The sequence below is a fragment of the Dokdonella fugitiva genome, from assembly GCF_004342425.1.
Classification (GTDB): Bacteria; Pseudomonadota; Gammaproteobacteria; order Xanthomonadales; family Rhodanobacteraceae; genus Dokdonella_A; species Dokdonella_A fugitiva.
In genome coordinates this window covers 57672-115206 of record NZ_SLWQ01000001.1, presented here as the reverse complement: position 1 = coordinate 115206, position 57535 = coordinate 57672, and the positions used below count along the sequence as shown (strand labels likewise).

The following is a 57535-nucleotide window of genomic DNA, read 5'->3' as shown; positions in this document are numbered from 1 at the left end:
GCGGCGGTCAGCATGGCGCGACGTCAGTCGACGTACTCGAACACCTTGACGACCTTCTCAACGCCGCTGACCTCGCGCGCGATGCCTGTCACCGCCTCGTCCTCCTCGCGCGTGACCTTGCCCATGAGGTAGACGACGCGGTGTGCGGTGGTCACGTTCACGCGCGTCGGATCGAAGCCGTCGATGCTCGTGAGGTCGAGCAGCGCGGTCTTCACGTGCAGCGAGATCGTGTTGTCGCGGCGGCGCGACCAGAAGCCTTCCGGCTCCTGCACCGCCAGCTCGTTGACGATGCGGCGCGTGCCCTCGAAGCCGCTCACGAGGCGTTCGGCGCGCGCCTTGAGTTCGGGCGTGCGCACTTCGCCGGCGAGCAGGATCACGCCGTTGTAGACGACGATGCGCACGTCGTTGCGCAGCGCGAGTTCCTTGTCCTTGTTGAACGCATCGTGCACGCCGAGCGAGAGGCGCTTGTCGTCGACGTAGGTGCCGACGTCGCGGCGATCGTGCGCCGCGCTCGCGCCGACCGCCGCACCGCCGACGACCGCGGCGACGCAGCCGCCGAACAGCGGCAGCGCGCAGAGCAGCAGGAACAGGGCGCGGTTCGGTACACGGTGCATGGAGGATCCTCAATCGGTTTCGAAAGCGTTGCGCAGCCAGTGCACCCGCGCGTCCGCACCGTCGCCGGCGATCGCGACGACGTCGAAGCGGCAGGCGGCGTCGGCGTACGCGGGATGCTGGGCGAGGAACATCGCGGCGGCACGCTGCAGGCGCGCGCGCTTGGCCGCGCCGACCGACTCGGCGCCGTCGCCGTAGCGGCTGGTGCCGCCGCTGCGGCGGTAGCGCACCTCGACGAACACCAGCGTGGCCGCGTCGCGCATGACGAGGTCGAGCTCGCCGTAGCGGCAGCTGTAGTTGCGCGCGATCGGCACGAGCCCCGCGCGTTGCAGCTCGGCGCAGGCGAAATCCTCGTAGCGCGCGCCCGCCTCGCGTCGCGCGGCGGCGCCCGGGTTCATGGCTGCAGCGGCGCGCTGTCGAGCGCGCCGTCGATCGGCAGCGCGATGCCGTTCTGGAAGCGCGCCCAGCCGACGAGGCGATGGATGCGCCCGAAACTGTCCGCGGTCAGTTCGCCGGTCGCGCCGTTGAGGTACGAGTCCGGATGGGTGAGCAGCCAGTCCATGTACGGCAGCAGCGCGTAGGCGTCCATGCCGAACGCGAACAGGCGCCCGCCGAGCCCGTTGGCGGTATCGATGCGGGTCGCGACGCGGTTGCGGTCGGGACGGCCCGGGATGCTGCCGAACAGCCACGGCGCATCGCAGAACTCGACGCCATCGAGGTCGCGGTCGAGCGCGGCGTTGGCATCACCGGCATAGACGTGCGAGGTCGCGAAGACCGGCAGGTTGACGCCCGCGACCCTGAGTTGCGGCAGCAGCAGCCGCGCCTGCTGCGGGCGCGTGCTGACGAACACGCCGGCATCCGTGCCGCTGCCGAGGCTGCCGGTCGCCTGCAGGATCTGCGTCGAATAGTTCACGTCCTTGTCCGGGATGCGCGTCTCGCCCGCGATGACGCCGCCGGCGGCTTCGAACTGGGCGCGGAACGCGCGCGCCGCGCGCTCGGCCCAGTCCGCGGTCGCGGCGAGGATCGCCGCGCGCGTGATGCCGCGCGCGATCATGCGCTCGGCCACCTGCGCGCCTTCGGCGTCGGGCAACAGGCCGAACTCGGCGCTGCCGGGTGGCGGCACTTCGCCGGTATCCGGATGGTTGAGGGCGAGCACGCGCGCCCGCAGCGACTGGTGGAACAGCTCGCCGACGGACTCGCGCTGCAGCGGGCCGACCACGTGGTCGGCGCCATCGGCGACGGCGCGCTCGTAGGCGGCGATCGCGTCCGCGGGGGTGCGGCCCGAGTCGTAGATGCGCAATTCCGGGCGTCGCTCGCGCGCGTCGGCGAAATACGCGCTGAGGAAGCCGTCGCGCACTGACTGCGAGACCGTGGCGAATTGCGCGCTCAGCGGCAACAGCAAGGCGACATGGTGCAGCGAACTGTAGCCCTCGCTCTGCAGCGAACCGTTGCCACCGGGCTGCATCGTGCCGACCGGCCGGCTCGGCTTGGGCAATGCACGTGCGAGCGGCTGGCCCTTGCCGCGCAGCGCCTGTTCGACCCACGGCCGCAGCGGATCGTCGGCGCGCAGGCGTTCGACACCCGTGCGCAGCGCATCGACGTCGAGCCCGGCGAGTGCATCGACGAGCTGGCGGCGATTCTGTTCACGGTCACCGCCCTGCAGGTCGCGATCGAGCAGCGCGCGTGAATGCGCCGAGGCGAACCGCTCGCCGCGCGCGAGGTCGGCGCGCGCGCGCAATTCCAGCGCGCGGACGCGCACCGCTTCGGACGGATCGTCGCCGAGGCCCGCGAGCAGTTCGTCCGCCTGGCCGATGTCGCCGTGCCGGATCGCGATCTCGGCATCGAGCAGGTCGAGGCGCTGCGGTTCGTCGCCGTGCAGCCGGCGGCGCTTGATGTCGCCGAGCGCGCGCGCCGCGCCATCGAGATCGCCGCGATCACGCAGCACCTCGGCCGCGCGCAGGCGGTAGTGCGCGGCCGCGTCACCGCGCGAACCCGCGGCGAGGGCGAGGAATTCGTTCGCGGCCTGGTCGAGCTGGCCGTCCGCATAGAGACGTTCGGCATGGTCCGCCTGCGCCGTCGCGGCGGTGCCGCCGCCAGCGACGTGCTGCGACAGGTCGCCCATCGTCGCGCACGCCGCGAGCGCGGCGCAGAGCAGGGCGGTCGCGACGGGGCGGGCGTGGCGCGCGATCACGGTTCCAGCGAATCGGCGAAGCATGGGTGGCGTCCCTCCGGCGGCGTGATGCGCTACGCTGGAATGATAGCCGATCGCGCGGACGAGCCCGTCGCGACGACGCCGGACGGAACGCGATGGAGCGGAAACGAGGCAAGTTGTTCATCGTCGCCACGCCGATCGGCAACCTCGACGACCTGTCGCCGCGCGCGCGCGAGGTGTTGCGCACCGTCGCCCTCGTCGCCGCGGAGGACACGCGCCACAGCGCGCCGCTGCTCGCCCATGCGGGCAGCCGCGCGCGCGCGTTCGCGCTGCACGAGCACAACGAACGCGAGCAGGCCGAGCGCGTCGTCGAGCGCCTGCTCGACGGCGACGACGTCGCGCTCGTCTCCGATGCGGGCACGCCGCTCGTCAGCGATCCGGGCTACCGGCTCGTGCGCGCGGCGCGCGAGGCCGGCTGCGAGGTCTCGCCCGTGCCCGGTCCCTGCGCGGCGATCGCCGCGCTGTCCGTCGCCGGGCTCGCCAGCGACCGCTTCGTGTTCGAGGGCTTCCTGCCGGCGAAGGCGGCCGCGCGCCGCGAACGGCTCGTCGCGCTCGCCGCCGAGGCGCGCACGCTGATCTTCTACGAATCGAGCCATCGCATCGTCGAAGCGCTCGCCGACCTGGTCGCGGTCTTCGGCGCCGCGCGCGCGGCCGTGCTCGCGCGCGAGCTGACCAAGCTGTTCGAAACCGTCATTGCCGCGCCACTCGCCGACATCCAGGCGCGCGTGCTCGCCGACCCCGACCAGCAGCGCGGCGAATTCGTGCTCGTCGTCGCCGGCGCCGAGGGGGAGGCCGCCGACGCGACGCTCGCCGAGGGGCGGCGCGTGTTCGCGCTGCTGCGCGAGGAACTGCCGCCCGCGCGCGCGGCCAAGCTCGCCGCGGCGATCACCGGCGCGCCGCGCAAGGCGCTGTACGAGTAGGTCGCCGTCGCCCGCCCGTGCATGGCGGGCCGGATGCGCGCACCTGCTAGACTGTGCGCGGAGTCGGCCAGGCAGCCGCGAGGCCGCAAGGCTTCGAGGAAAGTCCGGGCTCCACAGGGCAGGGTGCCAGGTAACGCCTGGGCGGCGCGAGCCGACGGAAAGTGCAACAGAGAGCAGACCGCCGATGGCCTCGCGAGAGGATCAGGCAAGGGTGAAACGGTGCGGTAAGAGCGCACCGCGAGTCCGGCAACGGACCGGCACGGCAAACCCCACCCGGAGCAAGACCGAATAGGGGGACCATGGCGCGGCCCGCGTCGTCCCCGGGTTGGTTGCTCGAGCCGTGCGGCGACGCACGGCCTAGAGGAATGGCTGCCCACGACAGAACCCGGCTTATCGGCCGACTTCACTCCTTCGCGTCGCCCGCGCACGGTCCGCCGTGCGCGGGCGGGCGCGTTCAGGCCGGCGAGGCATCCGGCTTCAGGCGATAGAAGCGCTGACGCGTGCCGAACACGAGTTCGATGCGATCGGCATGCACGCGTTCGAATGCATCGATGGCGGCCTTCGGGCTCGCACCGGGTTCGCCCGGATCCGTCGGCGAGGTCCACAGGTAATCGTCGAAGCCGATGATGCCGCCGGGCTTGAGCAGGCGCAGCGCGAGCACCGCGTCCTCCAGCACGTGGCGCGCGAAGTGGCTGCCGTCGACGTAGACGACGTCGAACGAGGCGCGCGGCATCTGCGGCAGCAGGTCGAAGCTCTCGCCCAGCAGCAACTTGATGCGGTCCTCGTGGCCGCCGATGCGCGCGTTGCGCAGGAACGTGTCGCGCGTCGAGGCGTCGACCTCGGGCGTGGTCGGGTCGGGCAGGTACGGGTCGATCGCGACGACCTGCGACTGCGGATGCGTGAAGATCGCATCGAGCATCATGTTCGCCGACACGCCGTCGAACGCGCCGATCTCGAGTACGCGAACGGGTGCGTCCGTCGCGAGATGCTCGCGCCATGCATCGAACTGGTCGACGTACCAGCCCCATTGCTTGATGCCATCGTACTTGTCCCAGGGCCGCGTGGCCGCCCCGCCAGCCATTGGCATCGCCGGCGCGCCCGCCGTCGCGATCCGGCCTTCGCACCAGGCGAGGTTCTGCGCGATGCGCGCGCGCTCGCCGGCCGGGACGAGCTGCAGCAGTTCATGGTTGAGCGCCGCCGCGGCCGAACGGCGGCCGAGCCAGTACAGCGCGACCGCATCGAGGTCCTTGAGGCGCCAGGTGTAGACGTCGGTCTCGACGAACAACGCCTCGCGCGGCACGGCGATCGCACGCCCGGCTTCGGCGACGAGGTGCACGAGGCGGTGCTGGCCCGTGCGCTGGTACTGCAGCGCGAGCGCATGCAGCGGCTCGGCGCGCTCGGGGAAGCGCTGCCACGTGTCGAGCAGGCGCGCGGCCGCTTCGTCGTCGCGGCCAAGCCGCTGCAGGCACAGGCCGGTGCGGTAGGACGAATAGAACACTTCCTCGGCCCATCCGCCCATCGCCTCGCGGCGCGCGTACCACGTGATCGCGTTCGTGAAGTCGCCGAGGTCGTAGTACGAATTGGCGAGGTAGAACACGTGGCGCGCATTGCCGGGTTCGCCGCGCAGCGCTTCGGACAGCAGCGCGATGTCGCGCTCGTACTTGCCCGCGCGGTTCGCGCCCGACGCATGGTCGAGGAACGCAATGCCATCGAGCAGCGGGCGCGGGCGATCGCCGACGTCGAGGTATTCGTGCGTGACGCCGCGATAGCGGGCGGGAACGTCGCGTCGCAGCAGGCGCACGTTCGGGTATTCGAAGCCGTCCGCACTGCGCTGGATGATCGAATGGACCGCGCCGTCGAGGTGGTCGCGGAAATCCCGGCGCGCGACCTGGAGTTCCATGTCCGCGTCGCAGAGCAGCAGGTAGTCGAAATCCAGGCCGCTCTGCAGCGCGAGGTCGAGCGCGTCGTTGCGCGCCTGCTCGAAATGGCGGAACGTGCCTTCGCCCACCACGCCGCGGATGCCGAGGCGATCGAAATGGGCGCGGATGCGCGCGACGGTGTCGTCGCTCGAGCCGGTGTCGAGGATCGCATAGCAGTCGACGTGCGGCGCGGTGGCCGCGAGGCAGCGTTCGATGATCGCGGCTTCGTTCTTCACGATCATGTTGAGGCAGAGTCGCGCCATGCATCCTCCGTCGCCGACGTCCGCCGGAACGTATCAGTATGCAGGCGCGCGATGCCAGCGCCAGGCGGACTCGACGATCGCTTCGAGTGCCGGCGTCGCGGGTTTCCAGTCGAGCACGGCACGTGCGCGATCGGGGCAGGCGACGAGCCGGGCGGGGTCCCCCGCGCGTCGCGCGGCGAGGCGCGTCCGCACCGATCGGCCCGTGACGGCCTCCACTGCCGCGACGACTTCGCGCACGGAATAGCCGTTGCCGTTGCCGAGGTTGAACGCGTCGAAGCCGGCGTGGGCGTCGAGATGGCCGAGCGCGGCGAGATGCGCGGCGCACAGGTCGTCGACGTGCACGTAGTCGCGGATACAGGTGCCGTCGTGCGTCGGGTGGTCGTCGCCATAGATCTCCACCGGCTCCGCCTGGCCTGCCGAGTGGCGCAGCAGCCGCGGGATGAGGTGCGTTTCCGGATCGTGCGATTCACCGATCGTTGCCGACGGCTCGGCCCCGGCGGCATTGAAGTAGCGCAGCGCGACGGCGGCGATTCCGTAGGCCTGCACGCTCTCGCACAGCATGCGCTCGACCATCGCCTTGCCACGGCCATAAGGACTGATCGGCGCGATCGGATGGCGTTCGTCGATGAATGCCTGCCGCGGCTCGCCGAAGATCGCCGCGCTCGAGGAGAACACGATGTGCGGTACGCCGGCCTCGCGCATCGCCTGCAGCAGGTTCAGGCTGCCGCAGACGTTGACCGCGTAGTACTTCAGCGGGTCGGCGACCGATTCGCCGACGGCGATCGCGCCGGCGAAGTGGATGACGGCGTCGCAACGCGCCTCACGCAGCGCGCGCGACAGCGCCGGTGCGTCGAGCAGCGAACATTGCACGAGGCGGCCCCAGCGCACCGCTTCGCGATGGCCGCCGGAGAGATCGTCGATGACGACGACTTCGTGCCCGTGCCCGGCGAGCTGCCTGCACATGTGCGACCCGATGTAGCCGGCGCCGCCGGTGACCGCTATCCGCTTCATTCCGTGTGCTGCCGGAGTCGTGGCGCCTCGTTGTACGCGCAAAGCATCGGTGTGGATAGCATGGCTTTTTGCGGGGCGCGCCGGGGCCGCCGGGGTCCGCTCCCGTCCTCGCGCCCGGGTGACGTGCGGGCACGCTGCCGCCTTCCCGCCAAAGCGGGAATCCGGATCTGCGGCACGCAACGGTCGCCGTTCCCGCGGAAGTGCAAAGGCGGATCCGCCTGCGCGTGTCGACCCGCCCTACCACTCCCGTCATTTCCCGCGACGGAGGGATGAGCACGAAGCGCGGAGAACGCGCTCCGAAGGAGGAAGTGCAGCGGGTATCCCATCGAGTTTGAAGGTCGCCAGGACCCGCCATGCCGCCCCTGGGTTCTGGTGCAGTTAGCGCAGCTTCAATAGTCAGGGATACGGTATCCGGCTTTGCAGGCGCGCTGTATCGACCTGCCCCTCGGCCATGGCCGCAGGTTTGCCTTTCGCCGAAGCAGGGTCGTGTGCGGGATGCAGTAGCCAGCGAATATCAGTGGGTTGGCGCAGGGACTTCAGAATCGGTCTCAATACCGTGGCGTTCGGATTCCTGTGAGATGCGTCAAATCCTTGCCTGAACAGGATTTTTTTCCGGAAATTCCTTGACAGTCCACGCCTCGCCACCTAATGTGGGATCAAGTGGTTTTTTGTGGTGGACCGTGGGTCATGTTTCAGGGCGAAACCGCCGTCACGCTGGACGACAAGGGCCGGGTAGCCATCCCCGCGGCCCATCGCGACCTCGTCGCGAAATCCGGCAACCGGCTCGTCGTGACCTACAACCCGTTCGAACACGGCTGCCTGTGGATCTTCCCGCAGGAGGAATGGGAGCGCGTGCGCGACGAGGTGAATGCGCTGCCGTCGGTGAAGGCGGTGCACCGCAACCTGCAGATGAAACTCGTCGGCGCCGCGGCGCATGTCGAGCCGGATGCGAATGGTCGCGTCTCGTTGCCGGCCAGCCAGCGCGGCGCGAGCGGCATCGAGAAGCGCGCGGTGCTGCTCGGCATGGGCAACAAGTTCGAGTTGTGGAGTGAACAGGCGCACCTCGCGAAGATCCGCGAAACGATCGGCGAGGAGCAGATCACGGAGGACATGCTCGAGCTGAAGCTGTGAACGGGGCTCGTCGATGAGCGCGTCGCAGCTGCGGCACGTGCCGGTGATGCTGGCGGAGGTGCTGGAAGGCCTTCGCGTAAGGGAGAAGGGAAGCTGGCTGGACGGGACGTTCGGGCGCGGCGGGCATGCGCGCGAAGTACTGAAGCGGTTGGGCCCGGAAGGGCGCCTGCTGCTGATGGACCGCGATCCCGAGGCGATCGCGGCCGCGCAGGCGGAGTTCGCGCACGATCCGCGCGTCGCGATCCGCCACGCGAACTTCGCCGGGATGGATGCATGGCCGGAGGCGGCGGCGGGGCTCGACGGCGTGCTGCTCGACCTCGGCGTGTCGTCGCCGCAACTCGACGACCCGCAGCGTGGTTTCAGTTTCCAGAGTGAAGGACCACTCGACATGCGCATGGACCCGACACGCGGGACGAGCGCGGCGCAGTGGCTGGCGACGGCGGACGAGAAGGAGATCGCCGATGTGCTGTGGCGTCATGGTGAGGAACGGATGAGTCGACGCATCGCGCGGGCAATCGTGGAACGCGAACGCGAGCGGCCGCTGGCGACCACGCGCGACCTCGCCGACCTCGTCGCCAGGACGATCGGCCACCGCGAGCGCAACAAGCATCCGGCCACGCGCACGTTCCAGGCGTTGCGCATCCACGTCAACGACGAATTCGGCGCGCTCGAACGCGGCCTCGACGCCGCGTTGCGATGCCTCAAGCCGGGCGGACGGCTCGCCGTGATCAGCTTCCACTCGCTCGAGGACCGCGTCGTCAAGCAGTTCATCCGCGGCGAAGTCGCGCGGCCGGTGCGGCGCGGCCTGCCGCTGCCGGAGGTGGCGCCGCCCGCGCTCGTCGCGATCGGCAAGGCGCAATTCGCCGGCGAGGCGGAACTCGCCGCGAACCCGCGCGCGCGCAGCGCCGTGCTGCGTGTCGCCGAGAAGCGCGCCGATCCCCCGGAGGCCAGGTGAGCCTGCGCATCGCCGCCTTCGCGCTGCTGCTGCTGGCGACGATCGCGAGCGCGATCGGCGTCGTCTATGCCCGCCAGCAAAGCCGCCTCACGTTCATCGAGCTGACCCGGCTCGGCAACGAGCGCGACAACCTCGAGTTCGAGTTCGGCCGCCTGCAGCTCGAGCAGGCGACCTGGGCGGAGAACAACCGCATCGACCAGATCGCACGCGGCCGCCTCGGCATGCTGCCGCCCGCGCCTGCGCAGACACTGGTGATCAAGCGATGAGCGCGCGCGCCAAGCCCAACCCGCGCACGCGGCTGTATGCCGTGCTGGCGATGCTCGGCCTCGCCTCGAGCGCGCTCGTCGTGCGCGCGGTCGACCTGCAGGTGGTGCGCAAGGACTTCTACCAGGAGCAGGGTGACGCGCGTTACCTGCGCGACATCGACATCCCCGTGTCGCGCGGGACGATCTTCGACCGCAACGGCGAACCGCTCGCGGTGTCGACCCCGGTCGAATCGATCTGGGCGAACCCGAAGGAACTGCTCGAGCATGCGGACCGCATCGGCGAGCTGGCGCGGGCGACCGGCCTGGACGAGGAGTCACTCAGGCAACGCCTCGCCGAGCGCTCCGACCGCGAGTTCTACTACGTCAAGCGCCACCTCAACCCGGACGACGCGCAGGCGGTGCTCGCGCTCGGCATCCCGGGCGTGTCGAGCCAGCGCGAATTCCGCCGCTACTACCCGAGCGGCGAGGTCATCGCCCACGTGCTCGGCTTCACCAACATCGATGACGCCGGCCAGGAGGGCCTCGAACTCGCGTTCGACGCGTGGCTCGCGGGCGAGAAGGGCGTCAAGCGCGTGATCCGCGACCGCCTCGGCCACGAGGTCGAGAACGTCGAGCTCGTGCGCGAGGCGCGCCCGGGCAAGGACCTCACGATATCGATCGACCGCCGCATCCAGTACCTCGCCTATCGCGAGCTGAAGGCGGCGCTGGTCGAGCACCACGCGAGTTCGGGGTCGATGGTGATCCTCGACGTGCCCACCGGCGAGGTCCTCGCGATGGTCAATCAGCCGTCGTTCAACCCGAACGCGCGCGGCAACGTCGACCCCGCCTACCGGCGCAACCGCGCCGCGACGGACGTGGTCGAGCCCGGTTCGACGGTGAAGGCGTTCACGATCGCGACCGCGCTGGAAAGCGGCAAGTGGAAGCCGCACACGCCGATCGACACGTCGCCGGGCACCTATACGCTGTACGGCCACACCATCAGCGACGTGCACAACAAGGGCCTGATCGACGTCACCGGCGTCATCACCTATTCGAGCAACGTCGGCGCGGCGAAGATCGCCGCGACGCTCAGTCGCGACGAAATGTACGACGTGTTCCATCGCTTCGGCTTCGGCGAAGTCACCGGCTGCGGCTTCCCGGGCGAATCGCCCGGCAACCTGCCGATCGCGAAGAACTGGGGCCCGGTCGAGCAGGCGACGATCGCTTACGGCTACGGCCTCAGCGTGACGCCGTTGCAACTCGCCCAGGGGTACGCCGCGCTCGCAAACGGTGGCCGGCTGCGTCCGCCGACCTTCGTCAAGGGCGGCCAGGCGAAGGATCGCGCCGTCATCGATCCGCAGATCGCGGCGACCGTGCGCGGCATGCTCGAGACGGTCGTGCACCCGCCCGGCGGCGGCATCAAGGCGGCGATCACCAACTACCGCGTCGCCGGCAAGACCGGCACCTCGCGCACCGCGGTCGGCGGCGGCTACCAGAAGAAGTACATCTCGCTGTTCGCGGGCATGGTGCCGGCGAGTGCGCCGCGCCTGGTCGGCGTCGTCGTCATCCACGATCCGCAGGGTGCGTATTACGGCGCGCTCGTCTCGGCGCCGGTCTTCAGCAAGGTCATGGACGGCGCGCTGCGCCTGCTCGACGTGCCGCCCGACGACGTGCAGAACTGGTACACCGCCTCGCCCGATTCCGGGCACACCGTACGCATGGCACGGCAGGCGCCCGACGGCGCCCAGCCCGAGCCCGACTATGCGGAGGGTGTACCCGAATGAACAGGCAATACCGGATGAGCGTGCGCGACCTGCTGCACGGATACGCCGATGCCGGCGCCGCCGGCGACATCGTCGTGCGCGGCCTCGCGCTCGACTCGCGGCGCGTGGAGAAGGACGACGCGTTCTTCGCACTCGCCGGCGCACGCGCGCACGGCATCACGTTTGCCCCGGCCGCGTCGGCGCGTGGCGCAGCGGTGATCCTCGCCGACGAGGCAGGCATCGAGGCGCCCGCGTCCGGCGCGCCCTCCGGCGAGCCGATGGCGCCGGTGGTCGCGGTCGGCGGCTTGCGCGATCGCGTCGGCGCGATCGCGTCGCGCTTCTTCGGCGAGCCCTCGCGCGGGCTGCGCGTGGTCGGCGTCACCGGCACGAACGGCAAGACCTCGACCGTGCAGTTGCTCGCGCAGGCGCTGCACCATGGCGGCCACCGCGTCGCGACCATCGGCACGCTCGGCGCGGGGCCGCACGGCGCGATCCGCGAAGGCGAGCGCACCACGCCGGATGCGATCGCCGTGCACGCGCTGCTGGCGGGATTCCGCGACGACGGCGCGAGCCACGTCGCGATGGAGGTCTCCTCGCACGCGCTCGACCAGGGGCGCGTCAACGCGGTCGCGTTCGAGCTCGCGGTGTTCACCAACCTCACGCGCGACCATCTCGATTACCACGGCACGATGCAGGCGTACGGCGAGGCGAAGCAGCGCCTGTTCTCCTGGCCGGGCCTCGCCGGCGCGATCATCAACGTCGACGACGCGTTCGGGCGTGTGCTCACCAGGGTCGTCGGCGATCGCGTCAAGCTCGTGCGCTACGGCATCGAGCGCGACGATGCTGACGTCGTCGCGCGCGACATCCGGTCGGGCGCGGCCGGATTGCGCTTCCGCCTCGCCACGCCATGGGGCGAGGGCGTGGTCGAATCGCGCCTGCTCGGCCGCTTCAACGTGTCCAACCTGCTCGCGGTCGCGGCCTGCCTCGGCCAGCTCGGCTTCGCCTTCGAGCGCATCCGCGACGCGCTCGCGGTGCTCGAGCCGGTGCCCGGGCGCATGACCCGGCTCGGCGGCGACGCGCAGTGCCCGCTCGTCGTGATCGACTACGCGCATACGCCCGACGCGCTCGAACAGGCGCTCGCGAGCCTGCGCGCGCACTGCGAAGGCCGCCTTGTCTGCGTGTTCGGCTGCGGCGGCGAGCGCGACGCGGGCAAGCGGCCGCAGATGGCGTCGATCGCCGAGTCGCTCGCCGACCGCATCGTCATCACCGACGACAATCCGCGTGACGAGGACGGCGACGCAATCGTCGCGCAAATCATCGCCGGCCTGGCGCACCCGGCGCTCGCGACGATCCAGCGCGATCGCGCCACGGCGATCGCACTGGCGATCGACATGGCGGGCGCGGGCGACGTGGTGCTCGTCGCGGGCAAGGGCCACGAGCCGTACCAGGAAATCGCGGGAGAGAAACTGCCGTTCGACGACGCCACCGTCGCGCGCGATGCGCTGGAGGCACGCCGATGCTGAACCTGCGGCTCTCCGACATCGCGCGCTGGACCGGCGGCCGCCTGCACGGCACCGATGCCGTCGTCGAAGCGGTCTCGACCGACACGCGCTCGCTCGCGGCGGGCATGCTGTTCGTCGCGCTCAAGGGGGAGCGCCACGACGCGCACGCATTCGCGGAAACGGCGCGCGAGCGTGGCGCGGCCGCGTTGCTCGTCGAGCGCGAGCTCGCCACGGCACTGCCGCAGGTCGTCGTTGCCGACACGCTCGTCGCACTCGGCGAACTCGCGCGCGCGGTGCGCGCGCGCAGCACGGCGCGCGTGGTCGGCATCACGGGTTCCAACGGCAAGACCACGGTGAAGACGCTGGTCGCGTCGATCCTCGCCCGCCACGGGCGCACGCACGTCAACGCCGGCAACTTCAACAACGAGATCGGCCTGCCGCTGACCCTGCTCGCGATGCCCGCAGACACCGAGTACGCCGTGCTCGAGATGGGCGCCGGCAAGCCCGGCGACATCGCCTACCTCGCGCGCATCGCGCAGCCGGACGTAGCGCTCGTCAACAACATCGCCGCCGCGCACCTCGAGCGCATGGGCACGCTGCAGGGCGTGGCCGAGACCAAGGGCGCGATCTACCGCGCGCTGCCGAACGACGGCGTCGCGATCATCAATGCCGACGACGCGTTCGCCGACTACTTCGGCGTGCTCGCCGGGCCGCGCCGCGTGCTGCGCTTCGGCCTGCTGCGCCGCGCCGACGTCGGCGCGAACCTCGAGATCGAGGGCGCGGCCGACGGCCGCTTGCGCCTGCTCGCGCCGGCCGGCGCGATCGAGATCGCCTCGCCGCTGCGGGGGCGGCACAATGTGATGAACGTGCTCGCCGCGGCGACGCTCGCGCTCGCGCTCGGCGTGCCGCTGGCGACGATCAAGGCGGGCATCGAGGCGGCTCCGCTCGTCGCCGGGCGGCTCGCGCGGCGCGCACATGCGTCGGGCGCGGTCGTGGTCGACGACAGTTACAACGCGAACCCGGGCTCGTTCGCGGCGGCGATCGCCACGCTCGCCGCGGAGCCCGGTGAACGCGTGCTCGTGATGGGCGACATGGCCGAACTCGGCAGCGACGCCGAGCGCCTGCACGCCGACATCGGCGCGCTGGCGCGGCGCAGCGGCGTGCAGCGCCTGTACGCGGTCGGCCGCCTGAGCCGCGCCGCCGCCGATGCGTTCGGCGCGGGTGCGACGCATTACGCGGACCAGGCGCAACTCGTCGACGCGCTCCGCGCCGAACTGCGCGCGGGCGTCGTGCTGCTGGTGAAGGGATCGCGCTCCTCGGCGATGGACCAGGTCGTGCGCGCGCTCTGCGGCGACGAAGACGGCAACGGAGGCGAACGCCATGCTGCTTGAACTCGCCGAGTTGCTGAAAGGATGGATCAGCGGTTTCCACCTGTTCCAGTACCTGACGTTCCGCACGATCATGGGCACGCTGACCGCGCTCGCGGTGTCGCTGCTTGCCGGGCCGTGGATCATCCGCAAGCTCGCCGAAGTCAAGGCGGGGCAGGTGATCCGCAGCGACGGCCCGCAGACGCACCTGTCGAAGGCCGGCACGCCGACGATGGGCGGCGCACTGATCATCGCCTCGATCGTCGTGTCCACCCTGCTCTGGGCCGACCTGCACAACCGCTACGTCTGGCTCGTGCTCGGCGTGACGATCGCGTTCGGCGCGATCGGCTTCTACGACGACTACAAGAAGCTCGTGCTCAAGGACAGCCGCGGCCTCGCCGCGCGCTGGAAGTATTTCTGGCAGTCGGTGTTCGGCCTCGCCGTCGCGCTCTACCTGTATTTCAGCGCCGACACGCCGGCCGCGACGACGTTCTACCTGCCGCTGATCAAGCAGGCGCAGGTACCACTCGGCCATCTCTCCGCGGCGGCGGTGCAGGCGCCGTGGTGGACCCTGTTCGGCGCGGTCACGTTCGTCGGCCTCGCCTACTTCATCGTCGTCGGCTTCTCCAACGCGGTGAACCTCACCGACGGCCTCGACGGCCTCGCGATCATGCCGAGCGTGCTCGTCGCGACCGCGCTCGGCGTGTTCGCCTACCTCGCCGGCAACAAGGTGTTCTCCGAATACCTCGGCATCCCGGCGATCCCGGGGGCGGGCGAGCTGGCGATCTTCTGCAGCGCGCTGGCCGGCGCGGGCCTCGGCTTCCTCTGGTTCAACACCTATCCGGCGCAGGTGTTCATGGGCGACGTCGGCGCGCTCGCGATCGGCGCCGCGCTCGGTTGCGTCGCGGTGATCGTGCGCCAGGAAATCGTCCTCCTGATCATGGGCGGCGTATTCGTGATGGAAACCGCGTCGGTGATGCTGCAGGTGGCGAGCTTCAAGCTCACCGGCAAGCGCATCTTCCGCATGGCGCCGATCCACCATCACTTCGAGCTCAAGGGCTGGCCGGAACCGCGGGTGATCGTGCGCTTCTGGATCATCAGCGTCGTGCTGGTGCTGATCGGCCTTGCCACGTTGAAGGTGCGCTGATGACCGCGCTCCGGCTCGTCCTCACCCGGCCCTTTGCTCCGCAAGGGGGCGCCCCCTCTCCCGCTGCGCGGGCGAGGGACGGTCGCCGGCTGGCTGCGGCAGCCGTGGGCGATCTTCGTCGATTGGCCCTCACCCCACCATTTGCTTTGCAAATGGTCCCCCCCTCTCCCGCTGCGCGGGCGAGGGACCGTAGTCGGCTGCCTGCGGCAGCCGCATGCTTTGATGGGGGCCGCTGAGATGCTCCTCTTCGACTTCAGCAACGACGACCAGCAGGCGACGCGCTTCGGCGACGTCAAGGGGCGCTACGACATCCCGCTCGTCGTCGCCGCGATGCTGCTGGCGAGCCTCGGCCTCGTCATGGTCGCGTCGAGTTCGATCGCGATCGCCGACGGCCAGCACGTCGGCCCGTTCTACTATCTCTACCGCCACCTCGCATTCCTCGCGATCGGGCTCGTCGCGGCCAACGTGATGGCGCGCGTCGAGCTCGCCTGGCTCGAGCGCAATGCGCTTCCGCTGCTGCTCTGCGGCGCCGTACTGTTGCTGCTCGTGTTCGTGCCGTTCATCGGCGTGCGCGTGAACGGCGCGCGGCGCTGGATCCGCCTCGGCATCATCGGCTTCCAGTCGGTGGAGGCGGTGAAGATCCTGCTCGTCGTGTACATGGCGAGCTATCTCGTGCGCCATCGCGACAACCTGCAGGGCACGCTGTTCGGCGTGATCAAGCCGCTCGGCATCGCGGCGATCTTCGCCGGCCTGCTGCTGGTGCAGCCGGACTTCGGCTCCGCGACGCTGCTGATGGCGGTGACGCTCGGCATGGTGTGGCTCGGCGGCGCGCCACTGCGCAACCTCGCCGCGCTCGGCGCACTCGCGTTGCCGGTGCTCGCCGGCGCCGCGTTGAGCCAGGATTATCGGGTCAAGCGCCTCACCTCGTTCCTCGATCCCTGGGCCGACCCGTTCAAGGACGGCTTCCAGCTGACCCAGGCGCTGATCGCGATCGGCCGTGGCGAGTGGACCGGCGTCGGCCTCGGTGCGTCGGTGCAGAAGCTGTTCTACCTGCCCGAGGCGCACACCGATTTCATCCTCGCCGTGCTCGCCGAGGAGCTCGGCTTCGCCGGCGTCGTGCTCGTGCTCGTGCTCTTCGCCTGGCTGGTCGGCCGTGGCTTCGCGATCGGCCTGCGTGCAGTCGAGCAGAACCGTCACTTCGCCGGCTACTGCGCGTTCGGCGTGTCGCTGATGCTCGCGCTGCAGGCGCTCGTCTCGATCGGCGTGAACCTCGGCGTGTTGCCGACCAAGGGCCTGACCCTGCCGTTGGTGAGCTCGGGCGGTTCGAGCGTGATCATGACGTGCGCCGCGATCGGCCTGCTCGCGCGCGTGAGCTACGAAGTGTCCCGCGCGGAGAACGCGATGCTGCAGGTGATCAGCGAGCGCCAGGCGCTCGAGGTGCGCGCATGAGCGCCTATACCGATCGCGACGGCCCGGTGCTCATCATGGCCGGCGGCACCGGCGGCCACATCTTCCCGGGCCTCGCCGTCGCCGACGAGCTCGTCGCGCGCAAGATCCCGGTGATCTGGCTCGGCGCCGACGGAGGCCTCGAGACCCAGCTGGTACCGCGCCATCGCCTCCACCTGGAAACGCTGCCGATCAGCAGCCTGCGCGGCAAGGGCCTGCCGGCCAAGCTCGCGATGCCTTTCCGCCTCGCCGGCGCCGTCGCCGGCGCGCGCGCGCTGCTCAAGCGGCAGCGGCCGCGCTGCGCGCTCTCGCTCGGCGGCTACGCGGCCGCGCCGGGCGGGATCGCCGCGCAATGGTCGGGCGTGCCGCTCGTCGTGCACGAGCAGAACAGCATCGCCGGCATCACCAACCGCTTCCTCGCGCGCAAGGCCAAGCGCGTGCTGACCGGCTTTCCCGATGTGTTCGCGCGCGGCGAATGGGTCGGCAATCCCGTGCGCGCGTCGATCGCCGCGCTGCCGGATCCGGCGCAGCGCTACGCCGGTCGTGAAGGCGCTCTGCACCTCCTCGTGCTCGGCGGCAGCCAGGGCGCGCAGAGCCTCAATGCGGCTTTGCCCGAAGTCCTGCGCCGGCGCGGCTCGCGCATGGCCGTGCAGGTGCGTCACCAGTGCGGCTCCAGGCACTTCGACAAGGCCCAGGCCGCCTACCTCAATGCAGGCATCGACGCCGATGTCGTGCCGTTCGAGGACGACATGGCGGCGGCCTACGCCTGGGCCGACCTCGTGATCTGCCGCGCCGGCGCGCTCACGCTCGCCGAACTCGCCGCAGCGGGCGTGCCGTCGATCCTCGTTCCGTTCCCGCATGCCGTGGACGACCACCAGACGAAGAACGCCGAGGCGATGGTCGCCGCCGGCGGCGCGCGCCTGGTCGCCGAGGGTGACGAGTTCGTCAAGCGTCTCGGCGCCACGTTCGAAGAACTCAACGACCGCGCGCGCCTCGCGCGCATGGCCCGCGCGGCGCGCGCGCAGGCCAAGCCCGACGCCGCGCGACGCATCGCCGGCATCTGCCTGGAGGCGGCCACGTGACTCCGGCGCGCCTGCAGCATCACGGCGACATCATGCAGGACTTCCGTCGCGTGCATTTCGTCGGCATCGGCGGCGTCGGCATGAGTGGCATCGCCGAAGTGCTGTGCAACCTCGGCTATTCGGTGTCGGGCTCGGACAAGGCCGACAACGCGACCACGCGCCGCCTCGCCGGCCTCGGCGCACGCATCGATCGCGGCCACGACGCCGCCAACGTGGCCGACGCCGACGTGCTCGTCGTGTCGAGCGCGATCAAGGCGGACAACCCCGAACTCGTCGCCGCGCGCGAACGGCGCATCCCGGTCGTGCCGCGCGCGGAGATGCTCGGCGAGCTGATGCGCTTCCGGCGCGGCATCGCGGTCGCCGGCACGCACGGCAAGACGACCACGACGAGCCTCACCGCGAGCGTGCTCGCCGAAGCGGGGCTCGACCCGACGTTCGTGATCGGCGGCCAGCTCATCGCGGCGGGCGCGAACGCGCGCCTCGGCACGGGCGAGTACCTCGTCGCCGAAGCGGACGAATCGGACGGTTCGTTCCTGCTGCTCTCGCCGGTCGTCGCGATCGTCACCAACATCGACGCCGATCACCTCGAGAACTATGACGGCGACTTCGAGCGCGTGAAGAAGGCCTTCGCCGATTTCCTGCACAGGCTGCCGTTCTACGGGCTCGCGGTGTTGTGCATCGATGATCCGGAGGTGGCCGCGCTCGCGCGCGACTCGAACCGCCGCGTGCTGACCTACGCGATCGACGCCGACGCCGACGTGCGCGCGTCCGGCCTGCGCCAGGACGGACGCGCGACCGAATTCACGCTGCACCTGCCCGAAGGCGCGAGCGTGGCCGTGCGCCTCAACCTGCCGGGCCGCCACAACGTGCTCAATGCGCTCGCCGCCTGCGCGGTCGGCTGGCAGCTCGGCGTGCCGCCGGAAGCAATGCAGCGCGCGCTTGCGCAGTTCCAGGGCGTCGGCCGCCGCTTCCAGCTGCGCGGCGAGATCGAACTCGACCGCGGCCACGCGCTGCTCGTCGACGACTACGGCCATCACCCGCGCGAACTCGCCGCGGTGTTCGCCGCCGCGCGCGCGGGCTGGCCCGAACGCCGCCTCGTCGTGGCGTTCCAGCCGCACCGCTATTCGCGCACGCGCGACCTGCTCGACGACTTCGCCCGGGTGCTGGCCGAAGTCGACGTGCTCGTGCTCACCGACGTCTATCCCGCCGGCGAGGCGCCGATCGCCAATGCCGACGGCCGCGCGCTCGCGCGCGCGGTGCGTGCACGCGGCAAGGTCGATCCCGTCCTCGTCGCGCATCCGCGCGACCTGGCCTCGGCGCTGCCACCGCTGCTGCGCGACGGCGACCTGCTGCTGCTGCTCGGCGCCGGCGACATCGGCGCTACCGCAACCGAACTCGCCGCTTCCGGTCACCTGAAGACGCGGGGAACCGCATGATGTCCGCTTCGACCATTCCCCATTCCCGATTCCCCATTCCCGGCTTTCGCGTCACCGACGCGAAAGCCTTCGGCCGCGTCGCCGTCGTCATGGGCGGCCAGTCGGCCGAGCGCGAGGTGTCGCTCGACTCCGGCCGCAACGTGCTCGCCGCGCTGCGCGCGAAAGGCGTCGATGCGCACGCGGTCGACGGCATCCCGGCCCTGCTCGACGCCCTGCGCGCGGGACACTACGCGCGCGTGTTCAACATCCTGCACGGCCAGCACGGCGGCGGCGAGGACGGCGTGCTGCAGGGCGCGCTGGAATCGCTGCACGTGCCGTACACGGGCTCGGGCGTGCTCGGCTCGGCATTGTCGATGGACAAGGTGCGCACCAAGCAGGTGTGGATCGCCGCCGGCTTGCCGACGCCGCGCTTCGTCGCGTTGCGCAAGAGCAGCGGCGCGAAGCCGGACGTGCACGCGGCCGCGGCGAAGCTCGGCCTGCCCGTGATCGTCAAGCCGGCCTGCGAAGGCTCGAGCGTCGGCGTATCGCGCGTGTTCCGCGACGCCGACCTCGATGAAGCGGCCGAACTCGCGGCGCGCTACCCGGGCGACCTGCTCGTCGAGGAGATGATCGTCGGCGACGAGCTCACCGTCGGCATCCTCGGCCGCGAAGCGCTGCCCTCGATCCGCATCGTGCCCAAGGGCGCGTTCTACGACTACCACGCCAAGTACGTCGCCGAGGACACGCAGTACATCTGCCCCGGCCTCGAGGGTGACGCGGAAGCGGAAATCCGCGCGCTCGCGCTCGCCGCGTTCGACGAGGCGGGGTGCTCGGGCTGGGGTCGCGTCGACGTCATGCGCGATCGCGACGGCCGCAACTACCTGCTCGAGGTGAACACCGCGCCGGGCATGACGAGCCACTCGCTCGTGCCGAAGGCGGCCGGCACGCTCGGCATCAGCTTCGAGGACCTGTGCTGGCGCGTGCTGGAAACCTCGTTCGAGGAGAAGCGCGGATGAGCACGGGCTTCCCGTTCAAGCTCGCCGCGTGGGGCGTCGCCCTCACGCTCGTCGCCTTGCCGATCCTCGGCGTGCTCAACGGCTGGTTCGCGAGCGACCGCTGGCCGGTGACGCGCCTCAACGTGAATGCGCGTTTCGACCATGTCAGCGCGGAGCAGATCCGCGCCGCGGCGCAGCCGCTGCTCGGCAAGGGCTTCTTCGCGCTCGACCTCGACGAAGTGCGCGCCGCGGTCGCGCGGTTGCCGTGGGTCGAGCGCGCCGAGGTGCGCAAGCGCTGGCCCGACACGGTCGACCTCACCGTCTTCGAACAACAGCCGTTCGCGCGCTGGGGCAGCGAGCGCCTGGTCAATCGACGCGGCGAGCTGTTCAGCGTCGCCGGCGCCGACGGGCTGCAGGGGCTCCCGCGCCTGAGCGGTCCGGACGATCGCCTCGACGACGTGTTGCGCTTCCATGCCGAATGCCAGCGCGAATTCACCGGCAGCGGCCTCGCGGTCGAGGCGGTCGCGCTGTCGCCGCGCGGCGGCTGGCGGCTCGAACTCGCCTCGGGCACGGTCGTCGAGCTCGGCCGCGACGACGCGCAGCGGCGCCTCACGCGCTTCCTCGACGTCTGGCCGCGCCTCGCCGGCACGCATGCGAGCGCACCGGCCTACATCGACCTGCGCTACGAGAACGGCTTCGCGATGCGCTGGCCGGAGCCCGCAGCGGACGGGAATCGGGAATCGGGAATCGGGAATGGCCAACCGCAGGCAGCAACGCTGCGTCCCGTTCCAGATCCATTCCCGACCGATCCGACGACGTTGCTCGCAGCGACGCGGCTCACCGCTCTTGCGATTCCCGATTCCCGATTCCCGATTCCCGGCCCGCCATGAACCGCAAGACCGAAAAGAACCTCATCGTCGGCCTCGACGTCGGTACCTCGAAGATCGTCTCGATCGTCGGCGAGCACACGCCGGGCGAGCCGGTCGAGATCATCGGCATCGGCTCGCATCCCGCGCACGGCCTCAAGCGCGGCGTCGTCGTCGACATCGAGTCGACCGTGCATTCGATCCAGCGTGCGGTCGAGGAGGCCGAGCTCATGGCCGGCTGCCAGATCCGCTCGGTCTACGCGTCGATCGCGGGCAGCCACATCAAGGACGAGAACTCGCACGGCACCGCGCCGATCCGCGACAAGGAAGTCAGTGTCGCCGATCTCGACGTGGTGCTGAATTCGGCCTGCGCGATCGCCATCCCGGCCGACCGCAGCGTGCTCTACCGCGAACCGCAGGAATACCTCATCGACGGCCAGGAGGGCATCCGCCATCCGGTCGGCATGTCGGGCGTCAGGCTCGAGGCGAACGTGCACCTCGTGACCGGGGCGGCGAGCGCGATCCAGAACATCACCAAGTGCATCAACCGCTGCGGCCTGCAGGTCGACGAGCTGCTGCCGGCCGCGGTCGCGTCGGCGCGCGCCGTGCTCACCGACGACGAGCGCGAACTCGGCGTGTGCATGGTCGACATCGGCGCCGGCACCACCGACATCGCGATCTACACCGGCGGCGCGCTGCGCCACACGACCTCGCTCGCGATCGGCGGCGACCAGGTCACCAGCGACATCGCGCACCTCATGCGTACGCCGACCGCTCATGCCGAGGAACTCAAGGTGCGCTATGCGTGCGCGCTCGCGCAGCTCGCGCATGCGGAAGAAACGATCCAGGTGCCGAGCGTCGGCGACCGTCCGCCGCGGCGCCTCGCGCGGCAGAACCTCGCCGAGGCGGTGCAGCCGCGCTACGAGGAGATCTTCGAGATGGTGCAGGCGGACCTGCGTCGCAGCGGGCGCGAGGAACTCGTGCGCGCGGGCATCGTGCTCACCGGCGGCGCCGCGCGCATGGAAGGCGCGCTCGACCTCGCCGAGGAACTGTTCCACATGCCGGTGCGGCTCGGCACGCCGCAGCACGTGACGGGCCTCGCCGACGTCGTCGCGAACCCGATGCAGGCGACCGGCGTGGGTTTGCTCATCTACGGCAGTCGCGGCGGCGCGACGCGCGGCGTCCCGGTGGCGGGCAGTTCGACGGTCGGCAGTTTGTGGAACCGGGTCGCGACCTGGTTCAAGGGCGAATTCTAGTGAGTACGGCGCCGGAAGGCTCCTGTTGGAAAGTCCGGCATGGAAGCCGGTCTGGTCTCTGCCGTCACGAAGGACGGCAGAGGTAACAACCATGGCACGCCAGCCGTGGCAGGACGGGCCGGACCGGGAAGGTCACGGACCCGGGAACGATAAGAAAACCAGGCAGTAACCACTTGCGGAGGATGGGATATGTTCGAGTTCGTCGAGAAGATGGCACCGAATGCGGTGATCAAGGTCGTCGGCGTCGGTGGTGGCGGCGGAAACGCGGTCAGCCACATGGTGCAGGCGGGTGTCGAGGGCGTGGATTTCGTCTGCGCGAATACCGATGCGCAGGCACTCAAGAGCAGCGGCGCGAAGTTCACGCTGCAGCTCGGCGCGAACGTAACCAAGGGCCTCGGCGCGGGCGCCAACCCCGAAGTCGGGCGGCAGGCCGCGCTCGAGGATCGCGAGCGCATCGTCGAGCTGCTGCAGGGCGCCGACATGGCGTTCATCACGGCCGGCATGGGCGGCGGCACCGGGACCGGCGCGGCGCCGGTGGTCGCGCAGCTCGCCAAGGAGATGGGCATCCTCACGGTCGCGGTGGTGACCAAGCCGTTCCCGTTCGAGGGACGCCGGCGCATGCAGGTCGCGCTGAAGGGCATCGAGGACCTTGGCCAGTACTGCGATTCGCTGATCACCGTGCCGAACGAGAAGCTCCTGACCGTGCTCGGCCGCGACGTGACCCTGCTCAGCGCGTTCAAGCAGGCCAACGACGTGCTGCTCGGGGCGGTGCAGGGCATCGCCGACCTGATCACGCGCCCGGGCCTCATCAACGTCGACTTCGCCGACGTGCGCACGGTCATGTCCGAGATGGGCATGGCGATGATGGGCACCGGCACGGCGCACGGCGACGACCGCGCGGTCGCGGCCGCCGAGGCGGCGATCAACAACCCGCTGCTCGACGACGTCAACCTCGCCGGCGCGTGCGGCATCCTCGTCAACGTGACCGCGGGCACCAACCTCACGATGCGCGAGTTCGACGACATCGGCCAGGTCGTGCACGAGTTCGCCAGCGAGGACGCGACGGTCGTGATCGGCACTGCGCTCGATCCGGAGCTCAAGGACGACGTGCGCGTGACCGTGGTCGCGACCGGCCTCAACCGCGCGGTCGCTCGGCAGCCGCTGCGCGAGCACCGCGAGCGCGAACGCGAGGTCGTCAGTTCGCAGCGTCCGTCGATGCGCGTCGTGCGCAACGCGACGACCGGCGAAGTCGACTACCTCGGCATCCCGGGGCAGCCGATCCGCCAGACGGTCGAGCACGCCCAGCCCGAGACGGCGGGCGACTACCTCGACATCCCGGCCTTCCTGCGTCGCCAGGCGGACTGACGCAGGGCAGTCCCGGTTCCCATCCGGCACGGCGCGATCGCTGGGAAGCGTGCGCGCCGGCCCCGGCGGCGATGCTTCGAACACATCGCCGCCCCGGCACCGCCATCCTGTGGCGTCAGGATGGCGGTCGCTGCCGTCGGCGAATGGCGGCCAGGGCCGGAAATTTGCGGCGGCTGTTGCGAAAAAGCGACGGAGTGTGGGTTCCAAACGTCGCTCAACTTTTCTCGCTCCCGTCGCTGTGCTACCCTCGCCGGCGTTTTGTCAGCTCCTGCCCCAGGGGGCACTACATAAAAATGATCAGACAACGCACGCTCAAAAACGTCATCAGAGCGACGGGCGTGGGTCTTCACACGGGCGACAAGGTCTACATGACGTTGCGTCCTGCGGCCGTGGACACGGGCATCGTGTTCCGCCGCGTCGACCTGCAGAACCCGGTGGACATCCGCTCCTGCTGCGAGAACGTCGGAGACACCCGTCTTTCCACCACGCTCGTCAAGGGCGACGTGCGCATCGCCACGGTCGAGCACCTGCTCTCCGCGATGGCGGGGCTCGGCATCGACAATGCCTACGTCGACCTGTCGGCGCCGGAAGTGCCGATCATGGACGGTAGCGCCGGCCCGTTCGTGTTCCTGCTGCAGTCCGCGGGCATCGAGGAACAGGCCAAGGCCAAGCGCTTCATCCGCATCAAGAAGTCGGTCACCGTCCGCGACGGCGACAAGTGGGCCCGTTTCGAGCCGTTCGACGGTTTCAAGGTGGGCTTCTCGATCGACTTCAACCATCCGATGTTCACCAAGCGCACCTCGACCAGCGAGATCGATTTCTCGACGACCTCGTTCGTGAAGGAGGTCAGCCGCGCGCGCACGTTCGGCTTCATGCGCGACATCGAGTACCTGCGCGAGCGCAACCTCGCCCTCGGCGGATCGATGGACAACGCGATCGTCCTCGACGACTATCGGGTGCTCAACGAGGACGGCCTGCGCTACGAGGACGAGTTCGTCAAGCACAAGATCCTCGATGCGATCGGCGACCTGTACCTGCTCGGGCACAGCCTCATCGGCGCGTTCTACGGCTACAAGTCCGGCCACGAGTTGAACAACAAGCTGCTGCGCACGATGCTCGCCGATGCGACGGCGTGGGAAGAAGTGAGTTTCGAGGACGAGAGCGCGGCACCGATCTCCTACGCCCACCCGGCGCAGGCGGTCTGACGGCAGGCAAGGAGCGGGGCGTTTCGCCGAAGATTGGAAAGGCGACGCGCATCGCGAAAAGCACTTCCCGCTCCCGCTAGGGTGGCGGGGCGGTCGGCAGGATCCGGCCGGATCGCGCGGCAGGTTGCCGCCGCGGCGATCATGACGCCACGGGCCGGGAAGGGGCCGGGCGGTGCGGTACCAGAAGAAGAACAGCTTCCGCCAGGAAGCAGACAAGCGGGGAACGGGAGCCGCCCCGGCTCCTAGGAATCATCACCGGCGATGGACGCCAGTTGGAGATAAAGGGCCCTGAGTTCAGGGTCTTGGAGGGCTGTCGCTGTCGCTCGCAGGTGGCGGGTGGTGGCGGCGGAAAGCGGTTTGGGCTTTGTCGGGTCCGGGGGAACGGTCGGCAAGGGCGCCACTTTCACGGCGAAACGTTCGACGGTGCTGCCGAGTGCGGCACGGGCTTCGGCCAGCAGGGCTGCCTGGTGCAGCCGCAGCCGGCTCGCCCACGTCGGGCTGGACGCCAGAAAGACAATTCGTCCGTTGCGCACGTCGGCGAGTCGCGTCTCGCGCGCCGTCGCGACGGGCAAGAGGCGGCGCAGTCTTTCATCCAGCGCATCCAGCGCGCGCGCGCGATCCGCGAGCGTGCCGAGGGTGATGCACTCCGCGGCGGGCCGAGGCCCGGCGGTGGAGGCGGTGGTGGGATTGCGCTTTGGCGACACGACGAACGGGAATCCGGCCGAGCAGCATGAACATCATTATCGTCCGCAATGCGCACGCGCTGCCATGGCGCATCGACCTGTCCGGCCGGCACGGCCACCTCCTCGTCGCCGCGCTCGCCGCCTGCGCGTTCATGCTGGTCGGGATCGGCGCATTCGGCGCATGGATCTTCAGCAGCCCGCGCTCGCACGACCTGCGCGAAGTCGCCGACATGCGCGCGATGCTCGCCGCGCAGCGCGCCGAGCTCGCCTCGCTGGACCAGGATTCCCGCCGCAACATCGACGCGCTCGCGGCCCAGCTCGGCCAGCTGCAGGCACAGGCCACGCGCCTCAACGCGCTCGGCGAGCGGCTGACCCAGGTCGGCAAGCTCGACGACGGCGAATTCGACTTCGACGGTGCCCCGGCCGTCGGCGGCCCGGAAGAGCCGGCCAGCGGCGTGACGATGCCGCTGCCGCTGCAGAGCGGCATCGACAACCTGCGTGCCGAGTTCGACCGCCAGCAGGCCCAGCTCGACGTGCTCGAGAACCTGCTGCGTGACCGCAAGATCGACAACCAGCTGCTGCCGAGCGGCATGCCCGTGAACCAGGGCTACATCGCGTCCGGCTTCGGCGACCGCTCCGACCCGTTCGACGGCCACCAGGCGATCCACATGGGCGTCGATTTCGCCGCGCCCGAAGGCACCCCGGTCCATGCGGTCGCCGACGGCGTCGTGACCTACACCGGCGTGCGCACCGGCTACGGCAACGTCGTAGAGATCGATCACGGCAACGGCTACATGACGCGCTACGCGCACAATTCCGCGATCAGCGCGAGCCCCGGCCAGCGCGTGCACGCGGGCCAGGCGATCGCCAGCGTCGGCTCCACCGGCCGCTCGACCGGCCCGCACTGCCATTTCGAGGTCTGGTACAACGGCCGCGCGGTCAACCCGATGGCCTACGTGAAGTCGACCCGCGCGAACCGTGCCTGACCCTGCCGGCGCCGGCAGGCGCCGGTCCCGGGGCGATTGAAAGCCCGTTCCTCCGCCTCAAGCTGGCGTGTATCGAGGGGCCGCCGTATCATCGGCGGTTGTTTTGTTTTTCCGCGACGGCCTGTCGCGGAATGACGCACCGGTCGTCCAGGCCGGACGCCATGAACCGCCTCTCATTCCCCCGTTCCGACCAAGACGACCCATGCTCAACAGTTTCCTGACGCGCATCTTCGGCAGCCGCAACGAACGCGTACTGCGCCAGCTCGGCAAGTCGGTGGCGCAGATCAATGCGCTGGAGCCGAAGTTCCAGGGGTTGTCCGATGCCGACCTCCAGGCGAAGACGGAGGAATTCCGCCGGCGCCTCGCCGATGGCGCCACGCTCGACAGCCTGCTGCCGGAAGCGTTCGCCACCGTGCGCGAAGCCTCGCGGCGCGTGCTCGGCATGCGCCACCACGACGTCCAGCTCATCGGCGGCATGGTCCTGCACGGCGGCAAGATCGCCGAAATGCGCACCGGCGAAGGCAAGACCCTCGTCGCGACCCTGCCGGTGTACCTCAACGCGCTCGAAGGCAAGGGCGTGCACGTCGTCACCGTCAACGACTACCTGGCCAAGCGCGACTCGGCCTGGATGGGCAAGATCTACAACTTCCTCGGCATGAGCGTCGGCGTGGTCTGGCCGGGCATGGACCACGGCGACAAGCGCGCCGCGTATGCCGCGGACATCACCTACGGCACCAACAACGAATTCGGCTTCGACTACCTGCGCGACAACATGGCGCTGTCGGCCGAGCAGCGCTACCAGCGCGGGTTGCACTTCGCGATCGTCGACGAGGTCGACTCGATCCTCATCGACGAGGCGCGCACGCCGCTGATCATCTCCGGCCCGTCGGACGAGTCGCCGCAGCTGTACGTGAAGGTCAACCGCATCGTGCCGCGCATGACGCGGCAGCTGAAGGAGACCAAGCCGGGTGATCCGCCGGAGCCCGGCGACTACTACGTCGACGAGAAGCAGAAGCAGGTGCACCTGTCCGAGGAGGGCATGGAACACGCCGAGCAGCTGCTGCGCAAGGAAGGCATCATCGGCGAGGACGAAGGCCTGTACGACTCGCAGCACATCGCAGTCGTGCACCACCTCAACGCCGCGTTGCGCGCGCACGCGCTGTACCAGCGCGACGTCGACTACATCGTGCGCGACGGCGAGGTGATCATCGTCGACGAATTCACCGGACGCACGCTGCCGGGCCGCCGCTGGTCGGACGGCCTGCACCAGGCGGTCGAGGCGAAGGAGGGCGTGCCGATCCAGCGCGAGAACCAGACGCTCGCGTCGATCACGTTCCAGAACCTGTTCCGCATGTACAAGAAGCTGGCCGGCATGACCGGCACGGCCGACACGGAAGCGTACGAATTCCAGTCGATCTATGGCCTCGAGGTCGTGGTCATCCCGACGCACCGGCCGATGATCCGCAAGGACGAGCCGGACGTCGTCTTCCTCAAGCAGCAGCCGAAGTTCGATGCGATCGTCGAGGACATCAAGGAGAGCTACGAGCGCGGCCAGCCGGTGCTCGTGGGCACCGCCTCGATCGAGATGTCCGAGCTGCTTTCGGACCTCCTCAAGAAGAAGGGCGTCCCGCACGAAGTGCTGAACGCGAAGCAGCACGAGCGCGAGGCGCACATCGTCGCGCAGGCGGGCCGCCCGAAGGCGATCACGATCGCCACCAACATGGCCGGCCGCGGCACCGACATCGTGCTCGGCGGCAGCCTCGAAGCCGAACTGCACGCGCTCGGCGAGAACGCGAGCGAGGCCGACCGCGAGCGCGTGAAGGCCGAGTGGCAGCGCCGCCACGACGAGGTCATCGCGCTCGGCGGCCTGCGCATCATCGGCACCGAGCGACACGAGTCGCGCCGCATCGACAACCAGCTGCGCGGCCGCTCCGGCCGCCAGGGCGACCCGGGTTCGAGCCGCTTCTACCTGTCGCTCGAGGACAACCTCATCCGCATCTTCATGGGCGAGGGCGTCGCGCGCCTCATGCGCATGTTCGGCATGAAGGAGGACGACGCGATCCAGGACCGCATGGTCAGCCGGCAGATCGAGAAGGCGCAGCGCAAGGTCGAGGCGCACAACTTCGACATCCGCAAGCACCTGCTCGAGTTCGACGACACCGCCAACGACCAGCGCAAGGTCATCTACCAGCAGCGCAACGAACTGCTCGACAGCGCCGACGTCGCCGAGACGATCGGCATCATCCGCCAGGACGTCATTGCCGACGTCGTGCGCCGCTACGTGCCGGCCGATTCGGTTGACGAGCAATGGAACCTGGCCGGGCTGGAAACCGAGCTTGCGTCGGAGTTCGGCCTGCAGGCCGGCCTCCGGCAGTGGCTCGACCAGCAGGACGACGCCGATGCCGATGACGTGCTCGAGTACGTGCAGCAGCTCGTCGATCGCCTGTTCCGCGAGAAGGAAGCGATGCTCGGCAGCGAGGTCATGCGTGGCCTCGAGAAGCACGTGATGCTGTCCGTGCTCGACAACGGCTGGAAGGAGCACCTCGCGAGCATGGACTACCTGCGCCAGGGCATCTACCTGCGCGGCTATGCGCAGAAGCAGCCGAAGCAGGAGTTCAAGCGCGAGGCATTCGAACTGTTCGAGGGCATGCTCGGCCGCATCAAGTTCGAGATCGTGCAGCTGCTCGCGCGCGTGCGCATCCGCAGCGAGCAGGAAGTGGAAGCGCTCGAACAGCAGCAGCGCCGCCAGGCCGAAATGCAGGCGCGCGCGATGCAGTTCCAGCACGCCGAGGCGGCCGGCTTCGGTGCCGGCGAGCAGCCGGCCGAGGCGGACCCGGCGGCGATGCCGAACGTCGGCGTGCCGCAGCTGCGCGATGCGCCGAAGGTCGGGCGCAACGATCCGTGTCCGTGCGGGTCGGGCAAGAAGTACAAGCAGTGCCACGGCAAGCTCGTCTGAGCCTGCCGTGCCGGCTTCGGTCCACGTCGTAGCAGGCGTGTTGCGTGATGCGGGCGGCCGCGTGCTGCTCGCACGCCGACCCGTGGGCAAGCACCTCGCCGGCCTGTGGGAGTTCCCGGGCGGCAAGTGCGACGCGGGCGAGGCACCGGTCGATGCGCTCGCGCGCGAGCTGCGCGAGGAGCTCGGCATCGTCGTCGAGTCGGCGCGCCCGCTCATCGCGGTGCCGCACCGCTATCCGGAGCAGGACATCCTGCTCGACGTCTGGCAGGTCTCGGCCTGGACCGGCACGCCGCATCCGCACGAGGGACAGGCGCTCGCCTGGGTCGAACAGGGCGCGCTCGCACAGGTCGAGATGCCGCCGGCCGATCGTCCCGTGATTGCCGCGCTCGCCCTTCCGGACCGCTACCTCATCACGCCCGCGTTCGAACCCGACGCGCTCGACGAACTGCTCGCGGGCATCGAGCGCGCCTGCCGCCGCGGCCTGCGCCTCGTGCAGCTGCGCCAGCCGCACTGGCCACGCGCGCGGCTCGCCGATGCCGCGCGCCGCGCCCGCGACGCCTGCCGGGAGCATGGCGCGCGCCTGCTGCTCAACGGCGACGTGCAGCTGGCGATGGTGCTCGGCCTCGACGGCGTGCACCTGCCCGCGCGCATCGCTGCCGGCCTCGCCGAGCGGCCGTTGCCGGCCGACCGCTGGCTCGGCGTGTCCTGCCACGACGCGGCCGAGCTGCTGCACGCGGTACGCATCGGTGCGGATTTCGCGACCTTGTCGCCGGTCTTCCCGACGCCGGGCCACGAGCACGCGCAGGCGCTCGGCTGGGAGCGGTTCGCCGAACTCGTCGTGCATGCGCCGATGCCGGTCTACGCGCTCGGCGGCATGGAGGGCGAAGACGTCGACGCCGCGTGGATGGCCGGGGCGCAGGGGATCGCCGCGATCCGCGCCCTGTGGAGCTGACCCTCCGGCGGTTGCGCGCGCGTTCCCGTGACACCCCGCATGCCGGTTGCTAGATTCGGAAATGGCGTGGCCCCGCCGAGGGGACGAAGCTTGCGCGCCGCACGTGCCGACACCGACAGGATCGCGAAGTGATGCCCGAACAGCCGCCCCGGGAACAGGCGTCTCCCGCACACGCCGATGCGCGCGACCGGCCGACCAAGTTGATCGTGCAGGTGCCGTGCTTCAACGAACGCGACTCGTTGCCGCATTCGATCCCGCATTTGCCGCGCAGCGTCGAGGGCTTCGATCGCGTCGAGTGGCTCGTCGTCGACGATGGCTCGGTGGACGGCACGGCCGACGTCGCCAAAGCGCTCGGCGTCGACCACATCGTGCGCCACCCGGTCAATCGCGGCCTCGCCGCGGCGTTCATGACCGGCCTCGAGGCGGCGGTCGACCTCGGCGCCGACGTCATCGTCAATACCGATGCCGACAACCAGTACGACGCGCGCGACATCGAGACGCTGGTGCGGCCGATCGTCGAAGGGCGCGCCGAGATGGTGGTCGGCGCACGGCCGATCGCCGATACCGAGCATTTCTCGCGCCTGAAGAAGTGGCTGCAGCGGCTCGGCAGCTGGGTCGTGCGCGCCGCGAGCAGGACGCAGGTCGCCGACGCACCGAGCGGCTTCCGAGCGTTCACGCGCGAAGCGGCCCAGCGCCTGAACGTCTTCAGCTCCTACACCTATACGCTCGAGACGATCATCCAGGCGGGCCAGAGCAACATCCGCGTGCTGTCGGTCCCGATACGCACGAACCCGGACCTGCGTCCGTCGCGCCTCGTCAAGAGCATGGGGCGTTACGTGTGGCGCTCGGCGGCGACGATCGTGCGCATCTTCGCGACCTATCGCCCGCTCGCGTTCTTCGGCCTCGTGGCGTCCTTCTTCCTCGTCGCCGGCGTGATGCTCGGGGCGTGGTACGTCGCGCACATGCTGGTCGGCGAGGGTGCCGGCCACGTGCAGTCGGCCGTGCTCGCCGCCGCGTCGTTCACGATCGGCTTCCTGCTGTTCATGCTCGGCTTCATCGCCGACCTCAATGCGGTGAACCGGCGCCTGCTCGAAGGCATCGACTGGCGCCTGCGCCAGGTCGAGGGCGAGGTGCGGCGCGCGCGCGCGGAGCGGGAGCCTCGCGCATGAGCCCCGACGTGCAGCCGGCCGGCAACTACTACGACAAGTACCGCACCGCGAATCCCATCGCGCGCCGGCTCATGCGCGGATTCCTCGATGCGTTCGACTCGCTGGTCGAGCGCGTGCCGGTGTCGAACGCGCTGGAGATCGGCTGCGGCGAGGGCGAGTTGTCGATCCGCCTCGCCCGGCGCGGCTTCCGCGTGCGCGGCTGCGACATCTCCGCGGACATCGTCGAGGAGGCGCGTCGGCGCGCGCACGCCGCCGGGGTCGAAGCGTCGTTCTGGCCGCAGCCGATCGAAACGATCGACGTCGCGGCCGAAGCCGCGCCGCTGGTCGTCTGCTGCGAAGTGCTCGAACACGTCGACGATCCGCTGCGCGCGATCGATGCGCTCGCCGGGCTCGCGCGTCCCCACCTCATCGCCAGCGTGCCGCGCGAACCGCTCTGGCGCGCCCTCAACATGGCACGCGGCAAGTACCTCGGCGCGCTCGGCAACACCCCCGGCCACGTCAACCACTGGGGCCGCGGCGCCTTCCTGCAACTGATGTCGCGCCGCTTCGACATCCTGCAGGTGCGCTCGCCGTTGCCATGGACGATGGTGTTGTGCCGGCGCCGCTGAGGCCGTTGCGCCGCATCGCCCACGGCGGAGGCACGCTGCTCAGCCTCGTCGCGATCGCATTTCTCGTGCGACGCGGCTACGCCCTCGGTGCTTCGCTCGGCGACGCGCTCGCGCGCATCGGGGCGCCGGCGCTGCTGCTCGCGTGCGCCTGCTATGCCGTCGGCGCGCTCCTGCTCGGGTTCGCCTGGGTGCTGCTCGTGCGCATGACCGCGGGTGGCCGGGTGGCGGCGATGCCGCTGTTCGCCTCGCATCTGCGTGCGCAGCTGGCGAAGTACCTGCCCGGCAACGTGTTCCATGTCGCCTACCGCCACGTCGCCGCACGTCGCGCGGGCATCGGCCATGCGCCGCTCGCGCTCGCATTCGGCATGGAATCGCTGCTGCTCGTCGCGAGCGCGGCAACGCTTTCGCTCGGCGTGGTGGCCGATGCGCGCATCGTCGCGTTCGCGCCATGGGCGGGCCGGCTCGCGTGGGGAGCCCTCGCCTTGCCGGCTGTCGCGGCGTTCGCGGCCTGGCTCCATGCGCGCCACGCGGGCGGAACCGTCGCGGCGCCGCGCCTGCTCGCGGGCACGCTGGCCGTGCTGGCGATCGACCTCGTGTTCTTCGTGCTCGCCACGTTCGCGCTGTGCAGCCTCGGACCCGGCGGCGTCGGATGGCCGGCCGCGAGCGCGTATGGATGGCTCGCGCTCGCGTGGCTGCTCGGCTACGTGATGCCGGGCGCGCCTGCCGGCGTCGGCGTCCGCGAAACCGTGCTCGTGATCGGCCTCGGCCCCGCGCTTGGCGAGGCGGACGCGCTCGTCGTCGCGCTCGCCTACCGGTTCGTCACGGTGCTCGTCGACGCGGTGTCGGGCGGAGTCGGTTTCCTGCTGCGCGATCGCGCCTGAAAAACGCTACGCCTCAGTGCGACTCGCCGCGCGCGCGCGCCGCCAGCGCGAGATAACGTTCGTGCAAGCGGGCCACGGCCGCTTCGAGATCGGCGAGGCTGCCATCGTTGGCGATCACGTCGTCGGCGAGCGAAAGCCGCTGCTCGCGCGATGCCTGCGCGTCGAGCATCGCCTCGGCCGTCGCCGGCGAGACGGCGTCGCGGGCGAGCAGGCGCGCGTACTGCACCTCGCGCGGAACGTCGATGACGAGGACGCGGTCGACCCACGCGTAGTGCGCGGCGTTCTCCGCGAGCAGGGGCACCACGACGATCGCGTACCCGGGGCAGGGCGCCGATGCGCGCTGCCGCAACACGTCGCGGATGCGCGGGTGCAGGATGTCCTCCAGCCGGCGCCGGGCCGGCGGGTCGGCGAATACGCGCTCGCGCAAGGCGCGACGATCGAGCGTGCCGTCGGAGGCGATGACGCCGGTGCCGAAAGCGGTGGCGATGTCCGCCAGCGCGGGCTGGCCCGGCTCGACCAGTTCGCGCGCGACGAGGTCGGCGTCGATCACGTGCGCACCGAGGATGGCGAATCGACGAGCGGCAGCGGACTTGCCGCTCGCGACGCCGCCGGTCAACGCGACCGTGAACGTCATCCGCAGCGGCTCAGGCGAGCCCGAACAGGCGGGCGTAGAGCTCAGCCAGATCGCGCCCGAACACGAACCAGGCCCAGCCGGCGGCCGCTATGAACGGCCCGAACGGAATCGGCGTGCCGCGGTCGCGCCCCTGCACGGCCAAGGCGATGCCGCCGATGACCGCACCGACCAGCGAGGAGAGCAGCACGATCGGCAACAGGCTCGACACGCCCATCCAGGCGCCGAGCGCGGCGAGCAGCTTGAAATCGCCGTAGCCCATGCCTTCCTTGCCGGTGCAAAGCTTGAACAGCCAGAACACCGACCACAGGCTCAGGTAGCCCGCCGCCGCGCCGACGATCGCTGCGGCGGGGTCGATGAACAACGGCACGAGCGCCGCGAGCAGGCCGAGCCAGAGCAGCGGCAGGGTCAACTGGTCCGGCAGCAGCTGCGTGCGCAGGTCGATGCCGGAAGCAGCGATGAGGACCCAGGTGAACACGAGGGCGGCGGCCAGCGGCCAGCCGAAGCCGAAACGCCAGGCGATCGTCGCGGACGCGAGTGCGGTGAGAAGTTCGACCAGCGGGTACTGCCACGAGATCGGCGTGCGGCAGTAGCGACAGCGGCCGCGCAGGGCGAGCCAGCTCAGCAGCGGGATGTTGTCCAGCGGCGACAGGGGGTGCTTGCACTGCGGGCAGTGTGATCCCGTGAAGACGAGGTCCGGCGGAGCCGCTTCGGTCGGATCGGCGGGCATCGTGGCCGCGTCTTCGGTCGCTGGCGCCGCGTCCGGCTGGGCGTCGGCGAGGAGGATCTCCCGCGCCTGCTGCTTCCAGTCGTGTTCGAGGCGGCGCGGCAGCCGCAGGATGACGACGTTGAGGAAGCTGCCGACGAGCAGGCCGAGCAGGCCGGCAAGGGAGATCAACAGGCTGGGTGCCTGGAACCAGTCGAGGCCGTTCATCGTGGTGGGCGCGTCAGCGGCCGCGACGATCGTCGCGGCCGCTGCGGGTCCGTTCGCCCCGGGATCAGCCGACCACCGAGCCGAGCTTGAAGATCGGCAGGTACATGCCGATGACCATGCTGCCGACGAGGGTGCCGATGACCACCATGATCAACGGCTCGAGCAGGCTCGACAGCGCGTCGACCGCGTTGTTGACCTCGGTCTCGTAGAACTCGGCGATCTTGAACAGCATCGCATCGAGTGCACCGGCTTCTTCGCCGATCGCGATCATCTGCGTGACCATGTTCGGGAACAGGTTGGTCTGCCGCATCGCGAGCTGCAGCTGGTGGCCGACCGCGACGTCTTCGCGGATGCGCTTGACCGCGTCGTTGTAGACGACGCTGCCGGTCGCGTTGCCGACGGAGTCGAGCGCTTCGACCAGCGGCACGCCGGCCTTGAACGTCACGCCGAGGGTGCGTGCGAAGCGCGCGATCGCCGACTGGCGCAGGATCTCGCCGATGATCGGGATCTTGAGCATGCTCCGGCCGACGAAGTGGGCGAACTTGTCCGACCGCTTGTAAAGCATGACGATGCCGACGATCGTGCCGACGAAGCCGAACAGCATGATGTACCAGTAGGACACCATGAAGCGCGAGAGCGAGATCAGCATCTGCGTGAACGCGGGCAGGTCGGCGCCCATGCCCTTGAACACTTCCTCGAACTGCGGAATCACGAAGATGAGCAGGATGCATGAGACGATGACCGCGACCGCGAGGATCGCGGCCGGGTAGAACATCGCCTTCTTGATCTTGCCCTTGATGTTCTCGATGTTTTCCTTGTAGGTCGCGATCGTGTCGAGCACGGTGTCGAGCACGCCGGCCGACTCGCCGGCCTTGACGAGGTTCACGAACAGCTCGTCGAACTGCACCGGGTACTTGTTGAGTGCTTCGTGCAGTGCCGAGCCGCCCTCGATCTCGCTCTTTATGTCGGTGAGCATGTCCTTCATGCGCGGATTGCTCTGTCCGCCAGCGACGATCTCGAAGCCTTGCACCATCGGTACGCCGGCGGCCATCATCGTCGCGAGCTGGCGGCTGAACACCGCGATGTCGCGGCCCTTGATCGCGCTGCCGGTCTTGCCGAACAACGGCTTCGGCTTGGCCTTGACGACCTGCGGGTTGATGCCCTGCTTGCGCAGGTCGGCCTTGACGAGGTTCGCGTTCTTGCTGACCTGTTCACCCTTGATCTTGATGCCGCGCTTGTCGATGCCGACCCAGGTGAAGGTCTGCATCTCACTGACCTGCGCACGGGCCTTGCCGCGCTGGGTGGCGGCGGCTTTTGCCTTGACGGCTGCGGCGGTTGCTGTGGCCATGGTTAATCCTTGGTGACGCGGTTGATTTCGGCGAGGCTGACGAGGCCCTGCTTGGCTTTCAGCAGCGCCGACTGGCGCAGGTCGCGGATGCCGACGCGCCGGGCCTCCTCGGCGATCTGCAGCGCGCTGCCGCCGGCGAGGATGATCTTCTGGATCTCTTCGGTCATCGGCATTACCTGGTAGATGCCGGTACGACCCTTGTAGCCTTCGTTGCAGCCCGAGCATCCCCCCGCATCGAACAACTGCATGCCCGAATCGATGTCGGCCTGGGTGAAGCCTTCGGCGAGCAGCGCCGCGGGTGGCAGCGCGAGCGGCTTCTTGCAGTCGTGCAGGCGTCGCGCGAGGCGCTGGGCGATCACCAGCGACACCGACGACGTGATGTTGTAAGGCGCGATGCCCATGTTCATGAGGCGCGCGATCGTCTGCGCCGCGTCGTTCGTGTGCAGCGTCGACAGTACCATGTGGCCGGTCTGCGCGGCCTTGATCGCGATCTCGGCGGTTTCGAGGTCGCGGATTTCGCCGACCATGATCACGTCAGGGTCCTGGCGCAGGAACGAGCGCAATGCGGCCGCGAATGTCATGCCGCGCTTGGTGTTCTGCTGCACCTGGTTCACGCCCGGCAGGCGGATTTCGACCGGATCCTCGACCGTCGAGATGTTGCGGCCCTCGGTGTTGAGGATGTTGAGCGCTGTATAGAGCGACACCGTCTTGCCCGAACCGGTCGGGCCGGTCACGAGCACCATGCCGTACGGCTTCTCGATCGCCTCGAGGAACAGCTTCTGCTGGTCTTCCTCGTAGCCGAGCTTCTCGATGCCCATCTTCGCGGCGGAGCCGTCGAGGATACGCAGCACGATCTTCTCGCCGAACAGCGTCGGGCAGGTGCTGACGCGGAAGTCGACCGCCTTGGTCTTGGACAGGTTGAGCTTGATGCGCCCGTCCTGCGGCACGCGCTTCTCCGCGATGTCGAGGCCGCTCATGACCTTGATGCGCGAGGCGATGCGCGGATTGAGCTTGGGCGGCGGCGAGGCGACCGCGCGCAGCATGCCGTCCATGCGGAAGCGCACGCGGTAGGCGGTCTCGTAGGGCTCGAAATGGATGTCCGAGGCGCCGCGCTTGATCGCGTCGACGAGCACCTTGTTGACGAACTTGACGACCGGGGCGTCCTCGCCGCCGGTCGCATCGACGCCGGTCTGGTCGCCGTCGTCGTCGACCGCGCCGAGTTCGAGGTTCTCGAGGCCCTCGGCGTCGCCGATGTCGGTGATGTTCTGGCTGGCGGCGGACTGCGCCTGTTCGATCGCGCGCTCGAGCACGCCGTCCTCGACGAGGATCGGCTCGATCAGGTGGTTGGACTGGAACTTGATTTCGTCGAGCGCGCGCAGGTTGGTCGGATCCGCGACACCGACGAAAAGGCGGTTGCCGCGCTTGAACAGCGGCAGCGCCTTATGCTTGGTGACGAGTTCTTCCTTGACGATGTTCAGCGGGAGCTGGCTGTAATCGAGCGCCGTGACGTCGAGCAGCGGCATGCCGAACTCCGCCGACGCGGCCATCGCGACCTGGCGACCCTGCACGAGGCCGTTCTCGACCAGCCAGGCGCCGATCGGAATCTTCGCCTTGGCCGCGTCGTCGACGGCCTTGCGCGCATCGTTTTCGGCGAGCGCCCCTTCGGCGACGAGCCGCCTCGCGATGCCTGAAAGGCCCGCCAACGGTGGCGTATTCATCTGGGTCGCCATAGGAATGCCGTGCAAGTCCCCGTTATCTAAAGCTGAATCTACCCCAAATGCATTGCCGAAAGAACTCCCTGCCGGCAGTATAGGGAGGCAGCTCACAGAAAATCATGCCTTGCGGCCGGGGAGGCCATGCTCAGCATCATCCTGCCGGCGAAGAACGAGGCGGCAGCCCTCGCCCTGCTGCTCCCCCGCCTGCGCGCGGGCTGGCCGGACGCCGACATCATCGTCGTCGACGACGGCTCGACCGACGACACGCCACGGGTCTGCAGCGAAGCCGGCGTGCGCACGGTGCGGCAGGCGTATTCGATGGGCAACGGCGCGGCGATCAAGCGCGGCGCGCGCGAGGCCAGGGGCGACATCCTCGTCTTCATGGACGCGGACGGACAGCACGACCCCACCCTCATTCCGCGCCTGCTCGACCGCCTCGACGAAGGTTTCGACATGGTGGTCGGCGCGCGCGACTGGTCCGGCCAGGCGGGCGTCGGCCGGGGCGTCGCCAACACGATCTACAACTGGCTCGCCTCGCGCATGACCGGCTTCGCCGTGAAGGACCTGACCTCGGGCTTCCGCGCCGTGCGCGCGGACAAGTTCCGAGAGTTCCTGCACCTGCTGCCGAACGGTTTCTCGTACCCGACGACGTGCACGATGGCGTTCTTCCGCAGCGCCTACGCGGTCGCCTACGAGCCGATTCCGGTGGCGCGCCGAGTCGGCAGGAGCCATATCCGGCCGCTGCGCGACGGCGTGCGCTTCCTGCTGATCATCTTCAAGATCGCGACCCTGTACTCGCCGCTCAAGCTCTTCATGCCCGTCAGTCTTTCGTTCTTCGTGCTCGGCGCCGGCTACTACGCCTATACCTTCGACCGCGAGCATCGTTTCACGAACATGAGCATGTTGTTGTTCAGCGCCGCCGTGATCGTGTTTCTGATCGGATTGATCTCCGAGCAGATCACCGCCTTGACGTACCGCCGCGATGCCTGACGACCGGCGGCGCGTGCTGATCGTCACGCGCAACCTGCCACCGCTCATGGGCGGGATGGAGCGGCTGAACTGGCACATGGCCGAGGGCCTGTCCGGACGCATGCAGGTGCGTGTCGTGGGGCCCGCCGGCGCCGCCGCGCTGGCACCACCGGGTGTCGATGTCGAGGAGGTTGCGCTGGTGCCGCTGCCGTGGTTCCTGCTGAGGGCCGCGTGGATCGCTTGGCGACGCGCATGCGCGTGGCGCGCCGACATCGTTCTCGCCGGCAGCGGACTGACCGGGCCACTTGCCTGGCTCGCGGCGCGCGCCTGCGGCGCGCGGGCGATGGTGTATGCGCACGGCCTCGACATGGCGGTTCGGCATCCCCTCTACCGTGCCTTGTGGCTGCCGTTCCTGCGGCGCATGGATGGTGTCATCGCGAACAGTCGTGCGACAGCACGCCTCGCGACTGCGATCGGCGTGGACCCAGCGCGGATCGAGGTCGTCCACCCGGGCGTCGATCTGCCTGCACATGCGTCCCACCCCGCGTCGGTCGCAGGCTTTCGTGACCGCCACGGTCTCGGGCGTGGCCCGTTGCTGCTGTCGGTGGGCCGGTTGAGCACGCGCAAGGGGCTGCGCGAATTCGTCGAGGGCGTGCTGCCTGCGATCGTCGCGAAGATCCCCGATGTCGTCTTCCTCGTCGTCGGTGACGCGCCGGCGCAGGCCTTGCACGCACGGGCGCAAAGCGCGGACAGCATCCGTCGCGCCGCCAACGCGCGTGGAATCGGCGGTCATGTCCGGTTCCACGGCGTGGTGGTCGACCGCGCCGAGCTCGCGCTGGTCTATGAAGCCGCGGATGTCCACGTCTTTCCCGTTCGGGAGATCCCCGGAGATCCGGAGGGCTTCGGCATGGTGGCGATCGAGGCCGCTGCGCATGGCCTGCCGACCGTGGCCTATGCGACGGGTGGCGTGGTCGAATCGGTGGCAGACGGGCGGTCCGGGCGACTGGTCCCCCCGGGCGACGAAGCGGGCATGGCGGACGCCGTGGTCGAGATACTCGACCGTCGCGAAGCGATGCGCGCGTCATGCCGGTCGTTTGCAGCCGGCTTCGCCTGGCCGGTCTTCTCGGAAAAGGTGCATCGTGCGCTCGGAGGACCGCATGATTGAGGACAAGCCGGACGGTTGCAGCGGCGTCGTCGATCCGGCCGGAACGGCAGCGCGCCTGCCACACGCCGTGCTCGACCTGACGTCGCGCCGCCGCAAGGCATTGAAGATCGAATGTCTGCTCGGGCTCGAACCCGCTGGAGCGCCGATCCACCTGCTTGAGGTGGGCACCGGCGCGGGCGGGCTCGCGCACTACTTCGGAACCCATCCGCACCTCCGTTGCGAAGTCGATGCCGTCGACGTCCACGACAGTCGCCAGGTAACGGATGGCTATCGCTTCCGGCAAGTGAGCGACACGAGACTGCCGTTCTCGGACGGGCAATTCGACGTCGTGCTCAGCAACCACGTCATCGAGCACGTCGGCGACGAGCGCGCGCAACGCACGCACCTGGCCGAATTGAGACGCGTGCTGCGCCCCGGAGGCGTCGGGTATCTCGCGGTCCCCGGGCGCTGGATGCTGGTGGAGCCGCATTACCAGCTTGCGTTCCTGAGCTGGCTGCCACGCTCCTGGCGTTCGCCGTACCTGCGCGTGCGGCGCAAGGGCTCGACGTACGACTGCGAGCCGCTGCAGATGCGCGGACTGGAGCGCATGCTTTCCGACGCCGGATTCGAGTGGCGCAATCGCTGCCTCGAAGCGTTGCGCATGACGCTCGAACTGGAAGGTACGCATTCGCTGGCCGCGAAGGTCGTCCGATGGATGCCCGACCCGCTGTTGCGCCTGTCGCTGCGCATGATGCCGACGTTCGTCTACACGTTGCGACGCGGGGACAAGTCGTGAGCGTGCTGTTCATGGGCAAGCGCCACTACACCAACCGCGACGCCCTGGTCGAGCGCTATGGTCGCATCTATCAACTGCCTTGGCATTGGGCGAACGCTGGCATCCGGTCCTGCCTGTGGCTCGTCGACTACCACGGACACGAGCGCGTGCGGCTCGCCGATGGCGCGCTGGACGTGCAATCCACCCCGGTATTTTCGCTCGCCACACTGCGTCGGGCCGCGAGCGAACTGAGGCCGAAATCGCGCGAGAGTGGGCCACGCACCATCATCGCCAGCGGTGACTGCTACATCGGGCTGCTGGCGTACCGGCTTGCGCAGCACGTGGGCGCGACGTTCGTCTTCGACGTGTACGACAAGTACGACGAGTTCGCCGGATATCGGCGCATCGGCCGATTCGACCCGTTCCGCTTCCTGCGCGAGCGATCGGACGCGCGGCTGTTCGCGAGCCGCGCGCTGATGCGCGACCTCGGCGACCCGCAATCGGACTTGCTGGTACCGAATGGCGTCGACACGGCCCGCTTCCGCCCGCTGGACATGCGCGACTGCCGGCGCGCCGTCGACTTGCCCGAGGACGCGCTCCTCGTCGGCTATTTCGGTGGCATGGAGCCTGACCGCGGCGTCGAGGACCTGATCATCGCGGTGCGCCGCTTGCGTGACGCGGGAAGCCACATTGAACTTCTGCTCGGCGGCAAGCCGCCGGCAGGATTGGATCTGGGCGGAGCGGGGATTCGGTTCATCGGCAATGTACCTTTCGCACGGATGCCGGAGATGCTGGCCAGCTGCAACCTTCTGGCCGTGCCGTACCGGCGTTCCGTTTTCATGGACGCCGGCGCGTCCAACAAGATCGCCGAAGCGATCGCCTGCGGGCGCCCGATCGTCGCGACGCGCACGCCCAATCTCATGGCGAATTTCCCGGAGCAGGCGGCGTGCCTGGGCGACCTGCTCGCCGAGCCCGGCGACCCCGCGGATCTCGAGCGGGCCATTCGCGCCCAGCTCGCCGAACGCAGGCTCGTCGACCTGCCCGAGGGGATGGCTTGGGCCGACATCAGTGCAGCCCTGGCCAGGCAGTTGCGGCTGGCGGCATCATGAGCGGGCGTCCGACCATCGCGTGCGTCATCGGTACCCGGCCGGAAGCGATCAAGATGGCGCCTGTGATCGCGGCGTTGCGCGCAGCCGGCTGGGCGCGTTGCATGGTCGTGGCGACGGCTCAACACCGCGGCCTGCTCGACCAGATGCTCGATCGCTTCGCGATCACGGTCGACCACGATCTCGACCTCATGACCGAGGGGCAGGCCCCGGCCGATCTCGTCGCCCGCATGATGCCCTCGCTCGATGCCGTTCTCGCCGGGGAGGCCGTGGACGCGGTGCTCGCGCAGGGGGATACGACCACCGTGCTGGTCGCTGCGCTGGTGGCGTTCCACCGGCGCATCCCGTTCGGCCACGTCGAGGCGGGTCTGCGCACGGGCGACTTGTCGCGGCCCTTCCCGGAAGAAGGCTACAGGCAGATGGTCGCGCGGATCGCGCATTGGCACTTCGCGCCGACCGCGGGTGCCGCGGACAACCTGCGTGCGGAAGGGATACGCGAGGATCGTATCCACGTGACGGGCAACACGGGCATCGACACGTTGCTGGACACCGTCCGGCGACTCGCACCGCCCGCGATGCCCGATGGACGCCTGCTCTTGCTGACCGCGCATCGGCGCGAAAGCTTCGGTCCACCGATGCGCGACATCTTCGGCGCCGTGCGCGATCTCGTCGAGCGTCATGCCGACGTGACGGTGCTGTATCCGGTGCATCCCAATCCCGAGGTGGGTGCGTGCGCGCGCGAACTCCTCGCGGGGCATGCGCGGATCACGTTGCTGCCGCCGCAGGACTACTTCGATTTCGTCGCGCTGATGCGCGAGGCGACGCTCGTCCTCACGGACAGCGGCGGCATACAGGAGGAGGCCCCCGCGCTCGGTAAGCCCGTGCTCGTGCTGCGCGAGCAGACCGAGCGACCGGAGGCTGTTGCGGCCGGCGTCGCTCGCATCATCGGAACGCGCCGCGAGGCGATCGTCGAGGCAGCTGGCCGGCTGCTCGACGATCCGCGGGAATACCGCGCAATGGCGCGAGGCGTCTCGCCGTACGGCGACGGCCACGCGGCAGGGCGCATCGAGCGGATCCTGCGCCAGTCGCTGCGCGCGCTCCAGCCATCACCGGACTGAGCATGTCGATTCCGCCACGGGTCACCGCGGTCATTCCCACCTATCGCCGCCCGCTGTTGCTGCGACGGGCCGTCGAGAGCGTGCTGGCGCAGGAAGGCGCGGCGCTGGTCGTGCGGGTGTTCGACAATGCCTCGGGCGACGGCACGCGCGGGATGGTCGAGGAGATCGCCGCGCGCGACCCGCGCGTGGAGTACGTGTGCCAGCCCCGGAACATGGGCCCGGCGGCCAATTTCGAATGCGCAGTGCGCAGCGTGGTGACGCCGTTCTTCTCGATCCTTTCCGACGATGATTACCTGCTGCCCGGCTTCTATCGCCATGCGCTCGCTGAACTCGATGCGCATCCGCAGGCCATGTTCTGGGCCGGCCTGACATTGAATGTCGACGAGGGCGGCACGATCTGGGATGCGCGGCTGCTGCGCTGGCCACGAGAAGGCGTGATCATGCCGCCCGAGGGCGTGCTCGCGTCGACGCACGGACGTGCGCCCACGTGGACGGGCATCCTGTTCCGCACGCAGATCCTCGATCGCATAGGATTTCCGGAGTGGCGGATGCTCGGCCCGTCGGATTTCGATTTCACGCTCAAGGCGGCGACCCAGCCCTTCATCCTGCGCAAGCACCCCTCGGCGGTGTTCACGCTCAACGCGTCGTCGTTCAGTGCGACTGAACCATTGTCGTCGTTCTGGCCCGGCTGGCAGCAGCTGCTGCGCAACATGGAACGCTTGCCGATCGAACCGGATGCGCGCGCGCGGTTGTTGTCGGCCTTGCACGCGGACGCGCGGCGCATGTTGTTCCGGCGCGGCGCGAATGCGCTCGCCGCGGGGCGGCATGGGTTCGTGCACGATGCCGCACAGACACTGCACGACTTCTACGATGAACGCATGCGCGCCCGCCTCCTGCGCGGACTGTCGGCCATGTGCCGGCACGTGCCCGGGGCGCAGCGGCTGCTCGCCGCCATCTACCGCGGCATTGAACGCACGATGGTCCGCTCGCGCAGCGGACTGCAGCGCAGCCATGCGCACCTGTTGCGGGCGCCGAGGCCCGCGGCTCAGGGCGAACGCATGGGTCCCCAGTAATCGAGGACCGCCCGCCGGGCTCCGCGCGAGGCGAGCGCAGCCGCCGCGAGCGCTGCCCCGGTGACGAGCACGAGCCACGCGAGGCCGCCCGGGGTCCGTTCGACGCTCGGCTGCAAGAGCCTGGCCGACAGGCACACGGTAGCAGCCGCCAGTACCGGCGGTGCGACGGCACGCAAGCCCCAGTTGGACAGTTCGCCACGCAGCAGGCGTCGATGCATCAGGGGCAGGCCGACCATGAAGGCGAAGGCGTTGACGGCGAACCAGACGGCTGCCGCGCCGGTCATGCCGAAACGCCCGATCGCGACCGCATAAAGCGGGATTGCGAAGATGATCGAAGCGAGGTTGATCGACGTGGCGAGCCGCGTCCACCCGTGCGCGAGCTGGAGCGCGTAGGGCAGGTTCATGATGCCGTTGATCGCAGTGCCGGCGAACAGCAGGGCGAGCGGTACCGCCGTGCGCGAGGCAACTTCGGCATTGCCGGTCCAAAGCAGCAGCACGGAGCCCGGGTACGCGCAGATCACGCCAGCCATCGCCGCGAGCGCGACCGCGACGATCTGGCTCGCGAGGTGATACAGCTGCGACAGCTCCTGCCGCCGACCATTGCTTGCGAGTCGGCTTAGGCGTGGATAGACGGCATTGAACATCGGCTGGACCAGTCGGCCGATGCCGCCGCTGACCGTCGCCGCCACCGCGTAGCAACCGAATTCTTCCAGTGGGCGCAGCGTCGAAAGCGTGAGCTTGTCGAGTTGGCCGAGCAGCAGTCCGAACGCGGTCGTCGCGAACACGCCGAGCGCGAAATGGCGCGCACCAGCCACCTCGCGCGGATCGAACTGCACCGGTCGGTCGCTTTCCGGCAGCGATTTCCACAACGCTCGCGCCGTGGTGACGCTTTGCGCCGCCGCTACCAACGCGTACCAGAGCAGGAAGCCTTGCAGGCCGCTTCCGGTACATACGAGCACGAGTTGCGCACCGCCGAAGCGCAGCGTTGCGAACACGATCGCGAGGACATTGAGGCGGAGCTGGCGTTCCATGCCGGCCATCGCCGCGGTGTAGAAGCTCGTCGGCCACAACAACGCAATGGCGACGCCAATCAGCTCGACCGCGTGGCCGGCTTCTGCCGCCGCGAGCTGGTGCGGTTTGAGCCAACGGGTGGAAAGAAGGCCGCTGCCCGCGAAGATCAGCACCGCGATCAGTGCGGCGGTCGGCCATACCAGCCATTCGAAGCTGCGGATCAGGCGCGGGATGCCGCCGCGCCGGGCCGGATCGTGTGCCCGCTGCGCGAGCTCCCTACCGAGGAACACGCCGATGCCGAAATCCAGCAGCATGGAAATCGATTGCAGGCTGAGCATGAAGGCGATCATGCCGAACCGCTCCGCGCCCAGTTCGCGCAGGTACGCGGGCACGAAGGCGAACCCCATCACCGCGACCCACGCATGCCCGGCGTAGCTCGCCAGGACGTTGTCGCGCAGGCGTGCCATGCCGGCTAGGGTGCGCCGGCCGGGGTTCGCTGCGCGATCACGACGGCCGCGTCGAACTGTCCGTGGTCGAACGTGTCGGTTACGAGCAGGACTTCGGTGAAGCCGAGGCGGTGCAGGCGCCGCACGACGTCAGCGAGATCGTAGATGTTCAATTGCATCGGTGGTTCGCGCAGCGGTCGGCGCCGCAATGCATTGCGCGCGGCGTTGAACAGAGGGTCGTGGTAGCGCAACTTGGCGAGTGCGCGCTTCCAGCGAGGCGCGCCGCAGCCGTACAGGACCTGCACCGCGATGAAGCCACGCGCAGCGACCCTGCGCGCCAGACCCTCGATCAGCGCATCGCCGCGGCGGCGGTTGATGTGGGCGAAGACAATGTGCGAGTGGATTAGGTCGTAATCGCCTGTCACGCGGCTCAGCTCGTCATCCGAGGCGGCGAAATCCACGTTACGGACGTCGAAGGCCTCGCAGTTGCGGCGTGCCTCGGCGAGCATCGATGCGGACACGTCGACGCCCGTCGCATGGCCGCTGGCCTTGGCGAGCGGGATCAGCAAGCGGCCAACGCCGCATCCGAAATCGAGGGAGCGGCGCGGCCTGAACGCAGGCTCGAAACGTGCGCGGATGATTCCCAGCAGGGACTCGACGTGCGTGGAGCCGGAATGGAAGAACGCGGAGCGATCCTCCTCGGTCATGCTGCCGGCGCGATAGCGCTCATCGCTGAGCACGCCGAAATACGGATCGCTGCGCCCCCAGTTTTCCCAGTCGCGGTCGGTGCCCATCATGCGGATTCCTTAACCCTTGCGCCGCAGGTAGCCGCCCGGCGCGACCGTGATCAGCAGCTTCGCCTCGATGTCCTCGTCAACCTCGAAGTCGGCGTCGTGATGCAGGAATTCGCGCACCGCCGTCTTCGGGTTGTCACCGACGTCCCATGGCCGGTCGGGATACGACCCGGCGGGCATGTCCTCGATGACCGTGTCGAACACGATGCAGTAGCTTCGCGGGCTGACGAGCGGAGCATACGCGCGGAGTTCGGCCAGCACGTGTGCGTGAGTATGGTTCGAATCGAGTATGACCATGACCGTCTCGTGGCCGGCCGCCGCCGCATGCACCTGCGCGACCACGTCGGGATCGATCGACGAACCCTGGATCATGTCGATGCGATGTGCCATCGGGTGCGCTTCGATCGCCGCGCGATTATGGGCACGAATGTCGATGTCCACGCCAAGCACGCGACGGCGGGTGTTCCTCGGGTCGAATGCCTGGCCCGACTCCAGCGCATCGCAGCAGTCGAGCAGGGTGAGCATTGATGCATGCAGGACCAGAGATCCGCCGTGGGCAATGCCAGTCTCGATGATGAGATCCGGGCGGATCTTCCACACCAGTTCCTGCAGTGCGACCATGTCCTGCGGAAGCTGGATGATCGGGCGGCCCAGCCAGCGGAAGTTGTATGCGTACTTCTTCGGCGTGATGTCGCCGACCCATCCGAGCGAAGCGCGCCGGAGCGCCTCGTCGCGGCGGAGCGCGGCGATGTTGCTTTCAACTTCGGCGTTGAATGCTTGCAAGGGATGCATCGAGAAATTCCCTCCACGGCACGGAGCCGGAACAGATATACCGCATCCCGGACCGCCCGCAATTCGCGACGAGGTCGAGGCCGGAAACGTATGGCGTGAACTCGCCGTGCGCCTGAGGATACGGCAGTCGGCGATAGTCCATGTATTCGACCGGAATGGCGTGCCTTTCGAACAGCTCATGGTCGAGGTAGTTCAGCGCGCCGTGGCCGGTCACGTAGCAATCGGCGCCGAAGTGCCGGCAGATGTCGAGCAGCCGCTGGCTGCCGCGCCCCCCGATGCCGAGCGTCGACGAATCGGTGAACGTGCGTCCCTCGTCGAACCCGAAGTAGCGCGCGAGTGCCATCGTAGATGCGCGCGCGAGATCCGCGAGTGTCCTGCACGGCAGCGAGAAGACCTCGTCGGCGAGGGCCAGCGCGTCGTCCCTGTGCGGGGCATCGGCATGCGACGCCGCGAGCAGCCTTCGATGATGCGCCCGCCAGTCCTGCTCATCGTCGATGGCGACCTCATCGAGGCGTTGGCCGCGGTGCAGGCCGCGAAGGGGCACGGTCATCCAGCGTATCCCGGTCGGGGTCTTCACCTGGACGCGGTTGTAGAACCCGCGAGCGTATTGCACGTCGTTGTAGTAGACGAACCGGTCGGCGAGGCGGATCTGCTCGAGCAGCCCCACCCACGGAAAATACATAGGTTGGGAAATGACTATGCGCACGGGTGCGCCACGCTGTTCACGTCGACGAGGCAGTCGAGCCGCGCCTGCAGACGCGAGAAGGCGGCGAGCAGGCGCGGATCCATTAGGGCCGTGGCGTCGAGTCCTTGCTGCCAATGCAGGGTCAGCCATGCCTTTTGCAGATGGCTGATCCTCTCGGCCATTTCGCGCGTCGCGCCGGCGGGCAGCCGGCTCGCGACCTGGATGGTGACCGGACCGGTGTCGACGCCTTCGTCCACGCGATGCAGGGTCGCGCCGAGCATCCCGCGTCCCGCGGCCCAGGCCTTGCGCACGGCTGCGAGGCCCGGGAATTCAGGAAGCAGGGACGGGTGTATGTTGCTTACGGCGATGCCGTCGATGAGCGGGCGGGCGACCTTGCGCGTGTAGAACAGCAACGCCCGGCCCGCGCCGTGGCGGAGGAGGAAGTCGAGCGCCTGCGCGGAAAAATCCTCGGTGCCCTCGTAGGCGAAGACGCGCACCGGATGCCCCTGGCGCCCGGCCCATTCGGAAAGCCCACACGGCCTGTCCGTCACGACGACCCACGGCTGCTTGATCCCCGCCTCCTGAAGGCACGCAGCCGCTGCCGCCAATGCGGAGCCGCCGCTCGAGCCGATGATTCCGAGGGGAGGATGCGCGGTGGCCACTACGATCGCCCGAGTGCTTCCCGCACGATCGTGGCGACGCGCGTCACGTCCTCGTCCTCGAGGTCGTGATAGCTCGGCAGGTTCAGCGCGCGGGGTGCCAGCGAATGGCTGACCGGCTGGGGCGTCGCGTCGCGGAATGCGGGCAATGACGAAAGCGGCCAGAAGAACACGCGTCCATCGATGTCATTCGCCTTGAACGCGGCGAGGAGCGCCTCGCGATCGAACGACACGCTCCGGTCCACGACGATCGTCGGCATCCAGTAACCGTTCGTGGTGCCGGGCGGTTCGGGATTCATCGCCAGCGGCAAGCCGGCCAGCGCACTGCGATAGCGCTCGAACACATGGCGCTTTCGCGCGACCAGTTCGTCGATGCGCTCGAGCTGGGCGCAGCCGATCGCGGCTTGCAGGTTCGACATCTTGTACTTGAAGCCGACGCACTCGGGCCAGAACTGGCGTGTCTCGCCGCGTGCGCGCCCGTGGTTGGACAAGGTGAGGACGCGCTCGTGCAGCGCATCGTCGTTCGTGACGAAGATGCCGCCCTCCCCGGTCGTGATCGTCTTCGTGCCGTGGAACGAGAACGCGCCGAACACACCGAGAGACCCCGCGCGGCGACCGTGCCAAGTCGATCCGATCGCTTCGGCGGCGTCCTCGATCACGGGGATGCCGTGGCGCCGGCCGATGTCCAACAGCGCGTCCAGTTCGCAAAGGTTGCCGTAGAGATGGACGGCGAGTATCGCCCTCGTGCGCGGCGTGATGGCCGCTTCCACCTTCGCCGGATCGAGGCACCAGCTGTCCTCGAGCACGTCGACCAGCACCGGCTTCGCGCCCAAATGGATGATGGGGGCTGCCGAAGCTATCCAGCTGACGTCGGCCAGGATGACCTCGTCGCCCGCGCCGATGCCGAGGCCGGCCATGCCGATGTGCAGCGCGCCCGTTCCGCTCGACGTGGCAATCGCGTGTCCCACGCCGAGGTACTCACGGAATTGCCGCTCGAAGCGCTGGATGTATTCATAGCAGCGGTCGCCCCAGCCGTTCGCGGCCGCATCGGTCGCGTAGCTGACTTCCAGCGCGGTGATCGACGGCCTCGTGTAGTGGATGCGCTTGCTCATGGCGTACTCACCACGACGTCAGTGCCGGAATCGCGGTGACGAAGTTTCCGCCCCATGCGCGCACGTAGTCCAGCTGCGCGGCGATCTCCTCGCGCAGGTTCCATGGCAGGATCACCACGTGGTCGGGACGACTCTCGCGGATGCGCGCTTCTGGAACGACGGGAATGCGTGAGCCGGGGAGATGCAGCCCCTGCTTGTGCGGCGACGCATCGGCGACGTAGGCGAGCAGGTCCGGCCTGACGCCTGCGTAGTTGAGCAGGGTATTGCCCTTGGCGGCAGCGCCGTAGCCGACGACGTGCTTGCCCTGGCGCTTGCGCTCGAGCAGGAATGCGAGGAATTCGTCCTTCGTCGCATCGGCCAGCCGCTGGAAGCCGCGATAGAAGTCCATGTGCTGCATACCCGCCGCCGCCTCCTTCCCGAGCATGTCGGCAACGGCCGGCGTCTGCGTGCGCGCGGCCCCGGCATGGCAGGCCCACAACCTCAACGAACCGCCGTGCGTCGCCAACTCCTCCACGTCCCACACCCGCAGGCCATGGGTGGCGAAGATCCGCTGCGCCGTGTGGAACGAGAAATAGGAAAAATGCTCGTGGTAGACGGTGTCGAACTGGCGTTGTTCGACCAGGCGCAGCAGGTGCGGGAACTCGACCGTGATGGTACCTTGCCGGGCGAGACCCGCCGCGAGGCCTGCGATGAAATCGTTGATGTCGGGCACGTGCGCAAGGACGTTGTTGCCGATCAGCAGATCCGCCTTGCCCCGCGACGCCACCAGCTCTTCGGCGACGGCGCGTCCGAAGAACCGCTCGATCGTCTCGACGCCGCGCGCACGTGCGGCGGCGGCGGTGTTCGCGGTCGGCTCGACCCCGAAGCAGGGTATGCCGAGTTCGCGCATGTATTGCAGCAGGTAGCCGTCATTGGACGCGACCTCGACCACAAGGCTGTCGCGACCGAGGGACAGGCGGGCTACCGCATCCGTGACGTAACGCCGTGCGTGTGCGAGCCAGCTGCGGGAATAGGAGGAGAAATATGCATATTCGTTCGAGAACAGCAGGTCGTGCCGTTGCACTTCGTCGACCTGCACGAGATAGCAGGAGCTGCAGGTGAATAGCCGCAGCGGGAAATACAGCTCGGGCTTCTCCAGGTCGGCCGGCGCGAGGAACGCGTTCGATGGAGGCGCGCAACCGAGATCCAGGAAAACGTCGACCAAGGGTGTCGCGCAGAACCTGCATTTCACGGTGATACTCCGCTGAAGCGTTCGTTGATCAAGGGATGATTGCGGTCGCGATCGGATACGGCGCCCACCGGCAGCGGCCAGGCGATGCCGATGCGCGGGTCATCGTGGCGCAGGCCCCGTTCGAACTCCGGCGTCCACGGCGCGGTGTGCATGTAGAGCAGCTCGGCCTCGTCGCTCAGGGACTGGAAGCCGTGGGCGAATCCTTCCGGGATGAACAATGCGCGATCGTCGTCGCCGGAAAGTTCGCAGGCGTGCCATTGCAGGAAAGTCGGCGACCCGCGTCGTACGTCCACCGCGACGTCGAACACGCGCCCGCGCAGGCAGTGGATCAGCTTCGCTTCCGCCGCGGGCGGTGACTGGAAGTGCATGCCTCGCACGGTTCCGCGCGCCCTCGTTTGCGAAAGGTTGATCTGGGTGAAGTGCAAACCCTCGCGCAGCACGGCGAGATCGCGCTCGCAGAAAAGCCGCCGGAATCGCCCGCGTGCGTCGACTGCCGCGTGGCTGCGGATCTCGATCAACCCGGCGAGCGCGGTGGGCACGAAGATCATGCGGCCCACCCGAGGCTCGCGCGGCGCGCGTCGTCGACGTACGCACGAAGGTCGTCGATACTGCCGACACGGCCCGATGCATGGAAGGCTCGATACCATTCGCCGGTGCGCGCGAGCGCGGCGTCGATCGGCCATGCCGGGCGCCATCCCAGCTGTTGGCGCGCCTTGCTGCAGTCAAGCCGGAGCACCTGTGCTTCGCGCGGATGGTCCCGCGTATCCTGCTCGACGCGCAATGTACGCCAGCAGGCTGCCAGCCGCGCAGCGACTTCGCCGACGGTGATTTCGCCTTCGGGGCCAGGGCCGAAGTTCCACGCCTGCGCGACGTCGTCGCGCGCGAGGAGGCGTTGGCCGAGCAGCAGGTAGCCGGAAAGCGGGTCGAGCACGTGTTGCCACGGCCGCGAGGCGCCGGGATTGCGGATCTGCAGGGGCGTTCCGGCCACTGCGGCACGCACCAGGTCCGGAACCAGGCGGTCCTCGGCCCAGTCACCGCCGCCGATGACGTTGCCGGCGCGCGCGGTGGCGAGTTGCACCTGCGCCGCCTCGCCTCTGCCGAAATAGCTCTTGCGATAGCAATCCGCGATGAGTTCGGCGCAGGCCTTGGAACTGCTGTAGGGATCATGTCCGCCGAGCGGATCGGACTCGCGGAAGGCGCGACCATCCGCGTTTTCGGCATACACCTTGTCGGTCGTCGCAATCACGATGGCGCGCACGCTGGCGCATCCGCGTGCCGCTTCGAGCAGGTTGACCAGGCCGGTCACATTGGTCGCGAAGGTCGCCGCCGGTGCTCGATAGCTGCGGCGCACGAGGGGTTGCGCCGCGAGATGGAAGATCAGCTCGGGTCGATGGTCCTCGAGCGTGCGCCGCACGGCAGCGGCGTCGTTGAGGTCGACCCGGTAGTCGGCGATGCCGTCCGTACAAAGCAGGTCCCAGTGGCACGGCGTGGTGTCGGGGTCGAGCGCGAGCCCGCCGACGCGGGCGCCCATTGCGTGCAGCCACGCCGCCAGCCATGACCCCTTGAATCCGGTGTGACCGGTGACCAGCACGCGTCGACCGCAGTACGTGCCGGCGAACAGCCGCTTCAATTCCACGTCTTCCACGGCGCGTTTCCGCTCTGCCACAGATCTTCCAGCTTGATCTTGTCGCGCAAGGTGTCCATCGGCTGCCAGAAACCGTCGTGGGTATAGGCGGACAGCTGGCCGTCGCGCGCGAGCCCTTCGAGCGGAGCGCGTTCCCACACGCTGTCGTCGCCATCGACATAGGTGAGCGCGCCGGGCTCGAGCACGAAGAAACCGCCGTTGATCCAGCTGCCGTCGCCCTGCGGCTTTTCGGTGAAGCGCGTGATGCGATGGCCGTCGATGTCGAGCGCGCCGAAACGCCCCGGTGGCTGCACGGCGCAGACCGTGGCGAGCGTGCCGCGCTCGCGATGGAACGCAAGCTGCGCGCGGATGTCGACGTTCGACAGGCCGTCGCCGTAGGTGAAGCAGAACGTGCCTTCGTCGAGGAACTCGCGCACTCGCTTCAGGCGTCCGCCGGTCTGCGTGCCCTCACCCGTGTCCACCAGCGTGACGCGCCACGGTTCGGCGTGGCGATGATGCACTTCCATATGGTTGCGTGCGAGGTCAAAGGTGACGTCGGAGGTGTGCAGGAAGTAGTTGGCGAAGTACTCCTTCACCATGTACCCCTTGTAGCCGAGGCAGATGATGAAATCGTTGATGCCGTGGTGCGAATACAGCTTGAGGATGTGCCACAGCACCGGCTTGCCGCCGATTTCGATCATTGGCTTCGGGCGCACGACGGTTTCCTCGCTGATGCGCGTGCCGAGCCCGCCCGCAAGTATCACGGCCTTCATGCGCGCGTTCCTCGAACATAGGAATTATCGGCCGGCATTAGAGTAGCCAATCGCGCCTCGCAGCTCGGCGATGTCGTTGCGGTACTGGTTCAGCGTATCAAGCTCCTGTGCCGTTGCCAGGTGCCGGCGGGCCTCCTCGAGGTCGCCGGCAGCGAAGTTGATCTTGGCGAGATTGAGCGGGAAATAAGCATTGGCAGGGTCGAGCGTCCCCGCGTCGCTGGTCAGCCGCAGCGCCTTCGCAGTGTCGTGCACGACATTGAACTGGTAGGCGCCGTAGTTGTTGAGCATCATTGAGCGCACGCGCTTTGTCCAGCGCGGATTCGCGCTGGCCGCGTCGAACAGCATCGCCACCTGCTCCGGGGTGAGCGCAAGCCTTCCATTCGAGGCGTTGACCAGCAGGTCGAGGAATGGGTTGGCCTGCTCGTTCGAGCGGGCGCTGCGCAGGCGTTCTGCGAGCATGTCCACTTCGTCCTGGGGAACCGGTTCGTCGGTGCCGTGTATGATCACGAGGGCCGCGCTCGGCGGGACCTGGTAAGGGTCCAGTTCGGCGGCACGGCGGATGTAGGCGACGGCTTGCGCCTTGACCGCGGCGAACATGCCGCGCCGTGCACCGTCTTCGGCGAGCGCGCGCCCCGCCTCGTACTGGCAACGCGACGACTCCGGATGATTGCGTGCGTCGGCTTGCGCCATGGACAGCGCGGTGCGCCAGTCGTTCGCACGCACGGCGGTGGCGGAGCCGACGATCGCGAGCGCGACCATGGCGGCGGCCCCGAGTGCGCGCGGCTTGCGCGCGAGCGCCTCGGCGACGAGGCAGGCGACCGCCAGCAGCGGCCCGACCATCGGCAGGTAGTGGCGATGCTCGAACACGAGTTCCATCGGCAGCACGGTCGATTCGAGCGAGTGGCCGGCGAGGAACCACGCCACGCCGAACGCGAATGCCGGAGCCCGCTGGCGCAGGACCCAGGCACTCGCGGCGAGGGCGAGCAGGAACGCTATCGACGCCGCCGTGGTGGGCGGTGCGAACAACCCGGTGGAGGCGGCGATGTCGTCGTGGAAGATCGTCATCGACGACGGCAGCGGGATGAACGTCCAAACCAGGTAGTCGCAGACGACTCGGGCTTCCGACAGCAGGCGCGTCCCCACCGTGAAACCGTGGCGCGTCCAGTTCAGCGCCTCGGGGTGCAGGAGGAGATGGCCGGCATAGGCCGTGAGAGGCAGGGCAATGCCGCAGGCGTAGAGCGCCAGCAGCGGCCACCGTTGCTGCCGGGGTGCCTCGAAGCGGAAGCAGAACGCTTCAATGAGGAAAGCATAAACGACGACCATCGCGCCGGTCTCCTTGCTGAAGACCGCCAGCAGGCCGAACAGGCCCATGCCCACGATGCCCGTCCAGACCCCCGAGCGATCCCCGCCCAGCGACGACAGGCGGCCCTCGACGTAACAGAGCAGGCCGGCGAGCGTGAAGGTCGTCGCGAGCACATTCATGCGCTGGGTGATATACAGCACGCTGCTGACGTGCAACGGATGGAGCAGCCAGACACCTGCGACCACGAGCGCCAACGCGTCGGTCGACACGCGCGCCCCTGGCGGCAGCAGGCGCGACGCGATCCGCCGCAGCAGTGCGTAAAGCAGTGCGCCATTCGCGAGATGGAGCAGCAGGTTGACGACCTTGAACGCGGGGGGGCTCATGCCGAACGCGAGGATGTTGAGTGCGAACGAGAGCATGCTCAGCGGGCGGCGCGTCGGCCCCGTCGCATTGAGGAACATCACGCCGATCCAGTCCGGCGGCTCCTTGCCGAGCATCTGCATTGGCGGGCTGAGGACGATGTTCTGGAAGTCGTCGAACAGGAAGAAGTCACCCGCGACGCCGCGCGCGTAGACGAGCACGCCGGCGATCATCAACAGGGCCAGCCAGCAGCGTGGGTCGCGCAACAATCGCATGTCAGGGCTCGTGGTCAGGTGTTCGACAGGCTCATCGATCTCGGTCGCCGCGGCAGGCGCCGCCGGGGAACCTGACTTGTATACGGTACCGAGCTTGTACCCGTCCAGCCGGATGCACGGATCTCCTCGAAGCCGCCGACGGGCAGATGGTTTTCCTTGGACCGCTCGTGGCCTGCCGACCACTCCAGCACCTGCTTTTGCGACAGTCTCCAGTAGTCTCGATCGAACCGGGCACCGAACGGGCGCCCGGCGACGTGAAGATAGGCGTGCCCATAGGGATGGTTGCGGGCGATCCACGGCAGCTGTGATGCCGGGCTCAGCGTGATCGCGGCGAGCGCGACCTCGCTGCCAAAAAAAGACGCCGCCCGAAGGCGGCGTCCAGTCAAGCAATGTCGATGCGTATCAACGGCAGAGCGACGGCAGGTACTTGGCCGGGATGTTCGTGCCGGCGGCGTTGTTGCACGCCCAGTCGAGAACGTCGGTATTGCCGGTGTGCGGCGTCGGCTTCAGCACGTAGTTCGCGTTGGCGGCCGTGCCGAGGTCGACCGCACCGCTCGTCTTGATGGTGATGACGCCAGCATTGACCGCCGTGTCGGCGACGTACTTGGTCTTGTTGTTGTTGCAGCCGGCGCTGGTCAGGTTGCCCGGCAGCGCACCCTGGCCTTCGTAGAACTCGACGACCGAGTTCTTGCACGCGTCGCCGGCGACGAACACTTCGCTCAGCTTGGCGCGGACCATGTAGTCCTGGTACGCCGGCAGCGCGATCGCGGCCAGGATCGCGATGATCGCGACGACGATCATCAACTCGATAAGCGTGAAGCCCTTCTGGATCTTGTTCATGAGTAATTTTCCTCTGGATCAATGCTGTAACGGTTTGCCCCTAGAGCCGCCAACCTTGCCAGGCGGGCCCGCTTCCGCGATCGCTTCATCGTCCGGCGATCGACGGCTCGCAGGGTAGGAGATAGCAGCTTCCATGCCAAGCCCCTGAACGCCGACTGGCGCACGCTTTTTTCCAGCCGAAGTCCGACGATGAGATGTGCGTCTCAGAGGGGGACGCAGCCGTCCCAAAATTTGTCCAACCCTGACAAATTTGGCGGGTGCGATATCGCCATGCCCTGTCAGAACCGCGCGTGCAGGTCCGCTCACCGGGCCGGATCGGCGAGCGACTCGTCGGCGCGGCGCGCATCGGAGCCGGTGAACGCCGCGTCGAACTGTTGCCGGATCCGCGCGCGTTCGGCCGGTTCGTAGCGCTGCAGTGCCTGGTCGTACAGCCGGCGCGCATCCGCATGGTCGCCGCGTCTCAATGCCAGCAAGGCGAGCCGCATGTAGCCTTCCGGCAACTGCGGCTCGAACGCGATCGCCGCACGGTACGCCTCTTCGGCCTCGCCAAGGTCGTCCTTGAGCTCGCCCAGTTGTCCGGACAGGAGCATGTAGCTGCGCAGGTAGCTGTAACGTATCTGCGATGGGTTCATGTCCTTTTTCGCCTCGGCGAGCGCGAGTGAAGCACCATCGACATCGCGCAACGCGATGCGCAGCGCGGCGATGTTGAGCATGCTGCCGAAGCTGGCCCGGGCCTCGCCCCGCATCATCAGGTCGGCGAGTTCCTTGGCGCGTCCATAGTCGTTGGTGCGGATGTAGGCCCCGAGCAGGGATTCCTGCGCCTTGGCCGAGCCGGGGTTTTCGAACAAGGCCCATTGCCACAGCTTGACGTCGTCCGACCAGAGCGGAATGCAGGCGCGCGTGTTGGCCAGCGCGAACGCGAGCCATATGCACGCGACCAGCGCGAGGCTGCGCACGAGCCGGCGCGATCGTTCGCGCACCCGGCCGTCGTGCAGCAGGAGCGGCAACAGTGCGCACGCGACGGCGATCGCCGTCATCGCATAGCGGCAGTGGTAAAGACTGCCGGCGAACTGCTGCGGCACGAGGTGCAGCACCGGCAGCAGCGCCGCACTGACGCCGGCGACGAGGGCGCCGATCGACGTGCGCCGCCACCACTGCCACAGGCCGAGCAGCGCCAGCGCGACGGCGGCGGCATCGACCGCGATGAGCCGCATCGACACGCCCGCGAATGGAGCCGCATCGACGTCGTACATCGGTGCGAGTCCGTTCATCGGCCAGGCGATGAGCTTCCAATAGGCGAGGTAGGTGTAGCAGGTCTCCTGCAACTGCGGCCAGAACGCCCATGTCGCCTTGGTGGCCGGATTGACGAGGAAGCCGAGTCCCCAGGCGCGCAGGCCGAGGTAGACGATGCCGGCGGCGAGCGTCGTGGCGTAGACCGGCCATTGCCGCCGCGCGACGGTGCGCAATACCCATGACGCCGGAAGACCCGGCGCGCCGTCCGGCATGGCCCTGGTGCGGAACCAGTCGAAGACCACCAGCAGGAACGGGAACGAAAGCGCCGCCTCCTTCGACGCGGCGGCGAGCAGGAAACAGAGGGCGACGCCGACGGCGCGTGTCGCGGCATGCCGTGCGCGCAGGTTGACGAGCAGGCCGAGCAGGGTGAACCCCGTCGTCAGCATGTCGTACTGCGCGGAGATCCACACCACCGGTTCAACGAGTGCCGGGTGCACGGCGTAGACCAGCATCGCCAGCAGGGGCCACCCCGTCGTTTCCAGCGGCGCATACGCCGGGTGAGCACTGCACTGTCGCAGGAGGATGCGCGCGAGCGCGCCGACGAGAATGATGTTCGCGACGTGGATCCCGAGCGAGAGCAGGTGCATCGGCCCCGGCAGGAACTGCGACAGG

General features: G+C 68.8%; 51 protein-coding genes, 1 other RNA gene and 1 pseudogene (2 of these 53 only partly in view). 29 read left to right on the top strand and 24 right to left on the bottom strand.

The genetic code is table 11. The features are described 5' to 3' along the window. The 4 genes in view from EV148_RS00450 to EV148_RS00435 are tightly spaced (at most 9 nt apart) and all read right to left on the bottom strand, a layout consistent with a single transcriptional unit that may run on beyond the window. Nucleotides 1-14 carry the 5' portion of an FAD-binding oxidoreductase gene (locus tag EV148_RS00450; protein WP_131991825.1) on the bottom strand. 1351 nt of this gene lie to the left of the window's left edge, so 14 of the gene's 1365 nt are visible here — the first part of the coding sequence; it begins with the start codon at nucleotides 12-14; the stop codon falls past the left edge of the window. Between the two features lie 9 nt (nucleotides 15-23). After that, a complete protein-coding gene (locus EV148_RS00445; RefSeq protein WP_131991822.1) occupies nucleotides 24-614 on the bottom strand; it encodes a BON domain-containing protein in 591 nt (196 codons plus the stop codon). Nucleotides 615-623: 9 nt separating this feature from the next. Further along, nucleotides 624-1010 (bottom strand): YraN family protein, encoded by a 387-nt coding sequence (locus EV148_RS00440; protein WP_131991819.1) that lies wholly within the window; start codon nucleotides 1008-1010, stop codon nucleotides 624-626. Then, the gene (locus tag EV148_RS00435; protein ID WP_131991816.1) at nucleotides 1007-2827 is read right to left on the bottom strand and encodes a penicillin-binding protein activator; all 1821 of its coding nucleotides are present in this window, start codon (nucleotides 2825-2827) and stop codon (nucleotides 1007-1009) included. Before EV148_RS00435 ends, EV148_RS00440 begins: the two co-directional genes overlap by 4 nt. A 92-nt stretch (nucleotides 2828-2919) precedes the next feature. Here EV148_RS00435 and rsmI point away from each other — a divergent pair, with 92 nt between their 5' ends. Together rsmI and rnpB are read left to right on the top strand one after the other, a co-directional pair. Next, nucleotides 2920-3744 carry a 16S rRNA (cytidine(1402)-2'-O)-methyltransferase gene (gene rsmI / locus EV148_RS00430; protein WP_131991813.1) on the top strand — a complete coding sequence of 275 codons (825 nt, stop codon included), beginning with the start codon at nucleotides 2920-2922 and terminating at the stop codon, nucleotides 3742-3744. Between the two features lie 59 nt (nucleotides 3745-3803). Then, an RNA gene (gene rnpB, locus EV148_RS00425) (RNase P RNA component class A) lies at nucleotides 3804-4153 on the top strand. Between the two features lie 45 nt (nucleotides 4154-4198). Here rnpB and EV148_RS00420 read toward each other — a convergent pair. Together EV148_RS00420 and galE are read right to left on the bottom strand one after the other, a co-directional pair. Beyond that, on the bottom strand, nucleotides 4199-5926 hold the full coding sequence (locus EV148_RS00420; RefSeq protein ID WP_131991810.1) for a class I SAM-dependent methyltransferase: 1728 nt from the start codon (nucleotides 5924-5926) through the stop codon (nucleotides 4199-4201). A gap of 33 nt (nucleotides 5927-5959) precedes the next feature. Further along, nucleotides 5960-6937 carry a UDP-glucose 4-epimerase GalE gene (gene galE, locus EV148_RS00415; RefSeq protein ID WP_131991807.1) on the bottom strand — a complete coding sequence of 326 codons (978 nt, stop codon included), beginning with the start codon at nucleotides 6935-6937 and terminating at the stop codon, nucleotides 5960-5962. A gap of 687 nt (nucleotides 6938-7624) precedes the next feature. Between galE and mraZ the strand changes: the two genes are divergently transcribed. The 15 genes and pseudogenes from mraZ (at nucleotide 7625) to lpxC (ending at nucleotide 24677) form a co-directional block, all read left to right on the top strand. After that, nucleotides 7625-8068, top strand: coding sequence for a division/cell wall cluster transcriptional repressor MraZ (mraZ, locus tag EV148_RS00410; RefSeq protein WP_131991804.1), 444 nt, complete (start codon nucleotides 7625-7627; stop codon nucleotides 8066-8068). Nucleotides 8069-8081: 13 nt separating this feature from the next. After that, on the top strand, nucleotides 8082-9023 hold the full coding sequence (rsmH, locus tag EV148_RS00405) for a 16S rRNA (cytosine(1402)-N(4))-methyltransferase RsmH (protein WP_131991801.1): 942 nt from the start codon (nucleotides 8082-8084) through the stop codon (nucleotides 9021-9023). Nucleotides 9024-9025: 2 nt separating this feature from the next. Beyond that, nucleotides 9026-9289: a cell division protein FtsL gene (ftsL, locus tag EV148_RS00400; protein WP_241987969.1), complete on the top strand. Its 264-nt coding sequence runs from the start codon at nucleotides 9026-9028 to the stop codon at nucleotides 9287-9289. Beyond that, nucleotides 9286-11052, top strand: a complete 1767-nt coding sequence (locus EV148_RS00395; protein WP_131991797.1) for a peptidoglycan D,D-transpeptidase FtsI family protein — start codon at nucleotides 9286-9288, stop codon at nucleotides 11050-11052. Before ftsL ends, EV148_RS00395 begins: the two co-directional genes overlap by 4 nt. Next, nucleotides 11049-12554 carry a UDP-N-acetylmuramoyl-L-alanyl-D-glutamate--2,6-diaminopimelate ligase gene (locus tag EV148_RS00390; RefSeq protein WP_425479830.1) on the top strand — a complete coding sequence of 502 codons (1506 nt, stop codon included), beginning with the start codon at nucleotides 11049-11051 and terminating at the stop codon, nucleotides 12552-12554. The genes EV148_RS00395 and EV148_RS00390 overlap by 4 nt, the downstream gene beginning before the upstream one ends. After that, nucleotides 12548-13924 (top strand): UDP-N-acetylmuramoyl-tripeptide--D-alanyl-D-alanine ligase, encoded by a 1377-nt coding sequence (locus EV148_RS00385; RefSeq protein ID WP_131991794.1) that lies wholly within the window; start codon nucleotides 12548-12550, stop codon nucleotides 13922-13924. Before EV148_RS00390 ends, EV148_RS00385 begins: the two co-directional genes overlap by 7 nt. Further along, nucleotides 13914-15047, top strand: coding sequence for a phospho-N-acetylmuramoyl-pentapeptide-transferase (gene mraY / locus EV148_RS00380; protein ID WP_131991791.1), 1134 nt, complete (start codon nucleotides 13914-13916; stop codon nucleotides 15045-15047). Before EV148_RS00385 ends, mraY begins: the two co-directional genes overlap by 11 nt. Nucleotides 15048-15284: 237 nt before the next feature. Next, nucleotides 15285-16496, top strand: a complete 1212-nt coding sequence (ftsW, locus tag EV148_RS00375; protein WP_131991788.1) for a putative lipid II flippase FtsW — start codon at nucleotides 15285-15287, stop codon at nucleotides 16494-16496. Further along, nucleotides 16493-17575, top strand: a complete 1083-nt coding sequence (murG, locus tag EV148_RS00370) for an undecaprenyldiphospho-muramoylpentapeptide beta-N-acetylglucosaminyltransferase (RefSeq protein ID WP_131991785.1) — start codon at nucleotides 16493-16495, stop codon at nucleotides 17573-17575. Before ftsW ends, murG begins: the two co-directional genes overlap by 4 nt. Next, a complete protein-coding gene (gene murC / locus EV148_RS00365) occupies nucleotides 17572-19011 on the top strand; it encodes a UDP-N-acetylmuramate--L-alanine ligase (RefSeq protein ID WP_131991782.1) in 1440 nt (479 codons plus the stop codon). The genes murG and murC overlap by 4 nt, the downstream gene beginning before the upstream one ends. Continuing rightward, on the top strand, nucleotides 19011-20006 hold the full coding sequence (locus tag EV148_RS00360) for a D-alanine--D-alanine ligase (RefSeq protein ID WP_131991779.1): 996 nt from the start codon (nucleotides 19011-19013) through the stop codon (nucleotides 20004-20006). The genes murC and EV148_RS00360 overlap by 1 nt, the downstream gene beginning before the upstream one ends. After that, nucleotides 20003-20875 (top strand): cell division protein FtsQ/DivIB, encoded by an 873-nt coding sequence (locus EV148_RS00355; RefSeq protein WP_131991776.1) that lies wholly within the window; start codon nucleotides 20003-20005, stop codon nucleotides 20873-20875. Before EV148_RS00360 ends, EV148_RS00355 begins: the two co-directional genes overlap by 4 nt. Further along, on the top strand, nucleotides 20872-22107 hold the full coding sequence (gene ftsA, locus EV148_RS00350) for a cell division protein FtsA (RefSeq protein WP_131991773.1): 1236 nt from the start codon (nucleotides 20872-20874) through the stop codon (nucleotides 22105-22107). Before EV148_RS00355 ends, ftsA begins: the two co-directional genes overlap by 4 nt. Before the next feature lie 189 nt (nucleotides 22108-22296). Further along, a pseudogene (ftsZ, locus tag EV148_RS00345) lies at nucleotides 22297-23356 on the top strand (cell division protein FtsZ); the annotation flags it as partial. Nucleotides 23357-23765: 409 nt separating this feature from the next. Then, nucleotides 23766-24677 carry a UDP-3-O-acyl-N-acetylglucosamine deacetylase gene (gene lpxC, locus EV148_RS00340; RefSeq protein WP_131991767.1) on the top strand — a complete coding sequence of 304 codons (912 nt, stop codon included), beginning with the start codon at nucleotides 23766-23768 and terminating at the stop codon, nucleotides 24675-24677. A 242-nt stretch (nucleotides 24678-24919) separates the two neighbouring features. Here the strand turns inward: lpxC and EV148_RS00335 are convergent, their stop codons facing one another. Further along, the gene (locus EV148_RS00335) at nucleotides 24920-25381 is read right to left on the bottom strand and encodes a DciA family protein (protein ID WP_131991764.1); all 462 of its coding nucleotides are present in this window, start codon (nucleotides 25379-25381) and stop codon (nucleotides 24920-24922) included. A gap of 26 nt (nucleotides 25382-25407) precedes the next feature. Here EV148_RS00335 and EV148_RS00330 point away from each other — a divergent pair, with 26 nt between their 5' ends. From EV148_RS00330 to EV148_RS00305, 6 genes are all read left to right on the top strand, one after another. After that, a complete protein-coding gene (locus tag EV148_RS00330) occupies nucleotides 25408-26346 on the top strand; it encodes a M23 family metallopeptidase (RefSeq protein ID WP_131991761.1) in 939 nt (312 codons plus the stop codon). 202 nt (nucleotides 26347-26548) lie between these two features. Then, a complete protein-coding gene (gene secA / locus EV148_RS00325) occupies nucleotides 26549-29302 on the top strand; it encodes a preprotein translocase subunit SecA (protein ID WP_131991758.1) in 2754 nt (917 codons plus the stop codon). 7 nt (nucleotides 29303-29309) lie between these two features. After that, nucleotides 29310-30254 carry a Nudix family hydrolase gene (locus EV148_RS00320; protein WP_241987932.1) on the top strand — a complete coding sequence of 315 codons (945 nt, stop codon included), beginning with the start codon at nucleotides 29310-29312 and terminating at the stop codon, nucleotides 30252-30254. A 131-nt stretch (nucleotides 30255-30385) separates the two neighbouring features. Then, the gene (locus EV148_RS00315; RefSeq protein WP_131991752.1) at nucleotides 30386-31423 is read left to right on the top strand and encodes a glycosyltransferase family 2 protein; all 1038 of its coding nucleotides are present in this window, start codon (nucleotides 30386-30388) and stop codon (nucleotides 31421-31423) included. Further along, nucleotides 31420-32031: a class I SAM-dependent methyltransferase gene (locus EV148_RS00310; RefSeq protein ID WP_131991749.1), complete on the top strand. Its 612-nt coding sequence runs from the start codon at nucleotides 31420-31422 to the stop codon at nucleotides 32029-32031. Before EV148_RS00315 ends, EV148_RS00310 begins: the two co-directional genes overlap by 4 nt. Continuing rightward, nucleotides 32016-32912, top strand: a complete 897-nt coding sequence (locus tag EV148_RS00305) for a hypothetical protein (protein WP_131991746.1) — start codon at nucleotides 32016-32018, stop codon at nucleotides 32910-32912. The genes EV148_RS00310 and EV148_RS00305 overlap by 16 nt, the downstream gene beginning before the upstream one ends. Nucleotides 32913-32925: 13 nt before the next feature. Here EV148_RS00305 and coaE read toward each other — a convergent pair whose 3' ends face one another. The 4 genes from coaE to pilB form a co-directional block, all read right to left on the bottom strand. Further along, entirely contained in the window at nucleotides 32926-33546 is a 621-nt protein-coding gene (gene coaE / locus EV148_RS00300) for a dephospho-CoA kinase (RefSeq protein ID WP_131991743.1), read from the bottom strand. A 10-nt stretch (nucleotides 33547-33556) separates the two neighbouring features. Continuing rightward, a complete protein-coding gene (locus EV148_RS00295; protein ID WP_131991740.1) occupies nucleotides 33557-34477 on the bottom strand; it encodes a prepilin peptidase in 921 nt (306 codons plus the stop codon). A gap of 64 nt (nucleotides 34478-34541) precedes the next feature. Continuing rightward, nucleotides 34542-35825, bottom strand: coding sequence for a type II secretion system F family protein (locus tag EV148_RS00290; protein ID WP_131991737.1), 1284 nt, complete (start codon nucleotides 35823-35825; stop codon nucleotides 34542-34544). 2 nt (nucleotides 35826-35827) lie between these two features. After that, on the bottom strand, nucleotides 35828-37543 hold the full coding sequence (gene pilB / locus EV148_RS00285; protein WP_182517219.1) for a type IV-A pilus assembly ATPase PilB: 1716 nt from the start codon (nucleotides 37541-37543) through the stop codon (nucleotides 35828-35830). Nucleotides 37544-37681: 138 nt separating this feature from the next. Here pilB and EV148_RS00280 point away from each other — a divergent pair, with 138 nt between their 5' ends. The 6 genes from EV148_RS00280 to EV148_RS00255 are packed head-to-tail and all read left to right on the top strand — an operon-like array spanning nucleotide 37682 to nucleotide 43725. After that, nucleotides 37682-38530, top strand: coding sequence for a glycosyltransferase family 2 protein (locus EV148_RS00280; protein ID WP_131991731.1), 849 nt, complete (start codon nucleotides 37682-37684; stop codon nucleotides 38528-38530). Nucleotides 38531-38543: 13 nt separating this feature from the next. Further along, nucleotides 38544-39674: a glycosyltransferase family 4 protein gene (locus EV148_RS00275; protein WP_241987931.1), complete on the top strand. Its 1131-nt coding sequence runs from the start codon at nucleotides 38544-38546 to the stop codon at nucleotides 39672-39674. Continuing rightward, entirely contained in the window at nucleotides 39667-40449 is a 783-nt protein-coding gene (locus EV148_RS00270; RefSeq protein ID WP_131991725.1) for a class I SAM-dependent methyltransferase, read from the top strand. Before EV148_RS00275 ends, EV148_RS00270 begins: the two co-directional genes overlap by 8 nt. Next, a complete protein-coding gene (locus tag EV148_RS00265; protein ID WP_158287244.1) occupies nucleotides 40446-41537 on the top strand; it encodes a glycosyltransferase family 4 protein in 1092 nt (363 codons plus the stop codon). Before EV148_RS00270 ends, EV148_RS00265 begins: the two co-directional genes overlap by 4 nt. Beyond that, a complete protein-coding gene (gene wecB / locus EV148_RS00260) occupies nucleotides 41534-42652 on the top strand; it encodes a non-hydrolyzing UDP-N-acetylglucosamine 2-epimerase (RefSeq protein ID WP_131993874.1) in 1119 nt (372 codons plus the stop codon). Before EV148_RS00265 ends, wecB begins: the two co-directional genes overlap by 4 nt. Nucleotides 42653-42654: 2 nt before the next feature. After that, on the top strand, nucleotides 42655-43725 hold the full coding sequence (locus EV148_RS00255; RefSeq protein ID WP_131991719.1) for a glycosyltransferase family 2 protein: 1071 nt from the start codon (nucleotides 42655-42657) through the stop codon (nucleotides 43723-43725). On the opposite strand, the gene EV148_RS00250 is transcribed toward EV148_RS00255, so the two are convergent. The 13 genes from EV148_RS00250 to EV148_RS00185 form a co-directional block, all read right to left on the bottom strand. Continuing rightward, nucleotides 43698-45203, bottom strand: a complete 1506-nt coding sequence (locus EV148_RS00250) for a lipopolysaccharide biosynthesis protein (protein ID WP_131991716.1) — start codon at nucleotides 45201-45203, stop codon at nucleotides 43698-43700. The genes EV148_RS00255 and EV148_RS00250 overlap by 28 nt on opposite strands. 5 nt (nucleotides 45204-45208) lie before the next feature. Then, a complete protein-coding gene (locus EV148_RS00245; protein WP_158287243.1) occupies nucleotides 45209-45976 on the bottom strand; it encodes a class I SAM-dependent methyltransferase in 768 nt (255 codons plus the stop codon). Nucleotides 45977-45988: 12 nt separating this feature from the next. Beyond that, a complete protein-coding gene (locus EV148_RS00240) occupies nucleotides 45989-46768 on the bottom strand; it encodes a cephalosporin hydroxylase family protein (protein ID WP_131991710.1) in 780 nt (259 codons plus the stop codon). After that, the gene (locus EV148_RS00235; protein ID WP_131991707.1) at nucleotides 46734-47474 is read right to left on the bottom strand and encodes a WbqC family protein; all 741 of its coding nucleotides are present in this window, start codon (nucleotides 47472-47474) and stop codon (nucleotides 46734-46736) included. The genes EV148_RS00240 and EV148_RS00235 overlap by 35 nt, the downstream gene beginning before the upstream one ends. Beyond that, nucleotides 47465-48115 carry a formyltransferase family protein gene (locus EV148_RS00230; protein ID WP_158287242.1) on the bottom strand — a complete coding sequence of 217 codons (651 nt, stop codon included), beginning with the start codon at nucleotides 48113-48115 and terminating at the stop codon, nucleotides 47465-47467. Before EV148_RS00230 ends, EV148_RS00235 begins: the two co-directional genes overlap by 10 nt. Then, the gene (locus tag EV148_RS00225) at nucleotides 48115-49224 is read right to left on the bottom strand and encodes a DegT/DnrJ/EryC1/StrS family aminotransferase (RefSeq protein WP_131991700.1); all 1110 of its coding nucleotides are present in this window, start codon (nucleotides 49222-49224) and stop codon (nucleotides 48115-48117) included. Before EV148_RS00225 ends, EV148_RS00230 begins: the two co-directional genes overlap by 1 nt. Nucleotides 49225-49231: 7 nt before the next feature. Beyond that, nucleotides 49232-50455 carry a class I SAM-dependent methyltransferase gene (locus EV148_RS00220; RefSeq protein WP_199222688.1) on the bottom strand — a complete coding sequence of 408 codons (1224 nt, stop codon included), beginning with the start codon at nucleotides 50453-50455 and terminating at the stop codon, nucleotides 49232-49234. Continuing rightward, the gene (gene rfbC, locus EV148_RS00215) at nucleotides 50452-51003 is read right to left on the bottom strand and encodes a dTDP-4-dehydrorhamnose 3,5-epimerase (protein WP_131991694.1); all 552 of its coding nucleotides are present in this window, start codon (nucleotides 51001-51003) and stop codon (nucleotides 50452-50454) included. The genes EV148_RS00220 and rfbC overlap by 4 nt, the downstream gene beginning before the upstream one ends. After that, nucleotides 51000-52100, bottom strand: a complete 1101-nt coding sequence (gene rfbG / locus EV148_RS00210) for a CDP-glucose 4,6-dehydratase (RefSeq protein WP_241987928.1) — start codon at nucleotides 52098-52100, stop codon at nucleotides 51000-51002. Before rfbG ends, rfbC begins: the two co-directional genes overlap by 4 nt. After that, complete coding sequence (gene rfbF, locus EV148_RS00205; protein ID WP_131991691.1) at nucleotides 52082-52852, bottom strand: glucose-1-phosphate cytidylyltransferase; 771 nt, start codon at nucleotides 52850-52852, stop codon at nucleotides 52082-52084. Before rfbF ends, rfbG begins: the two co-directional genes overlap by 19 nt. Nucleotides 52853-52876: 24 nt before the next feature. Then, nucleotides 52877-54973: a hypothetical protein gene (locus EV148_RS00200; RefSeq protein WP_158287241.1), complete on the bottom strand. Its 2097-nt coding sequence runs from the start codon at nucleotides 54971-54973 to the stop codon at nucleotides 52877-52879. 219 nt (nucleotides 54974-55192) lie between these two features. Next, entirely contained in the window at nucleotides 55193-55630 is a 438-nt protein-coding gene (locus EV148_RS00190) for a pilin (protein ID WP_131991682.1), read from the bottom strand. Between the two features lie 302 nt (nucleotides 55631-55932). After that, nucleotides 55933-57535, bottom strand: the 3' portion of a protein-coding gene (locus tag EV148_RS00185; RefSeq protein WP_131991679.1) for a tetratricopeptide repeat protein. Its footprint extends 245 nt past the window's final position; 1603 of the gene's 1848 nt are visible here — the last part of the coding sequence; the start codon falls outside the window, past its right edge; the stop codon is at nucleotides 55933-55935.

Coding starts and splice junctions, on each gene's coding strand:
- EV148_RS00445 (WP_131991822.1), bottom strand. CDS start 614: ATGCACCGTGTACCGAACCGCGCCCTGTTCCTGCTGCTCTGCGCGCTG.
- EV148_RS00440 (WP_131991819.1), bottom strand. CDS start 1,010: ATGAACCCGGGCGCCGCCGCGCGACGCGAGGCGGGCGCGCGCTACGAG.
- EV148_RS00435 (WP_131991816.1), bottom strand. CDS start 2,827: ATGCTTCGCCGATTCGCTGGAACCGTGATCGCGCGCCACGCCCGCCCC.
- rsmI (WP_131991813.1), top strand. CDS start 2,920: ATGGAGCGGAAACGAGGCAAGTTGTTCATCGTCGCCACGCCGATCGGC.
- EV148_RS00420 (WP_131991810.1), bottom strand. CDS start 5,926: ATGGCGCGACTCTGCCTCAACATGATCGTGAAGAACGAAGCCGCGATC.
- galE (WP_131991807.1), bottom strand. CDS start 6,937: ATGAAGCGGATAGCGGTCACCGGCGGCGCCGGCTACATCGGGTCGCAC.
- mraZ (WP_131991804.1), top strand. CDS start 7,625: ATGTTTCAGGGCGAAACCGCCGTCACGCTGGACGACAAGGGCCGGGTA.
- rsmH (WP_131991801.1), top strand. CDS start 8,082: ATGAGCGCGTCGCAGCTGCGGCACGTGCCGGTGATGCTGGCGGAGGTG.
- EV148_RS00395 (WP_131991797.1), top strand. CDS start 9,286: ATGAGCGCGCGCGCCAAGCCCAACCCGCGCACGCGGCTGTATGCCGTG.
- EV148_RS00390 (WP_425479830.1), top strand. CDS start 11,049: ATGAACAGGCAATACCGGATGAGCGTGCGCGACCTGCTGCACGGATAC.
- EV148_RS00385 (WP_131991794.1), top strand. CDS start 12,548: ATGCTGAACCTGCGGCTCTCCGACATCGCGCGCTGGACCGGCGGCCGC.
- mraY (WP_131991791.1), top strand. CDS start 13,914: ATGCTGCTTGAACTCGCCGAGTTGCTGAAAGGATGGATCAGCGGTTTC.
- ftsW (WP_131991788.1), top strand. CDS start 15,285: ATGCTCCTCTTCGACTTCAGCAACGACGACCAGCAGGCGACGCGCTTC.
- murG (WP_131991785.1), top strand. CDS start 16,493: ATGAGCGCCTATACCGATCGCGACGGCCCGGTGCTCATCATGGCCGGC.
- EV148_RS00360 (WP_131991779.1), top strand. CDS start 19,011: ATGTCCGCTTCGACCATTCCCCATTCCCGATTCCCCATTCCCGGCTTT.
- EV148_RS00355 (WP_131991776.1), top strand. CDS start 20,003: ATGAGCACGGGCTTCCCGTTCAAGCTCGCCGCGTGGGGCGTCGCCCTC.
- ftsA (WP_131991773.1), top strand. CDS start 20,872: ATGAACCGCAAGACCGAAAAGAACCTCATCGTCGGCCTCGACGTCGGT.
- lpxC (WP_131991767.1), top strand. CDS start 23,766: ATGATCAGACAACGCACGCTCAAAAACGTCATCAGAGCGACGGGCGTG.
- EV148_RS00330 (WP_131991761.1), top strand. CDS start 25,408: ATGAACATCATTATCGTCCGCAATGCGCACGCGCTGCCATGGCGCATC.
- secA (WP_131991758.1), top strand. CDS start 26,549: ATGCTCAACAGTTTCCTGACGCGCATCTTCGGCAGCCGCAACGAACGC.
- EV148_RS00315 (WP_131991752.1), top strand. CDS start 30,386: ATGCCCGAACAGCCGCCCCGGGAACAGGCGTCTCCCGCACACGCCGAT.
- EV148_RS00310 (WP_131991749.1), top strand. CDS start 31,420: ATGAGCCCCGACGTGCAGCCGGCCGGCAACTACTACGACAAGTACCGC.
- coaE (WP_131991743.1), bottom strand. CDS start 33,546: ATGACGTTCACGGTCGCGTTGACCGGCGGCGTCGCGAGCGGCAAGTCC.
- EV148_RS00295 (WP_131991740.1), bottom strand. CDS start 34,477: ATGAACGGCCTCGACTGGTTCCAGGCACCCAGCCTGTTGATCTCCCTT.
- EV148_RS00290 (WP_131991737.1), bottom strand. CDS start 35,825: ATGGCCACAGCAACCGCCGCAGCCGTCAAGGCAAAAGCCGCCGCCACC.
- pilB (WP_182517219.1), bottom strand. CDS start 37,543: ATGAATACGCCACCGTTGGCGGGCCTTTCAGGCATCGCGAGGCGGCTC.
- EV148_RS00280 (WP_131991731.1), top strand. CDS start 37,682: ATGCTCAGCATCATCCTGCCGGCGAAGAACGAGGCGGCAGCCCTCGCC.
- EV148_RS00270 (WP_131991725.1), top strand. CDS start 39,667: ATGATTGAGGACAAGCCGGACGGTTGCAGCGGCGTCGTCGATCCGGCC.
- wecB (WP_131993874.1), top strand. CDS start 41,534: ATGAGCGGGCGTCCGACCATCGCGTGCGTCATCGGTACCCGGCCGGAA.
- EV148_RS00255 (WP_131991719.1), top strand. CDS start 42,655: ATGTCGATTCCGCCACGGGTCACCGCGGTCATTCCCACCTATCGCCGC.
- EV148_RS00250 (WP_131991716.1), bottom strand. CDS start 45,203: ATGGCACGCCTGCGCGACAACGTCCTGGCGAGCTACGCCGGGCATGCG.
- EV148_RS00245 (WP_158287243.1), bottom strand. CDS start 45,976: ATGGGCACCGACCGCGACTGGGAAAACTGGGGGCGCAGCGATCCGTAT.
- EV148_RS00240 (WP_131991710.1), bottom strand. CDS start 46,768: ATGCATCCCTTGCAAGCATTCAACGCCGAAGTTGAAAGCAACATCGCC.
- EV148_RS00225 (WP_131991700.1), bottom strand. CDS start 49,224: ATGAGCAAGCGCATCCACTACACGAGGCCGTCGATCACCGCGCTGGAA.
- rfbC (WP_131991694.1), bottom strand. CDS start 51,003: ATGATCTTCGTGCCCACCGCGCTCGCCGGGTTGATCGAGATCCGCAGC.
- rfbF (WP_131991691.1), bottom strand. CDS start 52,852: ATGAAGGCCGTGATACTTGCGGGCGGGCTCGGCACGCGCATCAGCGAG.
- EV148_RS00190 (WP_131991682.1), bottom strand. CDS start 55,630: ATGAACAAGATCCAGAAGGGCTTCACGCTTATCGAGTTGATGATCGTC.